The sequence below is a fragment of the Streptomyces sp. NPDC030165 genome, assembly GCF_055573595.1.
On the sequence record NZ_JBVIBD010000004.1, the window covers coordinates 172,691 to 226,117 of the forward strand.

The 53,427-nt window shown below is 70.1% G+C and carries 56 protein-coding genes, 1 tRNA gene and 4 pseudogenes (1 of these 61 running past the window's edge); 16 read left to right on the forward strand and 45 right to left on the reverse strand.

Translation table 11 applies throughout. The features are described from left to right. Positions 1-101: 101 nt before the first annotated feature. The 3 genes from ACZ4Z1_RS09645 to ACZ4Z1_RS09655 form a co-directional block, all read right to left on the reverse strand. The gene (locus tag ACZ4Z1_RS09645) at positions 102-2,594 is read right to left on the reverse strand and encodes an MFS transporter (RefSeq protein ID WP_468486304.1); all 2,493 of its coding nucleotides are present in this window, start codon (positions 2,592-2,594) and stop codon (positions 102-104) included. Between the two features lie 89 nt (positions 2,595-2,683). Beyond that, a complete protein-coding gene (locus ACZ4Z1_RS09650) occupies positions 2,684-3,157 on the reverse strand; it encodes a MarR family winged helix-turn-helix transcriptional regulator (protein WP_468486029.1) in 474 nt (157 codons plus the stop codon). Positions 3,158-3,397: 240 nt separating this feature from the next. After that, a complete protein-coding gene (locus tag ACZ4Z1_RS09655) occupies positions 3,398-4,102 on the reverse strand; it encodes a TetR/AcrR family transcriptional regulator (protein ID WP_468486030.1) in 705 nt (234 codons plus the stop codon). A 64-nt stretch (positions 4,103-4,166) separates the two neighbouring features. On the opposite strand from ACZ4Z1_RS09655, the gene ACZ4Z1_RS09660 reads away from it, so the two are divergent. The 3 genes from ACZ4Z1_RS09660 (at position 4,167) to ACZ4Z1_RS09670 (ending at position 6,444) form a co-directional block, all read left to right on the forward strand. Continuing rightward, positions 4,167-5,678: a monooxygenase gene (locus ACZ4Z1_RS09660; RefSeq protein ID WP_468486031.1), complete on the forward strand. Its 1,512-nt coding sequence runs from the start codon at positions 4,167-4,169 to the stop codon at positions 5,676-5,678. 29 nt (positions 5,679-5,707) lie between these two features. Continuing rightward, positions 5,708-6,109: a RidA family protein gene (locus ACZ4Z1_RS09665; RefSeq protein ID WP_468486032.1), complete on the forward strand. Its 402-nt coding sequence runs from the start codon at positions 5,708-5,710 to the stop codon at positions 6,107-6,109. 116 nt (positions 6,110-6,225) lie between these two features. After that, positions 6,226-6,444: a hypothetical protein gene (locus tag ACZ4Z1_RS09670; protein WP_468486033.1), complete on the forward strand. Its 219-nt coding sequence runs from the start codon at positions 6,226-6,228 to the stop codon at positions 6,442-6,444. A 25-nt stretch (positions 6,445-6,469) separates the two neighbouring features. On the opposite strand, the gene ACZ4Z1_RS09675 is transcribed toward ACZ4Z1_RS09670, so the two are convergent. Both ACZ4Z1_RS09675 and ACZ4Z1_RS09680 read right to left on the reverse strand, forming a co-directional pair. Next, complete coding sequence (locus ACZ4Z1_RS09675) at positions 6,470-6,814, reverse strand: hypothetical protein (protein ID WP_468486034.1); 345 nt, start codon at positions 6,812-6,814, stop codon at positions 6,470-6,472. Then, positions 6,811-6,948: a hypothetical protein gene (locus tag ACZ4Z1_RS09680; RefSeq protein WP_468486035.1), complete on the reverse strand. Its 138-nt coding sequence runs from the start codon at positions 6,946-6,948 to the stop codon at positions 6,811-6,813. Before ACZ4Z1_RS09680 ends, ACZ4Z1_RS09675 begins: the two co-directional genes overlap by 4 nt. Before the next feature lie 307 nt (positions 6,949-7,255). Here ACZ4Z1_RS09680 and ACZ4Z1_RS09685 point away from each other — a divergent pair, with 307 nt between their 5' ends. Continuing rightward, on the forward strand, positions 7,256-7,507 hold the full coding sequence (locus ACZ4Z1_RS09685) for a GntR family transcriptional regulator (protein ID WP_468486305.1): 252 nt from the start codon (positions 7,256-7,258) through the stop codon (positions 7,505-7,507). Between the two features lie 29 nt (positions 7,508-7,536). Here the strand turns inward: ACZ4Z1_RS09685 and ACZ4Z1_RS09690 are convergent, their stop codons facing one another. The 3 genes from ACZ4Z1_RS09690 to ACZ4Z1_RS09700 all read right to left on the reverse strand — a co-directional run bounded on the left by ACZ4Z1_RS09690 (position 7,537) and on the right by ACZ4Z1_RS09700 (position 9,426). Continuing rightward, entirely contained in the window at positions 7,537-8,094 is a 558-nt protein-coding gene (locus ACZ4Z1_RS09690) for a Uma2 family endonuclease (RefSeq protein WP_468486036.1), read from the reverse strand. Positions 8,095-8,410: 316 nt separating this feature from the next. Further along, positions 8,411-8,863, reverse strand: coding sequence for a MarR family winged helix-turn-helix transcriptional regulator (locus ACZ4Z1_RS09695; protein ID WP_468486037.1), 453 nt, complete (start codon positions 8,861-8,863; stop codon positions 8,411-8,413). A gap of 119 nt (positions 8,864-8,982) precedes the next feature. Then, the gene (locus tag ACZ4Z1_RS09700; protein ID WP_468486038.1) at positions 8,983-9,426 is read right to left on the reverse strand and encodes a cupin domain-containing protein; all 444 of its coding nucleotides are present in this window, start codon (positions 9,424-9,426) and stop codon (positions 8,983-8,985) included. A gap of 283 nt (positions 9,427-9,709) precedes the next feature. Between ACZ4Z1_RS09700 and ACZ4Z1_RS09705 the strand changes: the two genes are divergently transcribed. Next, positions 9,710-10,360, forward strand: coding sequence for a CatB-related O-acetyltransferase (locus ACZ4Z1_RS09705; RefSeq protein WP_468486039.1), 651 nt, complete (start codon positions 9,710-9,712; stop codon positions 10,358-10,360). Between the two features lie 6 nt (positions 10,361-10,366). Here ACZ4Z1_RS09705 and ACZ4Z1_RS09710 read toward each other — a convergent pair whose 3' ends face one another. From ACZ4Z1_RS09710 to ACZ4Z1_RS09755, 10 genes and pseudogenes are all read right to left on the reverse strand, one after another. Further along, the gene (locus ACZ4Z1_RS09710; protein WP_468486040.1) at positions 10,367-10,798 is read right to left on the reverse strand and encodes an ankyrin repeat domain-containing protein; all 432 of its coding nucleotides are present in this window, start codon (positions 10,796-10,798) and stop codon (positions 10,367-10,369) included. Beyond that, on the reverse strand, positions 10,795-11,772 hold the full coding sequence (locus ACZ4Z1_RS09715; protein WP_468486041.1) for a S1 family peptidase: 978 nt from the start codon (positions 11,770-11,772) through the stop codon (positions 10,795-10,797). The genes ACZ4Z1_RS09710 and ACZ4Z1_RS09715 overlap by 4 nt, the downstream gene beginning before the upstream one ends. A gap of 168 nt (positions 11,773-11,940) precedes the next feature. Further along, positions 11,941-12,057, reverse strand: a pseudogene (locus tag ACZ4Z1_RS09720) (VOC family protein); the annotation flags it as partial. A 69-nt stretch (positions 12,058-12,126) separates the two neighbouring features. Next, on the reverse strand, positions 12,127-12,678 hold the full coding sequence (locus ACZ4Z1_RS09725) for an SgcJ/EcaC family oxidoreductase (RefSeq protein WP_468486042.1): 552 nt from the start codon (positions 12,676-12,678) through the stop codon (positions 12,127-12,129). Positions 12,679-12,948: 270 nt separating this feature from the next. Further along, positions 12,949-13,059: pseudogene (locus ACZ4Z1_RS09730) on the reverse strand (helix-turn-helix domain-containing protein); the annotation flags it as partial. A gap of 81 nt (positions 13,060-13,140) precedes the next feature. Continuing rightward, on the reverse strand, positions 13,141-14,007 hold the full coding sequence (locus tag ACZ4Z1_RS09735; RefSeq protein WP_468486043.1) for a hypothetical protein: 867 nt from the start codon (positions 14,005-14,007) through the stop codon (positions 13,141-13,143). Between the two features lie 220 nt (positions 14,008-14,227). Beyond that, entirely contained in the window at positions 14,228-15,064 is an 837-nt protein-coding gene (locus ACZ4Z1_RS09740; protein WP_468486044.1) for an RNA polymerase sigma factor SigF, read from the reverse strand. Positions 15,065-15,255: 191 nt separating this feature from the next. After that, positions 15,256-16,065 (reverse strand): RNA polymerase sigma factor SigF, encoded by an 810-nt coding sequence (locus ACZ4Z1_RS09745; protein WP_468486045.1) that lies wholly within the window; start codon positions 16,063-16,065, stop codon positions 15,256-15,258. A gap of 200 nt (positions 16,066-16,265) precedes the next feature. Then, positions 16,266-16,559, reverse strand: a complete 294-nt coding sequence (locus ACZ4Z1_RS09750) for a Dabb family protein (protein ID WP_468486046.1) — start codon at positions 16,557-16,559, stop codon at positions 16,266-16,268. Positions 16,560-16,655: 96 nt separating this feature from the next. Beyond that, positions 16,656-16,820, reverse strand: coding sequence for a hypothetical protein (locus ACZ4Z1_RS09755; RefSeq protein WP_365837015.1), 165 nt, complete (start codon positions 16,818-16,820; stop codon positions 16,656-16,658). Positions 16,821-17,516: 696 nt separating this feature from the next. Between ACZ4Z1_RS09755 and ACZ4Z1_RS09760 the strand changes: the two genes are divergently transcribed. After that, positions 17,517-17,885 carry an ArsR/SmtB family transcription factor gene (locus ACZ4Z1_RS09760; protein WP_468486047.1) on the forward strand — a complete coding sequence of 123 codons (369 nt, stop codon included), beginning with the start codon at positions 17,517-17,519 and terminating at the stop codon, positions 17,883-17,885. Further along, positions 17,869-20,973, forward strand: a complete 3,105-nt coding sequence (locus ACZ4Z1_RS09765) for a P-type ATPase actuator domain-containing protein (RefSeq protein ID WP_468486048.1) — start codon at positions 17,869-17,871, stop codon at positions 20,971-20,973. The genes ACZ4Z1_RS09760 and ACZ4Z1_RS09765 overlap by 17 nt, the downstream gene beginning before the upstream one ends. A 5-nt stretch (positions 20,974-20,978) precedes the next feature. Here the strand turns inward: ACZ4Z1_RS09765 and ACZ4Z1_RS09770 are convergent, their stop codons facing one another. Continuing rightward, positions 20,979-22,565: an LCP family protein gene (locus tag ACZ4Z1_RS09770; protein ID WP_468486049.1), complete on the reverse strand. Its 1,587-nt coding sequence runs from the start codon at positions 22,563-22,565 to the stop codon at positions 20,979-20,981. Between the two features lie 145 nt (positions 22,566-22,710). On the opposite strand from ACZ4Z1_RS09770, the gene tatA reads away from it, so the two are divergent. After that, complete coding sequence (gene tatA, locus ACZ4Z1_RS09775; RefSeq protein ID WP_468486050.1) at positions 22,711-22,971, forward strand: Sec-independent protein translocase subunit TatA; 261 nt, start codon at positions 22,711-22,713, stop codon at positions 22,969-22,971. A gap of 92 nt (positions 22,972-23,063) precedes the next feature. Then, a complete protein-coding gene (locus ACZ4Z1_RS09780) occupies positions 23,064-23,489 on the forward strand; it encodes a hypothetical protein (RefSeq protein ID WP_468486051.1) in 426 nt (141 codons plus the stop codon). Between the two features lie 178 nt (positions 23,490-23,667). On the opposite strand, the gene ACZ4Z1_RS09785 is transcribed toward ACZ4Z1_RS09780, so the two are convergent. The 5 genes and pseudogenes from ACZ4Z1_RS09785 to ACZ4Z1_RS09805 all read right to left on the reverse strand — a co-directional run bounded on the left by ACZ4Z1_RS09785 (position 23,668) and on the right by ACZ4Z1_RS09805 (position 29,388). Further along, the gene (locus ACZ4Z1_RS09785; RefSeq protein WP_468486052.1) at positions 23,668-24,678 is read right to left on the reverse strand and encodes a pirin family protein; all 1,011 of its coding nucleotides are present in this window, start codon (positions 24,676-24,678) and stop codon (positions 23,668-23,670) included. Between the two features lie 102 nt (positions 24,679-24,780). Next, the gene (locus ACZ4Z1_RS09790) at positions 24,781-25,962 is read right to left on the reverse strand and encodes an acyltransferase family protein (protein WP_468486053.1); all 1,182 of its coding nucleotides are present in this window, start codon (positions 25,960-25,962) and stop codon (positions 24,781-24,783) included. Between the two features lie 502 nt (positions 25,963-26,464). Continuing rightward, a pseudogene (locus ACZ4Z1_RS09795) lies at positions 26,465-26,602 on the reverse strand (tautomerase family protein); the annotation flags it as partial. Between the two features lie 818 nt (positions 26,603-27,420). Then, positions 27,421-27,846, reverse strand: a complete 426-nt coding sequence (locus ACZ4Z1_RS09800) for a YjdF family protein (RefSeq protein WP_468486054.1) — start codon at positions 27,844-27,846, stop codon at positions 27,421-27,423. A 792-nt stretch (positions 27,847-28,638) separates the two neighbouring features. Then, positions 28,639-29,388 (reverse strand): SDR family NAD(P)-dependent oxidoreductase, encoded by a 750-nt coding sequence (locus tag ACZ4Z1_RS09805; RefSeq protein WP_468486055.1) that lies wholly within the window; start codon positions 29,386-29,388, stop codon positions 28,639-28,641. 128 nt (positions 29,389-29,516) lie between these two features. Here ACZ4Z1_RS09805 and ACZ4Z1_RS09810 point away from each other — a divergent pair, with 128 nt between their 5' ends. From ACZ4Z1_RS09810 to ACZ4Z1_RS09830, 5 genes and pseudogenes are all read left to right on the forward strand, one after another. After that, complete coding sequence (locus ACZ4Z1_RS09810; protein ID WP_030942118.1) at positions 29,517-29,951, forward strand: Rrf2 family transcriptional regulator; 435 nt, start codon at positions 29,517-29,519, stop codon at positions 29,949-29,951. A 163-nt stretch (positions 29,952-30,114) separates the two neighbouring features. Further along, positions 30,115-30,570: a hypothetical protein gene (locus ACZ4Z1_RS09815; protein WP_468486056.1), complete on the forward strand. Its 456-nt coding sequence runs from the start codon at positions 30,115-30,117 to the stop codon at positions 30,568-30,570. Positions 30,571-30,639: 69 nt separating this feature from the next. Beyond that, a complete protein-coding gene (locus ACZ4Z1_RS09820) occupies positions 30,640-31,473 on the forward strand; it encodes a transposase family protein (RefSeq protein WP_468486057.1) in 834 nt (277 codons plus the stop codon). A gap of 156 nt (positions 31,474-31,629) precedes the next feature. Continuing rightward, positions 31,630-32,196 (forward strand): annotated as a pseudogene (locus tag ACZ4Z1_RS09825) (IS5 family transposase); the annotation flags it as partial. 434 nt (positions 32,197-32,630) lie between these two features. Beyond that, positions 32,631-34,046, forward strand: coding sequence for a phosphatidylinositol-specific phospholipase C domain-containing protein (locus ACZ4Z1_RS09830; protein WP_468486058.1), 1,416 nt, complete (start codon positions 32,631-32,633; stop codon positions 34,044-34,046). Positions 34,047-34,321: 275 nt separating this feature from the next. On the opposite strand, the gene ACZ4Z1_RS09835 is transcribed toward ACZ4Z1_RS09830, so the two are convergent. The 5 genes from ACZ4Z1_RS09835 to ACZ4Z1_RS09855 form a co-directional block, all read right to left on the reverse strand. Continuing rightward, positions 34,322-34,714 carry a hypothetical protein gene (locus ACZ4Z1_RS09835; protein WP_468486059.1) on the reverse strand — a complete coding sequence of 131 codons (393 nt, stop codon included), beginning with the start codon at positions 34,712-34,714 and terminating at the stop codon, positions 34,322-34,324. 276 nt (positions 34,715-34,990) lie between these two features. Further along, positions 34,991-36,301 carry a glycosyltransferase gene (locus ACZ4Z1_RS09840; protein ID WP_468486060.1) on the reverse strand — a complete coding sequence of 437 codons (1,311 nt, stop codon included), beginning with the start codon at positions 36,299-36,301 and terminating at the stop codon, positions 34,991-34,993. Next, positions 36,288-38,432, reverse strand: a complete 2,145-nt coding sequence (locus ACZ4Z1_RS09845) for a peptidase domain-containing ABC transporter (protein WP_468486061.1) — start codon at positions 38,430-38,432, stop codon at positions 36,288-36,290. The genes ACZ4Z1_RS09840 and ACZ4Z1_RS09845 overlap by 14 nt, the downstream gene beginning before the upstream one ends. A 65-nt stretch (positions 38,433-38,497) precedes the next feature. Then, positions 38,498-38,695, reverse strand: coding sequence for a hypothetical protein (locus ACZ4Z1_RS09850; RefSeq protein WP_468486062.1), 198 nt, complete (start codon positions 38,693-38,695; stop codon positions 38,498-38,500). Between the two features lie 135 nt (positions 38,696-38,830). Next, complete coding sequence (locus ACZ4Z1_RS09855) at positions 38,831-39,595, reverse strand: response regulator (protein WP_468486063.1); 765 nt, start codon at positions 39,593-39,595, stop codon at positions 38,831-38,833. A gap of 242 nt (positions 39,596-39,837) precedes the next feature. Here ACZ4Z1_RS09855 and ACZ4Z1_RS09860 point away from each other — a divergent pair, with 242 nt between their 5' ends. Then, positions 39,838-40,047, forward strand: a complete 210-nt coding sequence (locus tag ACZ4Z1_RS09860) for a hypothetical protein (RefSeq protein WP_468486064.1) — start codon at positions 39,838-39,840, stop codon at positions 40,045-40,047. A 531-nt stretch (positions 40,048-40,578) separates the two neighbouring features. Here the strand turns inward: ACZ4Z1_RS09860 and ACZ4Z1_RS09865 are convergent. From ACZ4Z1_RS09865 to ACZ4Z1_RS09890, 6 genes are all read right to left on the reverse strand, one after another. Beyond that, a complete protein-coding gene (locus ACZ4Z1_RS09865; RefSeq protein WP_468486065.1) occupies positions 40,579-40,776 on the reverse strand; it encodes a hypothetical protein in 198 nt (65 codons plus the stop codon). A gap of 457 nt (positions 40,777-41,233) precedes the next feature. Next, entirely contained in the window at positions 41,234-42,457 is a 1,224-nt protein-coding gene (locus tag ACZ4Z1_RS09870; protein ID WP_468486066.1) for a tyrosine-type recombinase/integrase, read from the reverse strand. Positions 42,458-42,562: 105 nt separating this feature from the next. Continuing rightward, a tRNA-Ser gene (locus tag ACZ4Z1_RS09875) sits at positions 42,563-42,649 on the reverse strand. Between the two features lie 68 nt (positions 42,650-42,717). Beyond that, positions 42,718-43,248, reverse strand: coding sequence for a tRNA adenosine(34) deaminase TadA (tadA, locus tag ACZ4Z1_RS09880; RefSeq protein ID WP_468486067.1), 531 nt, complete (start codon positions 43,246-43,248; stop codon positions 42,718-42,720). A 24-nt stretch (positions 43,249-43,272) separates the two neighbouring features. Further along, on the reverse strand, positions 43,273-43,836 hold the full coding sequence (locus tag ACZ4Z1_RS09885) for a tRNA adenosine deaminase-associated protein (RefSeq protein ID WP_468486068.1): 564 nt from the start codon (positions 43,834-43,836) through the stop codon (positions 43,273-43,275). Between the two features lie 178 nt (positions 43,837-44,014). Then, positions 44,015-44,221 carry a hypothetical protein gene (locus tag ACZ4Z1_RS09890; RefSeq protein WP_468486306.1) on the reverse strand — a complete coding sequence of 69 codons (207 nt, stop codon included), beginning with the start codon at positions 44,219-44,221 and terminating at the stop codon, positions 44,015-44,017. Positions 44,222-44,592: 371 nt separating this feature from the next. Between ACZ4Z1_RS09890 and upp the strand changes: the two genes are divergently transcribed. Then, positions 44,593-45,228 carry a uracil phosphoribosyltransferase gene (gene upp / locus ACZ4Z1_RS09895; protein ID WP_360125044.1) on the forward strand — a complete coding sequence of 212 codons (636 nt, stop codon included), beginning with the start codon at positions 44,593-44,595 and terminating at the stop codon, positions 45,226-45,228. A 69-nt stretch (positions 45,229-45,297) separates the two neighbouring features. On the opposite strand, the gene ACZ4Z1_RS09900 is transcribed toward upp, so the two are convergent. From ACZ4Z1_RS09900 to ACZ4Z1_RS09945, 10 genes are all read right to left on the reverse strand, one after another. Further along, positions 45,298-45,951 (reverse strand): LytR C-terminal domain-containing protein, encoded by a 654-nt coding sequence (locus tag ACZ4Z1_RS09900; RefSeq protein WP_468486069.1) that lies wholly within the window; start codon positions 45,949-45,951, stop codon positions 45,298-45,300. 132 nt (positions 45,952-46,083) lie between these two features. Beyond that, a complete protein-coding gene (locus ACZ4Z1_RS09905) occupies positions 46,084-46,380 on the reverse strand; it encodes a type II toxin-antitoxin system VapB family antitoxin (RefSeq protein ID WP_003986294.1) in 297 nt (98 codons plus the stop codon). Between the two features lie 1,320 nt (positions 46,381-47,700). Next, complete coding sequence (locus tag ACZ4Z1_RS09910) at positions 47,701-48,450, reverse strand: RNA polymerase sigma factor (protein ID WP_468486070.1); 750 nt, start codon at positions 48,448-48,450, stop codon at positions 47,701-47,703. Positions 48,451-48,484: 34 nt separating this feature from the next. Further along, positions 48,485-48,997: an LAETG motif-containing sortase-dependent surface protein gene (locus ACZ4Z1_RS09915; protein WP_468486071.1), complete on the reverse strand. Its 513-nt coding sequence runs from the start codon at positions 48,995-48,997 to the stop codon at positions 48,485-48,487. A 139-nt stretch (positions 48,998-49,136) separates the two neighbouring features. Continuing rightward, positions 49,137-49,436, reverse strand: a complete 300-nt coding sequence (locus tag ACZ4Z1_RS09920) for a hypothetical protein (protein WP_468486072.1) — start codon at positions 49,434-49,436, stop codon at positions 49,137-49,139. A gap of 178 nt (positions 49,437-49,614) precedes the next feature. Next, the gene (locus tag ACZ4Z1_RS09925) at positions 49,615-50,010 is read right to left on the reverse strand and encodes a Fur family transcriptional regulator (protein WP_468486073.1); all 396 of its coding nucleotides are present in this window, start codon (positions 50,008-50,010) and stop codon (positions 49,615-49,617) included. Further along, positions 49,995-51,242: a GTP-binding protein gene (locus ACZ4Z1_RS09930; RefSeq protein WP_468486074.1), complete on the reverse strand. Its 1,248-nt coding sequence runs from the start codon at positions 51,240-51,242 to the stop codon at positions 49,995-49,997. Before ACZ4Z1_RS09930 ends, ACZ4Z1_RS09925 begins: the two co-directional genes overlap by 16 nt. 6 nt (positions 51,243-51,248) lie before the next feature. Beyond that, positions 51,249-51,419: a 50S ribosomal protein L32 gene (gene rpmF, locus ACZ4Z1_RS09935; protein ID WP_468486075.1), complete on the reverse strand. Its 171-nt coding sequence runs from the start codon at positions 51,417-51,419 to the stop codon at positions 51,249-51,251. Positions 51,420-51,536: 117 nt separating this feature from the next. After that, positions 51,537-52,946, reverse strand: coding sequence for a hypothetical protein (locus ACZ4Z1_RS09940; protein WP_468486076.1), 1,410 nt, complete (start codon positions 52,944-52,946; stop codon positions 51,537-51,539). Positions 52,947-53,007: 61 nt separating this feature from the next. Next, positions 53,008-53,427: the 3' portion of a hypothetical protein gene (locus ACZ4Z1_RS09945; protein WP_468486077.1), read on the reverse strand. 369 nt of this gene lie beyond the right edge of the window; 420 of the gene's 789 nt are visible here — the last part of the coding sequence; its start codon lies off the right edge, out of view; the stop codon is at positions 53,008-53,010.

The window sequence follows — 53,427 nt, forward strand, 5'->3', positions numbered from 1 at the left end:
CCTCCATAAAAGGAGAAAGGAGGCTCATGCCTCCACCACCCCCCCCCCCCCCCCCCCCCCCCCCCCCCCCCCCCCCCCCCCCCCCCCCCCCGGGCCCGGGATCACTCGCCGGGGTGGGCGAGCTCGACGTCGTACCCGTCGACCCCGCGCGCGTCGACCGTCAGGCCGTTGGCGACCGGCGGGTAGCCGCTCGCGATGACCGTGTAGTCGCCCGCGTCCAGGTCGGTGAAGGCGTACGCGCCGTCCTCACCGGTGGTGGAGGTGGCCACGACGTTGCCCGCCGCGTCCACGAGCGTGACCCGAGCGTCCGGCAGCGGACGCCGGTCGGCTCCGGCCCGTACGATGCCCTGCACCCGGGCGCCGGACAGCAGCTCGATCTCCATCCGGGTCGTGCCCTGCCCGCCGACCTCGACCGGCAGCGCCGTCGGCCGGTAGTCGGCCGCGTTGACGGCGATGGTGTACGTGCCGGGGGCCAGCTCGTCGAAGGAGAAGAAGCCCTCCTCGCCGGTCTTGCCGGTGGCCAGCACCTCGCCGCGCACATCGGTGACCACGACCATTGCGTCCGCCACCGGCTCGCCGGTGACCGCGCTGCGGACCTGGCCGCCGAGGCCGCTGGTGCCGCTGAGCAGGATGTCGTAGCCCAGGGCGTCGTCGCCGATGACGACCGTGGACGCCTGCGGCTGGTGGCCGTCGGCGGCCGCGATCAGCACGTACGAACCGGCGCTCGGGGCGTTCAGCACGTACGAGCCGTTGGCCTGGGCCACCGAGCGGCCGAGCTGGCGTCCGCTGAGCGAGATCAGCGTGACCGCGGAGTTCGCGACCGGGAGGCCCTCCGCGTTGCGGACGGAGCCGTGGATCGCCGGGCCGCCCGGGACCTCGTCACCGCCGCCCGCCGAGGCGTACGCCGCCAGCGGCTGCGTGGTGGCCGACGCCGCCGGCTGCTGCGCCCAGGAGGGCGCCCGGCCGTCGTCGTCCTGGCCCACCGGGGCACCGGCGCCCACGAGGGCGGGCTCCGGCTGCGGCGCCGCAGCGGCGGCGGCACCGGCAGCGGCGGGTGCCGCCGTCGGCTCGTCGGACTGCGCCAGACCGCCCTGGGTCTTCAGCGCGACCTCCTTGATGAACAGCGTCAGCAGGAAGGCGAGCAGCGCGCACGGAGCGGCGTACAGGAAGACGTCGGCGACGCCGTGCCCGTAGGCGCTCTCCATGATGGTCCGGAACGGGGCCGGGAGGGCGTCCAGGTCCGGAATGCCGCCACCGCCGCCGGCGCCGCCCTGCGCGAACTTCGCCGCGGCCTGCGGGCCGAGCTCCTGCACGCCGTCCTTGACGTAGTGCGTGACGCGGTTGGCGAGCACCGCACCCAGCGCCGAGACGCCCACCGCACCACCGAGGGAGCGGAAGAAGGTCACGACGGAGGAGGCGGAGCCGAGGTCCTTCGGGGCGACCTGGTTCTGCGTGCACAGCACCAGGTTCTGCATCATCATGCCGATGCCGAGGCCCATCAGCGCCATGAAGATCGCGATGTGCCAGTACTCGGTGTCGTACCGGATGGTGCCCAGCAGGCCGAGGCCCGCGGTCACCAGCACGCCACCGGAGACCAGCCAGGCCTTCCACTTGCCGGTCTTGGTGATGATCTGACCGGAGACGGTCGAGGAGATGAACAGACCACCGATCATCGGGATCGTCATGATCCCGGACATCGTCGGCGACTCGCCGCGCGCCAGCTGGAAGTACTGGCTGAAGAAGACGGTGCCGGAGAACATCGCGATACCGACGAACAGCGAGGCCAGCGAGGCCAGGGTGATCGTCTTGTTGCGGAACAGCCGCAGCGGGATGATCGGCTCGCTCGCCCGGGACTCGACGAACACGAAGATCGCGCCGAGCACGATCGCGCCGCCGACCATGGCGAAGGTCTGGCCGGAGATCCAGTCGTACTTGTCACCCGCCAGGGTCACCCACACCAGCAGCAGCGAGACCGCCGCGCTGATGAAGAACGCGCCCGCCCAGTCGACCTTGACGTCCCGCTTGACCACGGGCAGCTTCAGGGTCTTCTGCAGGACGATCAGGGCGATCACCGCGAACGGCACGCCGACGTAGAAGCACCAGCGCCAGCCCATCCAGCTGGTGTCGGTGATGACGCCGCCCAGCAGCGGGCCGCCGACGGTGGCGACCGCGAAGGTGGCGCCGATGTAGCCGCTGTACCGCCCGCGCTCGCGCGGGGAGATCATCGCGGCCATGACGATCTGGGCCAGCGCGGACAGACCGCCCACACCGATGCCCTGCACGACGCGGCACGCGATCAGCATGCCGGAGTTCTGCGACAGGCCGGCCACCACCGAGCCCGCCACGTAGATCACCAGCGCGACCTGGACCAGCAGCTTCTTGCTGAACAGGTCGGACAGCTTGCCCCACAGCGGGGTGGTCGCGGTCATCGCCAGCAGCGACGCGGTGACGACCCAGGTGTACGCGCTCTGGCCGCCCTTGAGATCGTGGATGATCTCGGGCAGCGCGTTGGAGACGATCGTCGAGGACAGGATGGCGACGAACATGCCGAGCAGCAGCCCGGATATCGCCTCCATGATCTGACGGTGCGTCATGGGCGCCCCGTCGGGAGCCGGGTGGCCCCCGTGCTTGGCGTGGCCGCCCCGCACACCGGATGGTGTGGTCGTAGCCATGTGGTTCCTTTTCATTCCGCGGGTGTGCGGGTGGTGGATTCGTGGTGCGCCCGGGTACGGCAGTCGCCGAAGCTCGTACGGAGCCTGGCGAGCAGCTCGTTGAGACGGCCGACGTCGCTGTCGGACCAGTCGTCCAGATACCGGGCGAGTGATGCTGTGTAGCGCTCGGAGAGCTCCGCGAGGAGCAGCCTGCCGCTCGGTGTCAGCCGCAGCAGCCGCGACCGCTTGTCCTGCGGGTCGGGCTCGCGCTCGATCCAGCCGCGCTCGGCGGCGTGGGCCACGTGCCGGCTCGTGACCGACATGTCGATCGCGAGCAGCTCCGCCAGCTTGCTCATCCGCATCTCGCCGAACCGGTCGAGCAGGGTGAGCACACCGGCCGAAGCGGGCGGACAGTCGGGCGGCAGAATCCGCCCCATCTCACGCTTGACGGCACCGATGGCACTGAGCTGCCGGGCCAGCTCCTCGTACTGACTCTGAGCGGCCATGGGCACCTCCGCACTTCTTCTTTTGTTGCCTTGAGCAACCGTAGAACCACTTGGTTGCTGAAGGCAAACGATTTCGAGGCGGGGAAGGTAAAGGAACCCAAAAGGTTGGCAAGATCAACGGTCAAGGAGGTGGGGTGGGGGCGTAAAGGCGCAGGCGGGGGCGGGTGTTGCCGCCTCCACCTGGGTGGAGCGAGGACCCCGGTGCTCGCCGGAGGCCCTCGCCGTGCCGCCGCGCCGGTCCTACTCCGCAGGGGTGGCCGCCGGCGGCGCGTGCCGCGCCCGCAACCCCTCGACGATCAGGCTGAGCCCGAACTCGAAGAGGCCGGTGAAGTCCGTGCTGGTGAGGGTGGGGAGGGTGGCGCCTAGGTGGGGGTACGTCCCGGCGGCTACCGCGTCGCGCAGAGCCCCCGCGCCCTCGGCGCCCTCGTCCTGTGCCTGGAGGGCCGCCTGCTCCTCCAAGGTGTGGCCCACGGTGTAGTTGACCACCGTGTAGAGCGCCCGGGCCGCCGCGTCGTCGCTGAAGCCCGCCTCGCGCAGTACGCCCACGAGCGCGTCGGCGAAGCCGAGGACGCTCTCGCCGGTCGCGTGCGTACCGGCGAAGACGCGGGCGCCGTCGCGGTGGGTGAGCAGGGCGCTGCGCGCGGCGCGGGCGAGGGCGGTCAGCCGCTCGCTCCAGTCGCCGCCGTCCGTCGTGGCCGCCGATGCGGTGGCGGCAGCCTCGGCGGCGCCCTCCATCATCCGCTCGGCCATGGCGGTGAGCAGGTCCTGCTTGGTCGCGAAATAGCGGTACAGGGCGCCGGCCTGTACGCCCATCGCGTCGGCGAGCCGACGCATGGTCAGTGCGTCGAGGCCCGATTGATCCAGCAGGTCGAGGGCGGTTTGCAGGGTGCGTGTGCGGTCGAGTCGGGCGGGGCGGCCGCGAGCCGGGGTTGACGGGGAGCTCATGACCCTCACTATAGTGAACGCTGTTCACGTGAACGTTGTTCACTAAATAGGGAGGGTCACTCCGATGAATGTTGATGTGGCTGTCGTGGGCGCGGGCCCCACCGGCCTGCTGCTCGCCTGCGAACTCGCGCTGGCCGGCGTACGCACCCGCGTCTTCGAGCGCCGTGCCGAGCCGCAGCGCGACTCGCGGGCCCTGAGCCTGCACCCGCGCAGCGTGGAGCTGATGGACCAGCGCGGGCTGCTCGGCCGTTTCCTCCCGCTCGGCCGGCCCGTGCCCGGCTGGCACTTCGCCCAGCTCCCCACCCACCTGGACTTCTCCGTACTGGACTCCCGGCACGGCTACACGCTGTTCCTCGCCCAGGCGCACACCGAGGCGCTGCTGGCGGAGCGCGCCCGGGAGCTGGGCGTCGAGATCGAGCGCGGCCACGAGGTCGCCGGGCTCGGCCAGGACGGCGACGGGGTCGATCTGAAGGTGCGTGGCCGGGACGGGAGCGTCGCGACGATACGGTCCCGTTACGTCGTCGGCTGCGACGGCGGGCGCAGCGTCGTACGGCAGTCCGCCGGCATCGCCTTCCCGGGTACGGACGAAACCCTCACCGGCGTACTCGGCGACTTCGCGGTCACCGACCCCGCCGCCCTCGACGCCGCCCGCGAGCGGGGCGTACTGGTCGCCCCGATGGAGGACGGCATCGTCCGGCTCGTCCTCATCGACCCGGAACGGATGCGCGTGCCGGCCGGAGAGCCCGTCACCCTGGAGGAGTTCCGCGAGTCCCTGACCCGGATCTGCGGTACCGACTGCGGTGTCGCCGAACCCCGCTGGCTCTCCCGCTTCGGCAACGCCACCCGGCTCGCCGAGAGCTACCGCGCGGGTCGCGTCCTCCTGGCGGGCGACGCCGCCCACATCCACTTCCCCGCGGCGGGCCAGGGCCTCAACACCGGCCTCCAGGACGCCATGAACCTCGGCTGGAAGCTGGCCGCCGAGGTCAACGGCTGGGCCCCGCCCGGCCTCCTGGACACGTACGACGGGGAGCGGCGGCCGGTCGGGCAGTCGGTCACCGAGAACACCGAGGTCCAGACCCTGCTGGCCGAACTGACCCTCGTACCGCGGTATCAGCGCCCCGGCGCGGCGTTGCGCAAGCTCTTCGACGAACTCCTCGGCATGGAAGAGGTCAACCGCACCCTCGCCGCCCGGGTCTCCGGGCTCGGCACGGCCTACCCGCCGACCGCTCCCGGAGCCGATCCACTGGTGGGCCACCGGATGCCGGACATCGGCCTGGCCGCCGCCGGGTCGGAGGCGGTACGGGTGTACGAACTCCTCCCGGCCGGCCGGTACGTCCACCTCGACCTCGCGGGCGACGCCCCGGGCCTCGGCTCGGCGGTCGCTGCGGGCTGGGGTTCGCGCGTCACCCCCGTCAGCGTCACCACTCGGGACACCCACCCCGACCTGGACGGCGTGGCCGAGATCCTCGTACGCCCCGACGGCCACGTGGCCTGGGCCACCCGCACCACCGACGTCCGCGCCCGCCACGCCGAACGGCACGAGGCGCTCACGGCCTGGGCGGGCGCACCGTCGTGAACCCCAGACCCCGAGAGGGCAGCGCCGTCATGCCTCCACAACGCCTCAACCCTTCCGCCGTACCCGACCCGGCACCCTTGATCAGCCAAGTCGTCGTCACCGAAGGCGTACGGCTGGCGCACCTGTCGGGGCAGGTCGCCTGGGACGCCGACGGACGGCCCGTCGGACCCGGTGATCACGCGGCCCAGGCCGCCCAGATAGCCCGCAACCTGGAAACGGTCCTCGCGGCGGTCGGCGCCACCCGGGACGACATCATCAAAGAAACCGTCTACGTGGTGGACTACACCCCCGCCTTGCTCCCCGAGATCTTCGCCCCGCTGCGCGCGGGCACCACGGAGTCACCGGCGAGCACACTGGTGGGCGTCGCCGCCCTCTTCGCACCTGAGTACCTGCTGGAAGTCGAAGTGGTAGCGGCATTGCGCACACGGTAGGGCCGGTGGAGCCCGAGGCCGGCGGAGCCGGTGGAGCGGATCGGCGGGCAACTGTGCTGTGACGCACGAGGCCCAGGGGTGTGCCGCACATGCCGGGTTCGCTAGGGTCCTGGCCTATGGCGAACTACCAGCAGAACCCGGCCAACGGCCAGCAGGACCCGGCCGGCAGCACGCAGATGTTCCGCGCCTTCGTGGACGAGGGTGCCCCCGAGGCCGGCGGCCGCCGGGCAGCGGCCCAGCAGCAGTCGTCCGGCGGTCCCCGCGTCGGCGTCATCGTCGGCGTGATCGTCGCGATCGCGGTCGTCGTCGGGGCGGCCTGGCTCGCGCTGAGCTGACCGGACGCGCCGTCCTGACGTCCCCTCACTCGGCCGCCGCCAAGCGGCCGACGATCTCCTTTCCGCCCCCCACGCCCAGGCCGGGAACCCGCCGGCCTCGGCTGTCGGCCACCCGCAGCGCGTCGTGCAGCGCCTCGACCAACCGGTTCGCGAGAAACCGCAGTTCACTGGCCGAGGCGCCGGGTTCGCCCAGCAGCGCCCCGGCGTGATCGAGCAGTTCCGTACCCATGTCGAGCTGCGCCGCCTCCATGTCGTCCGCGAGCCGCGACACGTAGCCGTCACCGTCCGTCGACAGCAGGCACTGCTTGCCACCCCCCTGCGACCAGGGCAGCAGGCGCATACCTGGCTGCGGACCGGCGTCCGCGCTCATACGGCGAACTCCCCGTGGCAGCCGCTGACGCGGGCGATGAGCCGTGCCTGCTGCTGGTCCTCTCGTGCCTCATGGGCGGCGAGGTACGGGCGTACGAGGGGCGAGGCGTCGCCGTCGATCGGCCCGTCCAGCACGCGAGCAGTGGGCCGCGCGAGCCTCACCCGGGGAGAGGGGCGCGTGGGCGCGCGGAGGGTTGTGACGGGGGCAGCCACTGGCGGCGAGAGGCGATACCTCGGCCAGGCCGCAAGGCGGCGGATACGGTGGAGCACGTCGACGCTCTTTTCGTTGGTTGGGGGCGTTGGCCATGCCCCGGGGCCGTTGCAGCGGTCGCCGGGGTTCAACTTCGTTCGCGGTCCAGGCCTATTAGCTCCTGTATACACCTATGGCCCTACGGGCGCATCTATGCCGGGAAAGCTACCCATGCGTAGAGTCCCGTTCGTGATGGAGTTCGACCCGACGCGGCCCAAGTGGATGCAGATCGCCGACGTGATGCGAGAGCGGATCGCAAGTGGGGCCTACCCGCCGCGCCACCTCATCTCCGAAGTGAAGATGGAGCAGGAGTTCGGCGTCGCCCGCGTGACGGTCCGGAAGGTGACTGCCGCCCTCAGGAAGGACGGGCTCATCATCACCACACCAGGCATGGGGTCGTTCGTGACCGAGCGCAGTCCGGAAGAATCGGCCGGCGAGAGCTGACGTCGCCATCAGCTCGCCAACGCAGTCGCTCACAGACCGCTCGTGTCCAGGTCCACGCCGAACGGGTCCGGGAGGTGCAGCGGGGTTCCGTACGGCAGCGGGCCGGTGACCCGGGTGTAGCCGAGCCGGCCGGGCTCGGCGAAGAGGGTGAGGGCGCGCTGCTGACGGTCGACGAGCAGGTACAGCGGCGCTCCGTACTCGGCGTAGCGGCGGCGCTTGACGACGCGGTCGGTGTCGGCGTTCGACTCCGACGTGACCTCCACGATCAGCAGTGTCTGGTCGGGGAGGAGCGCGCCGGCGACCTCGGCCGCGGCGGTCGGGACGACGGCGAGGTCGGGGACGTACCAGTTGGGGGAACCGGGCAGGTCGAGGTTGCCGGAGCCGATGACGCAATCGAGTTCGCGGGCGCGGGCGGTGAGCTGATTGCGGAGCCTGTCGGCGGCAGTTTCGTGGGCCCAGGTCGGCGACACCGGCTCGATAACTCCCTCGATGATCTGGACCCGGTCCCCGCGAACATGTTGGACCGCGTACTTCAGGGCGTGCTCCGGGTTGACGCCGTCGCTGTAGTCGGCCGACTCGATGCTCATGTGCACATCCTCCCGGAGAACGGCGGTGGCCTCGCGTCCATTCAACGCCCTCACTCGTCCGTACGGCATGTGGACGGCGGACTGTCACCCGGCCGTGTCGGTACGGCACTGGCCGGAGCCATACGCTGCGTACCCAGCGATCGCGCCGGATGCCGTGGAACAATCACTTCCGTTTCGAGCCTGCACGCGGGGCTAACAGTCGGCTGACGCCTCGGGCGAGGTACAGAATCCGTGCCCTAGGGCCCCGAGCCCCCGGTCTCCGGGTCCTGGACTACGGGCCCAGGTTCTGGCCCCTGGCCCCCGGCCCGTCCCGTGACTACTCCGGCAGGAAGGGGAACGGACCCCCCGGCGCCAGCGCGCGGCCGCACGCTTCGTCCAGGGCCGCCTTTCGGTCGGGCCCCGCGGCCTTCAGGAACTCGTCGTCCACTTCGGCCACGATGCCCCGCGCCCGGCCGAGCAGCGAGCGGCCCTGTTCGGTCAGTTCCAGCCGTGCGCGGTGCCCCTGACCGCGCAGGTTGCGCTCCACCGCGCCCAGTTCCTCCAGCATGAGGACGGTGGCGCGCATGCTCTGGCTCGTGACGCCCGCGCGGCGGGCCAGGTCGCTGTACGACAGGTCGGGGTCGCGGGAGATGTGCCCGAGCGCCCCGAACAGCCGCATGGACAGGCCGATGCCGGCGAGGCGCGCCTCCAGCTGCTCCTGGAGGCGCCGTCCGGTGGCGATCACCAGCATGACGGTCGACAGCGCACTCTCCGGCGCCTTGCTGCTCACCCGGGACCCTCCTCGCCGACGCCGGCGCGTACCGGACTCGTACTGGACTCGTGCTGGACTCTCGGTTCCAGTGTCCCAGGCCGCCCGGCCGGAGCGATCAGGTCGGCCGCACGGTGTGCTCAGCGTGCCTCCGGCTCCTCGTGCCGGTACAGCTCCGGTACGGACACCTTGACCGGCTCCTGTGTCGTACGGGCGATCACGACGACCGCGGGCTCGTCCGGGTCGGGATTCTCCTCGCGGTGCGGGACGAACGGCGGGACGAGCACGAAGTCGCCGGGGCCCGCGGTGATCCGTACCTCCTGTCCGCCGTCGTGGTAGACGAAGACGGGGTGGCCGCTGACCACGTAGATCCCCGCCTCCGAGGCGCCGTGGTGGTGGTTGTCCGTCGAGCTGAGCGGTGGGTTCTCCACCAGGCCCATCCACAGCTTCTTCGAGCCGACGGTGCCGCCGCTGATGGCGGCGTGACCGTCCAGCTCGCCGGACCGGACGAGGTGCACGCGGTTGCCCCGCGGCGTGTTGGCGTCGGCGCTCGGTGCGGTGGTGATGCCGTCGTGGACGGTCATTGCGGTGCCCCCTGCGTGTCGATGACCTTGAGTGGGTAGTAGGTTGCGGCCACCAATGCTGAGGCGGCAAGTTTCTTTGCCGGTGCGGCAAGCCCGCAGCGTCGGCCGCATCGACCCCCACCCCCGGCTTGATTAATCGGTCGTCGGAGGCGGCGTCGGTTGGGATCATGCCGGGGGCCGCGGGCCGGTCCGTGGTTCGTCGGCCCTGGAGCCGTGGATCATCAGCCCGTGGGCCGGCAGTCCGCAATCCGTCCGACCACCCGTCACGAGAGGGCACCGAACCATGCCACTTGTCCCCGCCGATCCCGACGTCGTGCACCCGATGCCCGGCCAGCCGCGGGTGGTGCTGCTGAAGCCCCTGGTCACCTCGCCACTGATCGAGGTCGGCGACTTCTCGTACTACGACGACCCGGACGACCCGACCGCCTTCGAGACGCGCAATGTGCTGTACCACTACGGCCCCGAGAGGCTGGTCATCGGCAAGTACTGCGCGCTGGGCGAGGGCGTGCGGTTCATCATGAACGGCGCCAACCACCGGATGGACGGCCCCTCGACGTTCCCCTTCCCGATCATGGGCGGGTCGTGGGCCGACCACTTCGACCTGATCAGCGGGCTGCCGGGCCGGGGCGACACGGTGGTCGGCAACGACGTGTGGTTCGGATACCGGTCCATGGTCATGCCGGGCGTACGGATCGGCCACGGCGCGGTCATCGCCTCCGGGGCCGTCGTCGTGGACGACGTACCCGATTACGGCATCGTCGGCGGCAACCCGGCCAAGCTGATCCGCCGCCGCCACGACGATGCGGACATCGCCCGGCTGCTCGAAATGGCCTGGTGGGACTGGCCGGCCGAGCACATCACCGAGCACATACGGACGATCATGTCCGGGACGGTGGAGGAGCTGGCGGCGGTGGCACCGGTGGCGAAGCCGTAAGGGAATTCAGGCAACCCGGGGACGCGCGCCCGCCGCGACAAGGGCGGCCGCCGTCTCCGGGTGGGGCTGGTAGTCCTTCGTGGCCCAGTCGAGGGGGGAGTGGCCGGTGCCGCCGTCCTCGCGGAGGTTCGGGTCGGCGCCGTGGTCGAGGAGGAGACGTACGACATCGAGGTGGCCCCAGGCCGCAGCCGCGCACAGGGGAGTGCCCTCCGTGCCGTGACCGCTCTCCGCGTCCGGCGCGGCGCCGGCGGTCAGGAGGAGGCGGACGATCGCCGCGTCGCCGTGCACGGACGCGGCGTACAGGGGTGTGCTGCCTTCGGAGTTCGCGGTGTTCGGCTGCGCTCCGGCGCGCAACAGGGCGGCGGCTTCGTCCGCTTGGCCGAGCAGCGCGGCCGTCACCAGCCGCTTCGTGAGCTTCTTCTGCCGTCGTCGGTTCATGCTCCACCGTCCGTACGTATGCTTCCGAGGCCGGGCAGCTGAGGCACCAGCCCCGGCAGCAGCGCCGGTACGTCGGCGAACGCCGCGTCCGCCGGCTGACCGCAGACCTTCCCCGCGGTCTCGCCCGCGAAGCTGAAGATGCCGGCCAGTTCCGGACCGCGCCGCCCCCAGGCCACCAGCGGACTGCCGCTGTCCCCGAAGCACATGGTCGTGGGGGTGCGGTCCGTGCGCGCGGCCTGCCGGTCCCGGGCGCAGAAGACCGAGGTCTCGTCCACCACCGCCGGGGTCTGCGCGGCGCACTGCCCGTGGGTCCGTACGCTGAGGTCGCCGCGGCGCAGGACGTCGCCGCGTATCTCCTTGCCGGGCTGGGACGCGTCCCAGGCGGCCGTGGTGCCGTGGCTGAAGATCGATACGGGGGTGCCGGGGCGCGGCCGGTGCTGGGCGACGGGGAGCGGGGCGATGCCGCGTACGGGAGCGCTGAGCCGTATTTCGGCCATGTCGTAGGCCGCGGAGGACAGTTCCGGGCGGCCGGGGTCGGCGGGGGACGGGAGCAGCTTGTAGCGCGGGTGCCGGGTGGCGCTGCGTACGTCCCGCACCGTGCCCGGGTCCTTCGAGAGGACCGGGGAACCGAGGTGGACCTCCACGCGTCGTACGTCCACACCGTCCACGCAGTGGGCCGCGGTGAGGACGCGGTCGGGGGCGATGAGGGCGCCGCCGCAGGAGGCCCGTTGCAGCAGTGGGCCGTCGCCCTTCACGGCCAGTGTCGCGAGCCAGGGCGCGGCGCCGGGCCGGGGCAGCTGCGTTCCGCCGGACATGGCGTGCGCCTGCCCCGCGAGGCCCACCGCCGTGGCTGTGGCCCCCACGGCTCCCACGGCGGCCATGGCGAGCGCCCCGAGCACCGCCCCGGCCCGCGCACCGTACCGACGCCGCCCCGCGAACCCGCCCCGGTGCTGCTTCGTTCCCATGGCACCCATGTCCCGCCCCCTGCTCGCTGCCTGCGTGTGCGCTGTGACGGGAGTTGACGCTAGTGCGCAGGCGGGCGGAAGTAGTCATCCCTCGGTCGCGTCAGCGGTCAGCCTGCGGGGTGACGACCCTGACGCGGTCTCGGGGTGGGCCTCAGGACTCCCGGGCCCAGGGCCGCCTCATCCCTGCTCCGGCTGCGTGCAGCGGTTGCGGTTGCCGAACGGGACGCGGAGGCCGCAGTCGGTGCCGTACGGGCGCTCGGTGGGTTCCTCGGCGAACTCCACGCCACGAAACAGCGTGCATGGACTTTGGGACCGTCGCATGTCTGCCCGGACCGGGCGAATCACTGATCACCCGGGCCGCGATCACGCTGAGTGGGGCAGCTCGGCCTTACGGGTGTTCTGGAAGGATTGCTGGAGCCACGCTCCGTTCCTCTTGGTCATCACGTTGGTGTTGACGGACTTCGAGCTTGCCCGGCACTCGCTCTCCCCCTTCTGCACCTGACAACTCGTCCGGACGATGACGGCTGTCCGCCGGTCGACGAAGCGCACATGCTCGTCGAGTGTTCGGAGCGTGGTGTCGCCGACGTAGCGGTCGAAGTAGGACTGCATTCCTTGTGCGATCGTCTTCCGCGTGCGCAGGTAATCGCCGTTGAAGGTGACGAGGTCGGCGTCCTTGGTGAAGGTGGCGGCGAAGGCCGCGCCGTCCTTCTCGGCCCAGGCCTGCTCCTGCCGGCGGAGCAACGCGTCGAACGCCGCCCGGCCCTGGTCGTTGCCCGGGCGGGCGGCCGCGCTCGGCAGGCGCTGGGCTGTTGTACGGGGGCTGTCCTCGCCGGCGGCCGGGGCCGCTGTTGCGCCCAGTACGGAAGCGGCGGTCGCCGCCCCCACGGCGATCACGGCGATGTGGCGGTATCGCATTCGTCCTCCTGGATGGCCTAGGAACCTGATGCGTAGACCACCACCAGCATGGGTGACGCGCCGTTCGATGTCGTGATCCTCCTGGAGGAGCCCGCCCTGCCGCTCCCCTGAAGGTCGTTACCGCGCGGCCGGAGCGTACCTGCCCCACGGGCATCTGCGGACGCCGCACCGGCCGCGCACCGGGGCTTCCCGCGCCTGGTCACCAGCAGTCCGGCGTATCGGTCGGAACATGTCGTAAGCATTCGGCCGTCCCTAGGGGAAGCTCCCCGGTGGTGACCCGCCGGACATGGCCCGGTAGTTGCGGGTCAAGTGTGCCTCCGAGACGTGCGCGGTCCGGGCCAGGGCGGGGATGTCCAGCGGCTGCGCGTGAGCGCGGCCCATCGCGTTCCGGCGTCACCACGGGTTCGGCGGGGTGGTGGGGCATTGGCGCGGAATGCCGCGCGCATCCAGGGGCGCTCGGAGTCAGTCCCAGTCGACGTCGACATCCCGGGTCTCGATGTGCATCCCCAGTGGTACGCGCCAGGCGGCCACGCAGACGCGCCAGGTGGCCGTGCGGTGGGTGCGGCCGGTGATGGGGGTGGGGAGGGGCTGGGTGGAGGTTCTGGTGGCCCAGTCGATGCCCAGGGCGCCGATGATGTGGGTCCTGAAGGTGGCGGTGCCCGAAGTGACCGGTCGGTCGCCGGTGTTGTGCAGGGCGAGGGAGACGTTTTCGCACCAGCGGACGTCGGTGCGGGTGCGTTTGATGGTGCCGGTGGTGAGGTGGGGTGGGGTGGTGGGCTTGGGAGCCGGAGTGGGGGAGGGGGGTTGTGCGGGAGGACTGGCGGGGGGACGGTCGGGCGTTCCGCCGGAGTGGTGTCCGGAAGGGCGTCCGGGCGGGGTGTTGGGGGTGGGGGCGGTGCCGCCGCTGCGGGGGCCGTTGTTGCTGGAGCCGTCCTGTGGGGCGGTGGAGGGAGACGCGCCGTCCTGTCCCGGGCCGGCGTGGTCGGAGCCGGGGGCGTCGTTCGTGCCGGGGCCCGTCGGTGGCCGGGAGGCGTACGGGGGTGAGCCGATGCCCGTGGCGGGCGAGCCGGTGCCGTCCAGGGGCGTGAGGGTGATTCCGTCACGCGGGGGTACCGGTCTCGTCGGGGACCGGCCGTCCGCCGGTCCGGCGGCGCCCACCGTGGCGTGACCGCGGCCGTCGTCGTTGCCGCAGGCGCAGAGCAGTGCGGCCAGGCACAGGGCGGTGACGGTGAGAGGGGCGCGCGAGGCCCGCGAGGCGTATGGGGCGCGCGGGACATGGGGAGTACGGGGAGCACGAGCGGTACGCAGGGCGCGTGTGGTCCGTCGCATCGGGCCAGTGTCACTGACGGCACGTCAGTTGCATAGGCCCGGTACGGCAGGGCGTCGGCCCGTACGGGAGGCGGGTGTCCGGCCTTTGCCGGCCGGCTCGGGGACGGAAGTCGATCCGGGGGCAGCCCGGTAGCAGCCCGGGGGCAGTTCGGCAGCAGTCCGCAGGCAGTCCGGCAGTAATCCGCGGCCAATCCGGCGGCAGTCCCGTCTCAGGCCCGGATCAGTCCGAGATCAAGCCCTCGCGCAGCGTCGCCAGGGTGCGGGTGAGCAGGCGGGAGACGTGCATCTGGGAGATGCCGACCTCTTCGCCGATCTGGGACTGTGTCATGTTGGCGAAGAAGCGCAGCATGATGATCTGGCGCTCCCGGGGCGGGAGTTTGGCCAGCAGGGGCTTGAGGGATTCGCGGTACTCGACGCCTTCGAGCGCGCTGTCCTCGTAGCCGAGGCGGTCCGCGAGGGAGCCCTCGCCGCCGTCGTCCTCGGGGGAGGGAGAGTCGAGCGAGGAGGCGGTGTAGGCGTTGCCCACCGCCAGGCCGTCGACGACGTCCTCCTCGGATACGCCGAGGCACTGGGCCAGTTCGGTGACGGTCGGGGAGCGGTCGAGCTTCTGGGCGAGTTCGTCGCTGGCCTTCGTCAGGGCCAGGCGCAGCTCCTGGAGGCGGCGCGGGACGCGCACCGACCACGAGGTGTCGCGGAAGAAACGCTTGATCTCGCCGACCACTGTCGGCATCGCGAACGTCGGGAATTCGACGCCGCGTTCGCAATCGAAACGATCGATGGCCTTGATCAGGCCGATCGTGCCGACCTGGACGATGTCCTCCATCGGCTCGTTGCGACTGCGGAAACGTGCCGCCGCGTAGCGCACCAGCGGCAGGTTCAGTTCGATGAGGGTGTCGCGTACGTACGTGCGCTCCGGGCTGTCCTTGTCGAGCGTGGCCAGCCGCAGGAACAGGGAACGGGAGAGGGTACGGGTGTTGAGAGCGTCGTCGTCGTGCACATGTGGTGCCGGCGCGGGAATCGCGGGAAGCACCTTCGAGCTGCCCAGTTCTACGGACATGCCACCCCCTTGAGGTCGCGGTCGGGTCGCTGCGGCGCCCTCGGTCCGCGGCGGAACCGAGAACTTATGCCTCCACCTGAATACCGGAGGCGACGCCACGGCAAACGCGGTTCCTGCAGAATGTCACATGTCGGCAACACGCTGTAGCGCCTTGTCGACATATCTGTGCAGGAACGGGTCGCCCGTCCCGGTTAGGCTTCGATCCTGTTTGCGGACCGCAGTCGTGCGAAGCTCCGCGACAGTAGCCGCGACACGTGCATCTGCGACACCCCCAGCTCGGCACTGATCTGGGATTGCGTCAAGTTGCTGTAGTAACGGAGGAGCAGGATGCGCTGCTCGCGCTCCGGGAGCTGTACGAGCAGATGCCGGACGAGGTCCCGGTGCTCGACCCCGGCCAGCTCCGGATCCTCGTACCCGAGCCGGTCCAGCAGCCCCGGCAGGCCGTCACCCTCCTGCGCGGCCTCCAGGGAGGTCGCGTGGTATGAGCGGCCCGCCTCCAGGCAGGCCAGCACCTCGTCCTCGCCGATCTTGAGCCGCTCGGCGATCTCCGTGGTCGTCGGGGAGCGGCCGTGCAGCACGGTCAGGTCCTCCGTGGCGCCGTTGACCTGCACCCACAGCTCGTGGAGGCGGCGCGGTACGTGCACAGTGCGCACGTTGTCCCGGAAGTAGCGCTTGATCTCGCCGACCACGGTCGGCATGGCGAAGGTGGGGAACTGGACGCCACGCCCGGGGTCGAAGCGGTCGATGGCGTTGATCAGCCCGATCGTGCCGACCTGGACGACGTCCTCCATCGGCTCGTTACGGCTGCGGAAACGTGCCGCCGCGTAGCGCACCAGGGGCAGATTGGCCTCGATCAGGGCGGCGCGCACCCGGGTGTGCTCGGGTGTGCCCGGCTCCAGGCTGGTGAGCTCGGCGAACAGCACCTGCGTGAGTGCCCGCGTGTCCGCGCTCCTGCTCTCGCGGGATGGAGCCTTGGGCGCAGTTCGGGCCGTCACGGTCACGCCACCCTTCTCAGTCCATTCATCCGGCAAAAGCGGTCATAGCATCACAAGACATGTGCACTGTGTGCAAGCACCGCGAAACGCCGTGTTGATCGCAGAGTTGATCCACAGGGAGGCGCACGTACGGCCGAAACCGGCCATGAAGAAGCCCCTCGCCCGTGAGACGGGACGAGGGGCGTACGCGCGGCCGGGGCCGCGGCTCAGAACTCGTAGTCGGCGATCACCCAGGTGGCGAACTCACGCCACTGTCCGGCGGCAGCCTGATGGGCCGGGTGTTCGATATACCGCTTGAGGGCGTCGGCGTCGGCCACGGCGGAGTTCACGGCGAAGTCGTACGCGATCGGCCGGTCCGTGATGTTCCAGGCGCACTCCCAGAACTCCAGCTCGGGGATCTGGTCGGCCAGCTCCTGGAACGCCTTGACGCCGGCCACGACCCGCGGCTCGTCACGTCCGACGCCTTCGTTCAGCTTGAAAAGAACCAGGTGGCGTATCACTGGGCGGTCCTCCGTGCGGTCGGCCCGTGGCCGTTGCGCGCCGTACGTCCCGGTTCGAGCGTCCCGGTCCGTACGACTCCGGGCCACCAGGGCGTCCTACGAGATCAGCTGGGTCATGAACTCGCCGACACCATGAGCGGCCGACGAGATGCCCTCGAACCCTATCTGCACGAGATCGGCGGCGCGTGCCGGGGACGTGATGATCGTGTACAGGACGAAGACGATGACCACGTACAGCGCGATCTTCTTCGCTTGCGCCATCTGACTGTCCCCGTCTCCCCTACGGCAGCTCCCGCCCGCCCTTCCCCAGCGTGCAGACCGGCTGAGTGTAACCACTTCCGCATCAGGGGTGGAGCCGGCGGGAGGGAGGCGGGGGAGGGGCCCGCGGGCGGGGCGTTTGTGCGGGGGTGCGGCGGGCGCGGGCGTCCGGTCGGCACCGGAACGCGCGTACTGACCGTGACTTTAAGGACCAAAGGCCCCTGGAGGCAGGCCCTTTGCCTGCGTTCCGTACGGGGCGCGCGGAGCAGGATGGGGGTGTGCCCGGTGTATCTGGCAGGAATGCGCGGGGCACGGGACCCGAGCCTCACTGCGGGGTCCACGCCGTGAGCTTCCCCCCTGACAGCGGCGCGGACTTTGAGGCCCGGTCCACCATCGGGGGAAACGGCGGTCCCCCCGATGCCGTTTCCCCCGACCGCGTCGTGGACAGCGTGGAGCAAGATCGGAGCCCCGGCTCCGGGCCTTCGGGCTCGGGCCCGGGGCTTCGGGCTTTGCCGTGGCATGAGGCGTGCGGGCTCGGGGCCGGGGCATTTCCGGTACGGCCGTCCGATGACTTCTCGTGCCTTCCCGTGGTTTCTCCTGACTTCTCGTACGGAAGTGCCCGGATGCCCGGCACCTAGACTGGGACCTTTCGGGGGCACGGGCCGTCCCTGGGCGGCCCCAGGCGGATGGAGAGCGGCTGTGACGAGTGGCGTCGAGGACGTGGCGGATCCGTCGGCCGAGGTGCTGACGGAGGCCGCGGCGACGTTCGGGCTGCTGGCGTCGCCCGCGCGCCTGCACATCGTCTGGGTGCTGGCGGGCGGCGAGTGCGACGTCAGCGGGCTCGCGGAGCGGGTGGGCGGCGCGCTGCCCGCGGTGAGCCAGCACCTGGCGAAGCTGAAACTGGCGGGGCTGGTGCGGTCGCGGCGCGAGGGCCGCCGCGTGGTGTACCTGGTGGACGACCCCGACGTGGTGTCGATGGTGCGGTGGCTGGTGGGGCAGCTGACCGACCGGACGGGCCGGACCGACGGCCCGGCGGTTCCGGGACGCGTCCGTGGCCTGGGCGCCTGAGAGGCTCGTGGGCTCCGCGGCCCGTACGGAGGGGGAGGCGGAGCCGGGCCCGCACACCGCACCACCGGGCGTACGGGCGGACAGCGGCGCCGCCCTGCGGGACTCCCCCGGAATCACGGCCCTGGAAACCCTGCGGCTCCTGGAGAGCGGGCCGCGCGGCCTGACCGAGGCGCAGGCCGAGGAGCGGCTGCTGCGGTACGGCGACAACGCGGTGCCCGAGCGGCGGCCGACCGGCCGGCCGTGGCGCTTCGTCCGCAGCCTGCGTGACCCTTTCACGACCGTACTGCTGTGTCTGGCCCTGGTCTCGGCCGCCGTCGCCTCCTGGGGGACGGCGTGTGTGATCGCGGTGCTGGTGATCGTCAGCGCGGTGCTGCGGTCCAGCGGCGAGCACCGGGCGGAGCGGTCCACGGCGGCGCTGCGCGAGCTGATCGCCACGACGGCGACGGTGCAGCGCAGGGGGGCGGCCGGTGCGGGTGCCTCGGGGGCGGCCGGTGCGAAGGATTCGGCCGGTGGGAAGGCCGGCGCGGGTTCGAGGGTTTCGGCCGGTGGGAAGGCCGGGGCCGGTCCGGGGGCTTCGGCCGCGCGGGAGATACCGGTCGATCAGCTGGTGCCGGGCGATGTGATCCGGCTCGGGCCGGGCGACCTGGTCCCCGCTGACCTGCGACTGCTGCGCGCGAGCGGGCTGACCGTACGCCAGGCGCCACTGACCGGCGAGTCGGCGCCGGTGGCGAAGTATCCGGTGGAGGTGCCGGGGAGCGGGACGGGTCTGCCGGACGGGGTGGACGGTACGGCTGCCTCCGGCGCGGGTCTCTTCGAACGGCCCGAGCTGTGTTTCCAGGGCAGCAGCGTCGCGTCCGGCAGCGCGATCGCGGTGGTGCTGGCCACCGGCGCGGACACGGTCTTCGCCGGTACGTACCGGCGGTCGCCCGGAAAGGACACGGGCGCCGGGGCGGCCGGTGCGGCCGGTGCGCGCGGCATCCGGCGTACGCGCCTCACGCCACCCACATCACCCACGCCCACCACCCGCCCCATCCGCCCCACGAGCGCCTTCGACCGCTCCGTGAACGGCGTCTCCTGGACCCTCATCCGCTTCATGCTGCTCACCCCGCCGCTGGTGCTGATGGCCAACGCCGCGCTGCGCGGCCGCGGCCTGGAGACGCTGCCGTTCGCCGTCGCGGTGGCGGTCGGGCTGACGCCCGAGATGCTGCCGGTCATCGTCACCACCGCGCTCGCCCGGGGCGCGGCGCTGCTCGCACGCGGCGGCGAGGTGATCGTCAAGCGGCTGCCCGCGCTGCACGACCTCGGCGCGATCGACGTGCTGTGCACGGACAAGACCGGCACGCTCACCCAGGACCGGCCGGTCGTGGACCGCTCCCTCGGCCCCGACGGGCGGCCGGCGCCCGAGCCGCTGCACTGGGCGGCCGTCAACAGCCTGTGGACGCTCCAGCTCGCCGAGCTGCCCACCCCGGACGCCCTCGACGAGGCGGTCCTGGAGGCGGCCGAGGACGACTTCGACGAGCTGCTCGCGTACGAGGGCATCGCCGCGCTGCCCTTCGACCCGGTGCGGCGTACGTCGTGCGCGGTGGTCCGTAGGGACGCGGAGTTCCGTACGGACACGGTGGTCCGTATGGAAGGGGAGTTCCGTACGGAGACGGCGGGCGGTCACCGTTCCCGGCTCGGCGCGCACACGCTCGTCGTCAAGGGCGCGCCCGAGGCCGTACTGGAACGCTGCGCCCGCGTCCGTACGGGGGGAGAGGAAACCGACCTGGACGACGCGGCCCGCGTGCGGCTGGCCCGGCTCGTCGCGGACCGTACGGCGGACGGGCTGCGGCTGCTGGCCGTCGCGGTCGCCGAGCGGCCCGCCCGGCCCGGCCGCCGGTACACGCCGGCGGACGAGCGCGGCCTGACCCTCGTCGGCTTCGTCGGCCTGCGCGACGCGCTCGCCCCGACCGCCGCCGCGGCCTGCGCGGGCCTCGCGCGGCGCGGCGTCGCCGTCAAGGTCCTCACCGGCGACCACCCGGGCACCGTCACCCACGTCTGCCGCGCACTCGGACTCGACACCGGCCCCGGCGCGGTGGTCACCGCCGACCGGATCGACGGCCTCACGGACGCGGAACTGGCCCGGCTCGCCGCCCGTACGACGGCGTTCGCGCGCTGCACACCCGAACACAAGGCGCGGATCGTGGAGGCGCTGCGGGCCGGGCCGGGTGACGCACGTACGTCCGGTACGAGCGACACGCCCGGCGAACCGGTCTCCCCGCGTACCGTCGGCTTCCTCGGCGACGGCGTCAACGACCTTCCCGCCCTGCACGCCTGCGACGTGGGCATCGCCCCGCGTGACGCCGTCGACGTGACCCGGGAGGCGGCCGACGTCGTCCTCGCCTCGAAGGACCTGAGCGCCATCGACGGAGCGATCGTCGCGGGCCGCCGCAGCAGCGCCAACATCGCCACGTACCTGCGCATCACCCTCTCCTCCAACCTCGGCAACGTCATCGCGATGCTCGGCGCCGGCCTGCTGCTGCCGTTCCTGCCGATGCTCCCGGCGCAGGTCCTGGTGCAGAACCTGTGCTTCGACGCGGTCCAGCTCGCGTTCGCCTTCGACCGGCCGGGTCCCGCCGCGCTGCGCCGGCCCACGGTCCTGCGCCCCGCCGATCTGCTCCGCTACATCACCGGCTTCGGCCTGCTCAACGCCGCGGCCGACCTGGCCACGTTCGGCGTGCTGGTGCTCGCGGTGCACGGCTCAGGCCACCCGGGCGGGCAGGACGCGTTCCACGCCGGGTGGTTCACGGAGAACCTGCTGACGCAGGCGCTGGTGATGTACCTGCTGCGTACGGGACGCCGCTCGGCGGAGGGCCGTGCGCCCGGCCAGATCCGGCTCGCGGTGTGCGCGCTCGCCGTCATCGGGCTGCTGCTGCCGCCGTCGCCGCTGGGCCCGCTGCTGGGGATGGCGGCCCTGCCTCCCCTCTATTACGGGCTGCTGGCGGCGGTGCTGCTGCTGTACGGGGCCGGGCTGGCGTGGGCCAAGGAGCGGTACGACCGGAACGCGGCGGCGGAGGACGAGGACCCGAATCCGTCCCCCCGGCAGTAGGGGCGTCATCCGTAGGACAGGTCCGAGCAGATGTTGTCGTCGGCCGAGCGCGCCTTGTCGGTGATCTTCGACGACCCGGAGGAAGGGGCCGGCCCCGGGGCGGAACCGGCAGCGGGCTCCAGCTTCGGATCGGACGCGTACGAGGCGCCCAGCACGACGTTGACGCCCGAGACGGCCGCCGGCACCAGCTGAGCGCCGCGGAAGCGCGCGGCGACGGCCTTCGCCTCGGCCTCCTTGCCCGCGCCGTACTCGACCACGGTGGCCGCGTGGTCCTGGGCCCGCGCGGTCGCCGTGCCGGTGACGGTGAAGCCCGCGGACTTCAGCTGATCGGCGGCGCGGGCGGCGAGGCCGGTGGCGGTGGTGCCGTTGTAGACGGCGACGCTGATGCCCGCACCCGGGCTCGCGTCCGTACCGGAAGTTCCCGTACCCGGAGTGGGGGACACCGATGGGCCAGGGGAACCCGGCCCCCTGCTGCCGGCCGTCCCCGGGCCCGTCGCGTCCTTCCCGTCCAGCGTCCGGTCCGCCTTGATGTCCGCCCAGAGCGTGTCCGCCTCCGGGTGCACGATCGCGACCCGCTCGCCCTGATAGCGCCAGGGCAGCGTCACGAACTTGGTGTTGTGCAGGTCGATGTCCTTCAGGGACATCGCGAAGGAGAGCAGTTTGTCGGCGGAGTCCAGGCCCGGGTCGACGGTCATGGACTGGGTGGCGGCGTTGGCCAGCGGCAGCAGGGTGGTGGGGTTGAAGCCCTGCTCCTTGACCTTCTTGATCAGCGAGCCGACGAAGGCTTGCTGACGCTGGATACGGCCGATGTCCGAGTTGTCGCCGATGCCGTGCCGGATGCGTACGTAATCGAGCGCCTGCTGACCGGAAACGGTCTGCGGGCCCTTCGCGAAGATCCGCTCGCCGCGGGAGTGACGGTTCGGGTTCAGGTCGCCCTCGTAGATGTCCTTGGGCAGGCAGACCGGTACGCCGCCCACCGCGGACGTCATCTTCGAAAAGCCCTCGAAGTCGACGACGACGGTGTGGTCGACGCGTACGCCGGACAGTTTCTCCACCGTGTTCTGGGTGCAGGCCGGGTTGCCCTGGGGGCTCTCGCCGACCGAGAACGCCGCGTTGAACATGGCGTTGTGCTGCGGCGCCGTCCACTTGCCGCTCGGCAGTCGGCACGGAGGTATCTCCACCAGGGTGTCCCGGGGTATGGAGACCGCGACCGCGTGCTTGCTGTCGCCGTATATGTGCAGCAGGAAGGCGGTGTCCGAGCGGCCGACGTCGCCCTCCCCGCCACCGAGCGAGCTGTTGTCGCCGGACCGTGAGTCCGAGCCAATGACCAGGACGTTCTGGCCGCCGGCGCCCTCGGCGGGGCGCTGTGGGCTGACGCCTTCCGCACCGAAGGTGGTGATGTTGCCGTTGAGCTTGAAGTAGAACCAGCCGGCGCCTGTGGCGATCAGTACGAGCAGCGAGACGACGACGATGGCGGCCGTACGCAGGGGCCGCCGCCTGCCGCGTACGGCCCGGCCTCCGGCGCCGCCCCGGCTCCCCCTGCCGCCCTGTCCGGCACGTCCGGCCACCGCTTTGTGGCTGCTTGCTGTCATGTGTGCACCTCACCCGCGTGGCTCTGTGCCGAGGAAGACGGACGATCCGGCCCGTTGGTTGTACAGTTGCGCAATGTAGCAAGTTATAAAGCGGACAAGCTGCCGAGCCGGTGGTCGGCGCTCGGTACGGAAAGGCGGGACGGCAATGCTGCGCAACGGACTGGAACCCTGGCACCTGCTGGTCGTGGCGATCGTGGTGATCCTGCTGTTCGGCTCGAAGAAGCTGCCGGATACGGCGCGGGCCCTCGGCAAGTCGCTGCGGATCCTCAAGAGCGAGACCAAGGCGATGAAGGACGACGCCGGCGGCGACGAGCAGGGCCGTACGCCCGGGGAGGCCGTGCGGGCGGCGGCACCCGTACGGGCCGCGGACGCCCCGGCACCCGACCGCGGACCGGCCGCGCACTGACGGGCCGGCCGCCCGGCGGTTCCATAATGGTTGACGCGCGCCGCGATCAGCGGGCCGCGCCCTGCACCAACCACGAGGGGAAACGGGACCGGATGAGCACCGAGCGCAAGCCTTCCGAACACGCCGTACGCGGCATACGGGCCGTACGGGCAACGAGCGGCCGGATCACCGCAGTTGTCGTGGCCTTGCTGCTCGGCCTGATGGGGGCCGCGGGATCCGCGGCGGCGGCCACGGCGGCGCCCGCTCCGGCGATCACCCACAGCGCCCAGCAGCAGACCGCAGGCGCGCCGGCCGCACAGGCGGAGGCCGCTCCGGCGTCCTTCCACCACCACGCCAAGGCGGCCTTCGCCTCCAAGGACAAGGACAAGAAGAAGGACAAGAAGAAGAAAAAGGGCTTCTTCAAGAAGCTCGGCATCTTCCTCATCGTGCTGCTGATCATCTTCCTGGTCGTCATCATCGTGGTGATCTGGCTGATCGTGCACTTCATCCGCAAGGCATTCCGCCGCCGCAACAGCTGACCCCCGCGCAACACCAAGCGCCCACGACGCCCCCGCCGCCGACTCGACGGTGCGGCGGGGGCGCCGTCTTGTCCGGGGCGTCGCGTATGGGGCAGCGGCGCGGCCCGCGCGAGCCCATCGCGTGAACAGCCACCGTGGTCGGCGAAGGCGGAAGGCGCCCGCCGCAAGCCCTGCCCGGTCAGCGCACCCGTCCGCGCGGCTTCAGAGCCACCGTGGGGAGTTCCGGTGCGGGCAGCCGGTCGCCCTCGTAACCGCGCACCTCGCCGAACCGGGAGCCGGTCATCCACTCTTTCCGGGCCTCTTCGATGTCCTGCTGGGAACGGCCCACGAAGTTCCACCACATGACGATCTCCTCCTCGAAAGGGGTGCCGCCGAGCAGGACCGTCCGTGCGGGGGTGTCCGACTCGTTCGTCAGGGTGAGGCGGTCGTGGCCGGGGGCGACATGGCCGAGTTCGGCCGGACGCAGCGGCGTGCCGGCCAGGCGGACGGTTCCGTGGTCGACGAGCAGGCCGTGCTCGAAGGCCGGGTCGACGGTGAGGGTGGCCGTCGCTCCCGGGGCGAGGACGATCTCGGCGCCGAGGAGCGGGGTGAACGTACGTACCGGGGAGGTGACCCCGGCGAGCGTGCCCAGGAAGACGCTGACCATGGCCCCGCCGGCCCGTACGGGACCGGGCACGTAGTGCTGGAAGTCCGCTTCCGTATGCCGGTGTTCACCGGGGAGCGCGACCCACAGCTGCACGCCGTGCAGGACGGTCGTCCGCTCCGTCGAGACCTCCGAGTGACTGATCCCGTACCCGCCCGTCATGAGGTTCAGCTCACCGGGCCGTACGTACGCGTGGGTGCCCAGGCTGTCGCGGTGCTCGATCTCCCCGCTGAACAGCCAGCTCACCGTCTGCAGGCCGGTGTGCGGATGCGGAGCCACGTCCATGCCGCCGGTCTCGGCGACGTCGTCGGGCCCGTAGTGATCGGCGAAACACCAGGCGCCGATGAGCGTACGGGACCGCTGCGGCAGCGTACGGCGTACGGTCATGGCCCGGTGGCCGCCCAGGGGGACGTCACGCGGGGCGAGGATCTCGACGCTCGGCGCCCGGTCCGCGGGGGCGGGGCAGGAGCTGTGGCCGGGGCTGTGGCCGGGGCTGGGAACGGGGCCGCGGTGCAGCTCGGCGGGCTCCCTTTCGACGTTGCTCACGTGTGTGACCTTCCCCGGACAGCTCCCCGCGCGACGCGACGGGGCGATTGCATTGATTGCGGATTCAACCACCATGTGCCGCTGATCGTAAGCCGCCCCGCACTACCTCACCGACTCGGGTACGCGATGCGGCTGCGGGTCCGGTTCGAACTCCGTCGTGCGGGGCGCGGTGGGTACCGCTGCCGCAGATGGCCCGAAGCGCCTGCGCCGCGGAGCGACGTGCCGCCGGACGTCCTCGACACCCTTCCGCATGGTCGTCCGGAGCCATTTCCCGAGAGGACGTTCCACGAAGCGGTGGACGAGCCAGGCGGCGACCAGCATGAACGCCGTCACCGAGGCCACCAGGACCGGGGCGGACACCCGGTCACGGAAGTGGTGGATGAGGGTCATGCCGATGTTCATGTGGAGGAGGTAGAGCGGGTAGGTGAGCGCTCCCGCGGTGGTGAGCCACTTCCACCGGATCCGGTCGAAGGCCCCGAGCGCGATCGCGCCGACCAGGGCGAAGCCCGCGATGATGACGGTCCGGGCCGGCCAGCTGGGCAGGGCGGCCGCGACGGCTTTGCCCAGGCTCGTGGCCATGCGGTAATCGATGTACCGCTGGGCGAGCAGCAGTTGCACGACGACCAGGGCCCACAGCACCGCGTTGGGCCGGTGGCGCCGCATCAGGTAGAAGGCGACGCCCGCAATGAAGAACGGCGCGTACTGCGGCATCGCGAACGCGGTCAGCAAGGGCGTGTGCAGACCCGGGGCGAGCGCGGCGGCCGCCGTCCACACGCCGCACAGGATCAGGCAGTTGCGGTACGTGACGCCGAACCACACCACCACGACCATGATCAGGTAGAACTTGAGCTCCACGAAGAGCGTCCAGTACACCGGGTCGACATCCGGGGAGTCGTCGCCGGACTGCAGCATGGACAGGTTGCTGATCACCCGGTCCCAGCCCGGGAAGGAGTCGACCTCCGGCCACACCTTCAGCACCAGCGTCGTGAGCAGAATCCCGGCCCAGTAGGCGGGAAACAGGCGGGAGAGGCGGGAGACGGCGAAGTCACCCAACGTGCGTCCCCACACACTCATGCAGATGACGAAGCCGCTGATGAGGAAGAACACCTCGACCCCGAGCCAGCCGTACTGGGCAGCCCGGTGGGCGGTCGGGAAGATCGTGCTCGTGTCATGCCCCCACGGCCGGGCAAGCGCCACGTAGTGGTAGAAAACCACCATCAACGCGGCCAGCAGCCGCAGCCCGTCGAGCGCGGCGAGCCTGTTCCCCGAGCGGAGCTCGGCCATCGTGTACTCCCCCTGAGCACCCTGGTCATGGGCGCTCCATGTCTACAGATGGAGACGAGCACAGGTCACGGAGAACCAGCGCCCGGTACGTCTGCCTTTCCGGCAAGCGCCGTCAGGGCCGGTCGCGTCCGCCCGGCGGCCCTGACGATGATGATGCGGACGGGCCGTGTGCGGTTCATCGCGGCACCGTCAATTGATGTTCCGGGGCGGCTTTGGCAAGTCGGACCATTCGCGGACGGACGGGAACAATCGCCGCGCGGCTGGAGGCCGATCGTGGTCGATGCCGTATCGACGCTCCGCGCGTCACCGCCCGATGCGTCGGCGACGAAAAGACCGCCTCCGGCTTGCTTCCGCAGGTCAGAGGCGGCTCTTTTTGAGCAGTAGCGGTGAGGTGTGGCGAGCAACCGGTGCGGAACGAGCGGTCGGTGCCGTCGGGGAACCCGACTGTCGCCCACGGTGGGGCCCGGCGCCGCCGCGCCGGGCCCCGTAAAGAGAGCGGAGGTCAGGCGTCGTCGTCCAGCATGGCGGCGGTCAGGACGTTGCCGGCGACGCCCCAGCCTCCGTCGGTGACCTCGTCGATCAGGACGACGGTGGTGGGGCGGGCCCGCTCGCCGTAGATCTCCGCGTACAGGCCGGTGGTGCACTACACGGCTCGTCCCCATGGCAGGGGGCGTCGGTTGGCGGCGGTGGAGGCTCGCGGGGAGCCTCCTGTGGGATCTGTAGCTCCAGGTCCCACAGAGGGGCCCAAGTTTTCGAGGGGCGCGGCGTCCATCCGGGTCACGTGTGGTGCACGTGTAACGGCACCGTGCTGCATGTGCACCACGCAAAACACCCCTCCGATCGCGTCTCCGCAGATCAGAGGGGCGTTACAAGCGGTAGCGGTGGGATTTGAACCGTCAGGATGATGCTTCTCACCTGCGGTTTTGCCTGAGAAGCGGACAATACATGCCGATTCGATGCTGCTGAGCCCTGTGCGGTCCTGCTCAATCGGATCTCGTGTTGCACGTGCAACACGAGACTCAGAAGCGCGATGAACGCTTCCGGGGCTGCCGTGGGGCGTGCCACTTGGAGACGTCAGGGCTGACGGTCGCGTTGCAAGGCACCGACAGGAGATGGCCACAGCGTTATCCGTGTGCTGACGCCCAGTAGTGATGTTCACGGTATCTAGATCCGCAACCGGCACGAAGTCGCTGCCCCGGCGGGGAACGTACGCCGCGGTGGAGGATGAGGGGCGTACGTGGGGCCCGTAGGCGGTCGGCCGCCGAGTTTCCCGAGAAGAAGCGGCTGGGCCGAGCCCCCTTTGGGGTCCACACCCCGGAGGTGCCGCACGAGCGGGAACCGGACAGGCCCGCGATGCGCGGCCGGAAGTGTTCCGTCATGCGGCGAACCTCTTGTTCTCGATGGTCCTCGCCGGACGGGGCCGGGCTGGGTATCGAAAGCGTGGCATGGGCGACGAGGTTAGTGGCCCCGGTGGCGGGCCTTGGCCTTGGCGCGGGCGTGAGCGCGGCGCTGTTCGTCCTCGGCCATACGGCGACGCTTGGCCGCAGCCTTGCTCTCAGCCTTCGACTCCTCGAAGCTGCGGGCCAAGGCCTCCTGCGCCGCGGTGCTGACTGGGCGGGCGGACTGCTCGCGCGCGGCGGCTCGGGCCAGCCGCTTGGGGTTCACCACGCGGGGCCGACTGACCATGTCGGTCTCTACGACCGGGGCGGCGGACGCCTGCTCCAGCAGCCGGTCGTAGCCGTGGAGGGAGAACTCCAGCAATTCCGCCCCGGTGGGCTCGGCGCCGAAGACATGCCGGGCAGCACGGACGCCTTCCGGGTCGCTGATCTCCAGTACACCGACCCGGAACGGATCCTCGAAGAACACGGTGAACGTGCTCGGCACAGACGCCTCCCATGGTTGTCGTTCCTTGACGTGCCGTATGGTGCGGCGGCACGGGGAGCAGGGGCGGACCGGACACCCTGGGAGGGAGGTTACTGACCGCTCTGCCGGGCAAAGCGGCGTCCGGACTACCTACCGGACCGTGTTTTCGTACGCTCCTGCTCCGTCGCCAGGGTATCGGTCGGGCGTGGGGCCACCAAGGGCAATCGCGCGGTTTCCGATAGGGAACGCAGAGGTCAGCTGACCTGTTCCAGCATGGAAAGACGGTCGAACACGGCGCTCCAGGACGTGATTTGTCCGTCCGCCACCGTCACCTTGGCCATGGCCGTCCAGCGCAGTGAGCCTCCACCAACTTGAAGGCGCAGGTCGAAGGGCTGGTGTGACCCGTACTCGGGGGCTCACTCTGGTCGTGGGCGGCAGGCCGCGGAGAAGAACGTTCGTCAGGAGCCGCTCTCCTCAGAGCTCGTAACGCGATCACGATCCGGTCTTCTTGAGGCGTGTGGAGCAGATGAGGCTGCAAGCCAACGAGACGAAGGCATCGTGGAGTTCGATACGTCGTTCCCAGCGGACCACGCGGCGTCTGAACTGGTGGAGCAAGGCGATCTGCTCGGCGACTAGCGGAGCTTGCCCAGGCCCTTGATGTTCGGGGAGCCCTTGCGGGAGATCAGCGCCTGGATACAGCGGCGTCGCAGCTCACCGCGCACAGCCTTCGAGTCGTACGCCTTGTCGCGGGTCGTCGGCGGTGCGCGTCCCGAAGGCGCGATGTCCTTCGGGGCGCGCGGCAGGGGTTCGGGTTCAGGCGTTGTAGCCGCCGTGGGCGTCCAGCACCGCGCCCGTGACGTACGACGCGGCGGGGCTCGCCAGGAAGGCGATCGCCGCGGCGATCTCGTCGGGGTGCCCCATGCGTTGCAGGGACAGCGAGCTGACCAGGGCCTTGAGGGTCTCGGGGTCCGGCGGTTGCATGCCACCCTCCATCAGTCCGGCCTCCACGACGTTGGCCGTGATGTTCCGGGGCCCGAGGTCGCGTGCGACGCCCATGGTGTACCTCTCGATCCCGGACTTGGTCGCCGAGTAGTCGGCAAGACCGGGGGCGCCGACCCGGGAGCCCAGTCCGGAACTCACCGTGATGATGCGGCCGCCCGTGCGCAGCACTCGGGAGGCGGCCCGGATGACGGCGATCACGCCGAGGTAGTTGGTGGCGTGCATCCGGTCCAGGGCGGCGGTGTCGGCGTCCGAGTCGTCCACCGCGCCAGCCACGGAGATCGCCGCGTTGTTGACGAGGATGTCCAGGCCGCCGAAGTGCGCGACCACGTCGTCGATCAGCGCCGGCGCCCGGCTCGTGTCCGCCTGGTCGGACTGGAAGGCGACGGCCTTGGCTCCCTTGCCGTGCACCTCGTCGACGACGGCCTGCGCCTGCTTCTCGGAGCTGACGTAGGTGAAGGCGACGTCGGCGCCCTGCTCGGCCAGCAGCCGTACGGTCGCGGCTCCCAGTCCGCGCGACCCCCCGGTGACCAGGGCGACCTTGCCCATGAGTGGCTTGCTCATTCTTCTCACCTCGTTGATTGACTCTCCCTGGCAGTCGCAACGCTAATTGTTACGACTAGCTGTTGCAACCTTCACTGTTACGACTGTGCTGTCGTAACATAAAGCGTTGCGGCCGGGAGGAGGAGTTCATGAGTGCCAACAGCAGGTTGACCATTGCCGCCCACGCGCTGGCCTGGATCGGTCTCTACCAGCGCCAAGGCCATGAGGTCGCCACCTCCGAGCAGATCGCGACCAGCGCGAACACCAACCCCGTCGTGATCAGGCGGCTGCTCGGCGAGCTGCGCAGGGCCGGGCTCGTGGAGTCCCGGCGGGGCGTGGGCGCGGGCTGGTCGCTGGCGCGCGAGCTGGAGTCGATGACCCTGCTCGACGTGTACGAGGCAGTGGAACCCGGCCCGCTGTTCGCGATGCACCGCACCACCCCGGACCAGGGATGCGTGGTGGGTTACGGCATCCAGCCGGCTATGCAGGGCATCTACGAGGGCATCGAGGAGACCCTGAGACACGAGCTGGCCCGCGTCACGCTCGAGAACGTACTCCGGGACGTACTCGCGGCACCTCGCTAGCCTCCCCGTTACGCCCTGACATCACCAAGATCCCCATCGATGCCCAAGCCAGTGAATAGCCTGGCAACCAGTCACGCCAAAGACGGTTGCGCCATCTCTCGATCCAGGACCAGCTTGTCGGTTCGCACTCACCGTGACCGGGTGGCCTTCTAGGATCCGGCGCATGCTGGATCCCGAGCTGCTGGAACGGATCACCGCGCGGCGCGCGGAGCTGGACGAACTCGAAGAACAGCTGACCAAGCAGCCGGCGGAGGTGCGGGCCGAGCGGGACGAGCTCGCCGTCGCAGAGCGGGTCCTTGAGCGGATGAGCGAACAGCTCACCGACGAGCGCGCCTCTGTCGCGCCGGTGCCCGGGCAGGTGGGCGGACGTACGGTGATGCTGATCCCGCACCGCACCTCAGGCGTGGAGGAGACCACCCTTCCGCCGGACTACCAGCGCATTCTCGCCGCCGTGCGGCAGGCCGCCGGTCCGGTCAAGGCCCGGCAGGTCGGCGACGCGCTGGGAATCGACGTCAGCGTGCGGGCCAAGCTGAAGCCGCTGCGTGGGAAGCTGGTCAGACTCGTCGATCGCGGCTGGCTACGCAAACTACCCGACGGCCGGTTCACCACCCGCCTGTGACCTGATCTGCCGTCTGCGGCAGCGCGGCGCGGGCGTAACCGGGGTGCCCCCGGCGGCCGTTGGAATTGTGTGACGAAAACCAAAAAGCACGCCGAGGACACCTGCCCGCTTGTCTACCAGTGCCGTTTGCCGCTGTCCTCGCGCACCGTCAACCACCTCGCCGATCTGCTGCGACGTCACCTGAAAGTGATCCGGTCCAGGTGGCGGATCCTGCCGCCCGGGAAGATCGCGGTGATCGTCCTGGCCGTGCTGCGCCACGATCAGCGCCTGGCCGACATGGCCGGCGGAAACAACGTGTCCGAGTCCACCGTCCGCCGCTGGCGCGACGAACTGATCACCCTGCTCGCAGCCCAGGCGCCGCGCCTGGACCGCGCCCTGAAGAAGGTCGCCAGGCAGGGCGGGGAGGCGGTCTTGATCGACGGCACCCTCATCGCCACCCAGCGCCGCACCGGAAAGGCCGACCGGCGAAACTACTTCGGCAAACACCACCATCACGGCCTGCACTTCCTCGCCCTGACCGACGAGAGGGGTCGGCTGATCTGGATATCCGCCGCCCGGCCCGGCCGCACCCACGACAACACCGCCGCCCGCCAGGATCATGTCCTGGTCCACCTGCGCGCCGCCGGCCTCGGGGCCCTGGCGGACCTCGGCTTCCGCGGCCTGGACAGCGACGTACGCGATCCCGTGATCGTCACCGGCTTCCACGCCAGCCGCACCCACAAGCTCGCCCCCGGCCAGAAGACCGCCAACCGCGTCATCGCCGTCGGCCGCGCACCGGTCGAACACGGCTTCGCCCACCTCAAGAACTGGCGGATCCTCACCGAGCTCCGCACCAATCCCGCTCGCGCCACCCACCTCCTGCGCGCCCTGCTTGTTCTGACAAACCTCGAAGTCAGCCGCTGACGGGCGATCTACTCCGCAGACTGCCACCGACGACCAGCGTGAGTACCCCCAGAGCCGGTCACACCAGCCCTTTGACCTGCGCCTTCGAGGTGGCGGAGGCTCAGTGTCCTGCCGGTGGGCGCGATGCGTCCGCCCTGTGGGTGGACCAGCGCGCCGGAGTGGGTGCCGGTGAAAACCACCTCCACGACACCGCGGGTCCCCGGCAAGCGAGCCCGCCCCGCGTGGCACCGCCCGGATGAGGCCCTGGGACGTTCCCGGGGCGGCCTGGCGACGAAGATCCACCTTGCCAGTGAGGGCGGCCGACGGCCTCTTGCCCTGCTGGTCACCCTGGGACAGTGGGGCGACGGCCCACAGATGGTCCCTGTTCTGGGACGGCTGCGCGTGCCGAGACCGGCCGGCGGGCATCCGCGTACCCGTCCCGACTGCCTGAGCGCCGACAAGGCGTATTCGTCGCGCTGCAACCGTTGTTACCTGCGACGACGTCAGGCCCGCCACATCATTCCCGAGCGCCGCGACCAGCGGGCCCACCGCCGCAAGCGTGGCAGCGCAGGCGGCAGGCCCGCTGGCTTCAACCGGGAGTTGTATGCACGCAGGAACGAAGTCGAGCGATGCGTCAACGCCCTCAAGTACTTCCGAGCCGTAGCAACCAGGTACGACAAGAAAGCGTACGTATTCCAGGGCACTGTCACCGTCGCAGCGATGCGTCTGTGGCTACGAACGTGAGCCACCCGGCAGTCCCCCGGTCATGACCGATGGAGCAGATGCCCCGGCGCCAGGAGTCGTCACACCTCTGGGCGCGGGCATGGCTGGATAAGCGGCTACCCGAAGCGTTGTACTGGTGTCAGAGTGCATCCGACGCCTTGGTTTCCGTACCGTTCTCCGGACATCGCGGGCTCCTCCGCTGATCCGAGGAGACCCCGTGGCGCTCCCGGACGAGCACAGCACGGACGTATGACAGACCAGAACGAGTCCGAATGGTCGCTGGCGCGTCAGGCGCCTTCCATCCCCAGTCCCTGGTTGGCCTGCGCACCCTGCGCCACCTTGCACGCTCTCGCCACAGATGACGCGACCGGGCCCAGTACTTCGGCTGCTCATCGCGCCGGACGAGCGGCAAGTGCGCCCGGTACCCATCTCCCCCACACGAGAAGAGGGCCACGATGAGCGAGACACCCGTCGAAGGCACCAAGGACCTCACTGCGGAGCTGCTGCCGGAGCTTTCCACAGACCAAGGGGATGCCGAGCTTGCCGAGTACGGAGAAGAGCCCGCTCCGCCGCCGGCACCGGCCGAGGAACTCTCACAGGAGAAGTCACAGGAACTGTGGGCCGGCGAGACCGCACCCGCCGACGCCGGGCAGGTCATGCCGCTGTCCGACTGGATGGCGGGGGTCCCCAGCAATGTCAGCCTGACCGACATGTCGATTCCAGGGACGCATCAGTCCTGTTCGCTGCACGACACGTGGTCGTTCGGGTACGCCACCTGCCAACGCTGGAACATTCTCCAGCAGCTCAACGCCGGTGTCCGGTTCGTCGACGTCCGCTGCCGCGTGGTGGGCAGCGGCTCGGGGCGCAGCTTCGCCGTCCACCACGGCGACGTCTACCAGAAGATGATGTTCGGCAACGCCCTGCAGCAATGCGTGGCCTTCATGTCGGCCCACCCCGGCGAGACGGTCCTGATGCGGCTCTCGCAGACCAAATCCAATGTGCCGGAGGCAGAATTTCGCTGGGTTTTCGAAAACAACTATTCGCAATGGCGGCCGTGGCTCCATGTCGCGACGAGCATCCCTACCCTCGGGCAAGTCCGCGGCAAGATCGTGGTCATGACCCGCGATCCCTATATCGGCGGGCTGAGCCTGGGCTCCAGCTCCCTGTTCGACACCCAGGACGTCTGGGACCGGCCGACCATCGCGTACAAGAAGCAGCTCGTCCACAACCACCTGACCAAGGCGGTCAACGCCGGATCATCCAGGTCGAAGATTTTCATGAACTACACCGGCGCCAACAGCGGCCCGCAGTACGGGGTCACGCCATGGGGCTATGCGCGGGACCTGAACCCCTACACCCTCTCGGAGGTCAACCGCCTGTACTCCTCCGGCAGGCGCCTGGGCGTGGTCGCGATGGACTTCATCGACCATCACAGCGCCGTGACAACCGCTGTCGTCAAGATGAACAGGACCGGCAGGTACCCCATCGCACTGGACATGAGCGGCACCGCGGTGACCAGCAGGCCGTACGACGGCGGCGCGGGGCAGAGCTTCACCCTCGCCCCGCAGAATGACGGCTCCTACGGAATCCGCAGCGTCTACTTCAATTCCGTACTGGGAATCACCAGTGGCGGCGCGGTTTCCGTCCGGTCCTACACAGGCACCCAGGACCAGAGTTTCAGCATCGTCCCCCAAAATGACGGCTCCTTCGGCATCCGCAACAAGTACTACGACCGTGTCCTGACGATCTCCAACACTGGCTCGCTGAGCGCCGAACCCTACGCAGGACACACAGGCCAGAGCTTCACCCTCGCCTCACAAGCAGACGGCTCCACAGGCATCCGCAGCACGTACATGTGGACTGACTCATAACCGATTCCTACCGAGTGTGACGCGCCCGAGAACGGTATCGCCGACGCCACCTGGGCACCCATACTGTTCGCTGGTCAGTAGCAGCCTCCCAGGCTGACCAGCGAACAGGCACTCCAGAAGCCTCGGCGAGTGAGGCCCCAGTTGGGCCTGCTCCGCATCCGATAAGCCCCCTGGCCTCATACAGCCGAGAACGATCCATGTTGCAGACCGTCTGCGACCCATCAGACAGAACCTAGCCTGGAGCGCCGTACAAACCGGAACGCGCCTTCGGAAGATCAGCCCAGACGCTGTGCTGCCGCGCGTGCGGCCTTCAAGGCTCCGTTTAGAGCTGCTTGGCTTTCCGCGTCGCGGCCGGCGTCTGCTTCGCGCGGGTATGCGGCAGCGCTTCCAGCTATTCGGCTCAGCGCGTCCACACCGCTGTCATCGGCCCCCACTCGATCGAGCGCTTCGGCTTCGGCCAGTGCCGCGTCCACTTCGCGTACCCATCGCGCGTACGCTTCCATCGCCTCCGACTCGACCACCACCAGCCCCATGGCGACCGCGCCGGAGCGCTGCCAGGCCGTCCACGCCAGCGCGAGGGTGAAGAAGCGGTCGCCGAAGACGGACAGCGTCTCGGCGAGCCACAACACCAGGACCGGACGCTGCCGCAACAGGCTCAGGTAACTCACCCGCGCGACTGTAGGGCCCGGCGAACATCGAGAAGCGTGTTCGGCCGCTTCTCCCCCCAAGTGACCTCACGGATACTCGCGGAAATGGTCACTCGACCAAGCTGAAGTTCATCCTGAAATGGTCAGTTAGGGCTCGCAGAGAATCTACGTGTTGCTTCCTGATCCGACGCTCGTTGGTGTGGTACGGGCATACCGGAGTCGGTGCGCGATCAACTCGCCGTGGTCGCCGGTGGTGGCCTGGGGCTTTTTGCTGTGGTGAGGCGGGGTGCCCTGTGTCTATGGGACCTGCTTCGTCGGCACCTGTGGGGGGTCGGCGTCGAGGTGGGAGAGCATTGTTCGCAGGCTGGCGATCTCGGCGGACAGGCGTGTGCCCGCGCCCCGTGCCTGTGCCTGGTCGAGGGCGGTGCGAGCCTCGTCGTAGCGGCCGCTCGCGAGTGCCAGCAAGCCGTACAGCTCGTGTAGGCGGCCTGCGTCCCGAGGTGTGGACCTGCCGCCTTTCGCTGAAGCAGCAGCCGCCGAGTCCGCCAGCTGTGAGAGACGGCTCAGCGTCTGGCTCGCGGCTACTACCGTTTCGAAGTACGTGGCCTCGACATGCCGGTCGACGCTGCGGAGCAGCCCCGCACAGTGGCTGATCTCGTTGGCGCCGCCGAAGCGAAGGGCGAGCTCGCAGAGCAGGGCCCAGCTGTCTTGCAGCCGCTCTGCGACGTAGTCCGAAGCGTCGGATGGGCAGTGCGTCAGGGATTCCGAGAGCAGGTCGAACAGTTCGCGTGCGCGTGCCGGAGTGAGGTCTTCGACCAGCTGTTCCCGAGCGTGGTAGTAGGCCCACTTGGGGTTATGGGGCTCGTCTTCGCGGCACAGTTCGAGGAGATTGTTGTGCCGTTGGAGCTTCTTCTTGGCCTCGATCACCTCTGGTTGGTAGCCGTAGTGTGTGAAGCGGACAGAGGCGCGGGCTGTCAGGGAGCAGTTTCCCTCTAGGTCGTAGGGGCGCTCGTGGATCCGGCCCTTGTAGCGGAGAGACGTTGTCGCTCGAAGGGCTCGTGGCAGATCGCTGTAAATACCGCCTTGGTCGTCGACATCCGCGATCTCGGGGCAGACCGCCAGGTCGACGTCGGGCAGCACGAGGTCCAGCGCTGCCAGGCAACGGCGAAGTGCCCCGACGGACGCAGGTGCCAACTCTTCGTCGGCATCGACCATTACGACCCAGCCGTCCGTTACGTGGTCGAAGGCCAGGTTCCGCTGTCTCGCGAAGTCGTTTTGCCACGGGCTCTCGACTATGCGCGTGGGAACGCTCGAATCCCGCACCACCTGCAAGGTGCCGTCCCGCGATCCCGAGTCGATGACGAGGACCTCGTCGACGTCGGCAGCCATGGCGTCGATGCACCGGCCGACCCTTTCCTCCTCATCGCAGGTGAGTATCACCGCGGTGATGCGCGGTGACAGCACCGCCGAGGAAGAGGGTGGGAAGCCGGCGGCGGGTACGTCCGCCAGACGGTGAGAGACGTCGTAGACGAGGCGCAGGTCCTCGTCCCAAGGAGTCGTTGTGGTGTCACGGCTATGAGACGCGACCAATACTTCAGCGAAGCGCATTGCCGGCGCCTTCCATGACTATCGGGTTCTGGGCAGGGCTGCCGATCTGGACGATGTGGTCGAAGGTGAGGTCGGCGGCATCTGTATGGGACACCACTACCTTCGAAGCGGGAAGCGAAGCGAGGTTGCTCCAGATCCTGTGCACAGTGCCTCGGTCGATTCCGCTGAACGCTTCGTCAAGCAGGTAGACGTCCGGAGCGTGCAGCACTGCTCTGGCCAATGCCAGGCGTTGCATCTGTCCGCGGGAGAGGCCGCTTCCGTCCTCTCGCACTCCCCAAGACAGACCGCCCGGTAGATCGCGTATCACCTCGTCGAAGCACGCGATTTTGCAGGCCAGTTCGATGGCTTCGTCCTCTGCCGGCCTGCCCAGGGTCAGGTTCTCCCGGAGTGTGGCTGTGATCAGCAGTGGGCTGTCGCTGAGGTAGAGGACGCGGTCCCTGAGTTCGTTCTCCCGTAGCTGCCTGCTGTCCCGGCCGTTGACCGTGACGGTCCCGTGGTATTCGGAGAAGAAGCCTGCGATTGCCTTGAGGGCTGTGCTTTTCCCTTGGCCGTTGGCGCCGACGATCAGCGTCGTGGAAGCCGGTTCGATGGAGAGTTGGAGCTCCTTCACCGCCGGACGCGAGGAGGTCGGGTAAGTGACGCTCAAGCCACCCACCTCGATGTGCGTGGGCTCGGCGCTGAGAGGAGTTTCCGTGGTTGAGGGCTCGGTCGGCGCCAGGCGAGGGTCCTCGTTCTGATTGATGATTTCGCGATAACGGCCAACGGCGGCGAAGAGGCGCTGGAGTGTTACTTGGAGAGCGGCGATCGAGTTTGCAGACGACAGGAAGTAGCCGGCCAGAGAGACCGAGGCGAAAATCTGTCCGACTGTCAGTATCCCGGAAAGAGCGAGCCTGAGACACACCCAAGTGGTGAGCACCGTCGTGAGGCCGAGGTTGACGGTCATCACTACGGAGCCCAGGTTGCCGAGCCTTCCCAAGCGGGTCTCGGCGGAGATTCTGCGTTCCAGGCGTTCGCGGATCCTGCCCAGCGCGAAATCTCGCTTGGCGTAGGACACCACTTGTTCGTAGTGGTGTACGAGGTTGAACAGCTCCGCTTTGAGAGTGGCATCTCGCTGTAGAGCTTCCTCGGAAGCTGTCCTGATGGGCGAGAACAGCAGTCGCGAGGTGAGGAGATTCACTGCCGCAGACAGGAGCAGAACGGCGAGGATGTACTTATTGGTCAGGGCCAGATACGCGCCCACCCCCAGCACCACCCCGACGTCCATCGAGGCCTGAACCGTGGAGGTGGAAACGAGCGTCTGGATCTCTTGTACGTCATCGAGACGACTCACCAGGTCGCCGACTCGCCGGTTGTTGTGGAAGGCCGTCGGCAACCGCAACAACTTGCGGACGTAGGTCTCGGAAAGTTGGCGCTGCAGAGCCTGGCCCAGAGAGACCGCCAGTCGGCCGCGCGCATATTGAGCGACGCCGACCAGGACAAGAATTCCTGCAACTGTGGCCGTCAGCAAGTTGATCGAATGCATGGAAGCATCACGCACGACACGGTCAACCGCTACTTGAAGAAAAATGCTGGTCAGCAGCGAAGCTCCCGAGACCAGCGCGGTGAGTGCGAGAATCGCGGTCAGGGCAGGCCACCGGCTGCGGACCAGCGGCCATACGACTTGCTGCGAGCGAAGTTCGTTGAACCTGCTGCGCAGGCTCAGCCCGGCAGCAGGCGTATCAGTGACGAGCGCGTGTCCGGTGAATATCTCTGCCAAGGCGTCCGCACTCATTTTGGTGGGCGCCGACAGCAGCGGGTCACTTATCGCGAAGTGCCCATCGCGTTCGGCATGGACCACCACGAAGTGCGGTTGGCTCATGACCTGTACTCGTACGATGGCCGGTCCGGCCGTATGCACGGCTTGGGCGAGTTGCCCGATGTCCAGCCGGAAAAGCTCGGAGTCGATTCCGTAGTCAGCCAAGACGTGCTGCAGGCGCAGCAAAGAGGAGCCCCGACGTCCAAGGCCAACCGACTCGCTGAGGACTGCCACGTCGATCAGTTTGCCGTGACGCCTGAGGACCGTCCTGACGCACGCCGGCCCGCAGTCCGTATCGCCCGTTTGGCTCGTATGAAATCGTCGGAACTTCTTCATTTCCTACCTTTCGCCCACAGGTTCGGCCCTGGCTTCCGCAGAAGCCAGGGCCGAATCAAAAAGTGCTAGCGGCAGAACTGGTTGTACATCTTCAGGTAGTCCGTGGGGGTGCCGCCGCACGAAATGACCACGCTGGTGAAGCTCAGCGCGTAGAGCTCGGCGCACTGCGCCTTGCTCAGGCGACGACCCTCACCGTCTGCCTGCTGACCCTCAACCTCGCTGAGCGCGGGAAAGTGCATGGAACGCAGCTGGGCAAGACTCATTGTCTCTCAGTTCCTTCCGGAGCAGTTGGAATTTCTGAACGACAAGATCATCCGCTCTGGCCGGAGGGTGCTGCAATCCGTACTGTGGTGGCCACACCCGCCGTTCGGCGGGGTTGCCGCCCGGCAGCGGAGGGCTTATACGTACGCAAGATTCGTTGCGGTCGCCGGAACTGGCCGTTGCTTACGCACGGGCTCAACCGCTTGATGTGCGTCGCGGTCGGGAGACCAGGCGGTGATACCTGCCCTATCCGCTATGACCGCCGCTTGCACGCGGTTGAGGTTGCCGAGTTTGGCAAGCAGTGCACTGACGTGGTCCTTGGCGGTACTCGGTGCGACACCCATACGACGGGCTATCTGCAAGTTGGTCAGTCCCCTGCCCAGGAGGGACAGCGCATAACGTTCCCGCGGCGACAGAATCCCGACCATCGCGGCTGCCTCGTTGGTTCGGCAGCGCGCGAGGTACCCGTTGATTACGGCAGTCGCGACCGGTGATGCCAGGGGTCGTCGCTCTGCGGTGAGGCTCCGGATGTCTTGGACCAGTTGTTCCGGAGCGGTGTCTTTCAAAAGATAACCCGTCGCTCCGAGGAAGAGAGCGAGAGACACGTCATCTTCTTTGCGGGTTTTCGTGAGCACAATAATTTTCAGGGAGTCTTTGACCGATGCGATCTGACGCAGCACGGACATACCGTCAAGACCCTGCATCTCAATGTCCAGGAGCACGACATCGGGGCGGTGTGCCGCCACAGCTGCGAGCGCTTCGGGCCCCGAGCATGTTGCCACGACGTCTATACCATCGGATGCGTCCAAGAAATTTTGGAGACTCAGTCGCATCAGTGGCTCGTCATCGACGATGAGAGTCCGCAAGGAATTTGGGCATGTCCGGCCTCTGGCGCCCACCATGTTTTTCTCCCCGTGTCAGTTTTGCTAAGGTCTCTGCCATTTTATGCGGGAGTGGGTAAACAGTTTCCCAAGCGCGCGGTTGAATGTTTTATTAAATTTCTGGTCAATTTAATGCACCCCCGCCGATCGGCGGGGGTGCCCACCGGTCGGCGGGGACTTCTCGACGCGTCACCCCTGTAGGGTTTTCGGTATCCGTCGAAGCTCTCAGTGCCGTGCGCTGGGCAATCAGAAGGAGGCCAAACGTGGTGATGGGTCCGGGACTTGCTGGCATGCCGATGGATGAGTGGAAGATCCGGACGGCCGGCGGCAAGGAGTACGTCTTCGACAGCGAGGACGAAGCGCGAGCGGCGCTGCCGGAGTACGGCGAAGGAAGCACGCTGTGGAAGCGGCGGGCCTACCGGGGGATAGCGAACATCACCGTGTCGTCGACAGGGTGGATTGACGTGACGTGAGCTGACCAGACGCTCGCTACTTTGCCAAGTTCGTAGTCATGTGTGCGGTAAGGGCCTCTACGGAGGGCTCGCCGCATCGAACCGCCCCGACCCGCACCGTTCCGCGCCGATCCGCATCGATCCGTGTCTATCCGCATCGATCCGTGTCTATCCGCACCGGTCTGCGCTGGTCTGCGCCGACCCGCATCGATGCGGGAGAAGGCCGGCTCTCTCCTCCGCGGTTGGTCGGCATGTCCCTCAACCCTTCCGTTTCCGCCTCGATGGCCCGTGCGCAGACAGCGGGCTCGGTGATGTCGGGAGGCCGAGAGGTGACGGTTTGCGCCTCGCGCTTTGCGCCTGCGCACCCCCCTGCTGAACCAGCACTTTCCATGGCGGCCGTACCGAGAACAGTCCATCGGTACGGCCGCTTTGGCGATCCGGCGTGGCGGCACGTGTTGATCGGGCCGCGGTAGGGCGATTTTCGGCCCGCCGCCCCGGAGCCCGCCAATCACCGTGCGTAGTCGCGTCGCATGGCTGGGTCGGGCCTCGAAACTAGTGATTACCCACACCGGGCGTTCCTGTTACCTCGGGGAGCTTGTCCGCGAGGAACCGGTCGATGGATGCGAGGCAGTCGTCGCGGGCGTGCGTCCCCTCGTCGGGCTCGACCGAGATCTCCGGTACCTCGCCCACCAGGGACAACAGGTCCCGGTCGTTGCTCCGCGCCGCGTCGGCGATGACGTCGCGCATCACCTTGTAAGACCGTGTCCTATGTGGGGGACGGACCAAGCGTTTGAAGCAGCGGAGGGCCGCGGCGAGGCGTGCCGGCCCGGCCCGCAGGCGTCGGCCGAGAGGGCGTGGCCGGCCGATCGCGGGGCCGTGGCCGACCGGCACCGCCACGTGATGGACATCACGGAGAAAAGGGGTGCAGACGGGCGTAACCGGGACGGTGTGGGGGTGTTGGGGCCGACTTCCGGTTGGCCTGTCACCTCCCGTTGTTCCAGGAGTCGCTGCCGTGATCCGTACGCCGTCCGTTCCCCGTGCCCTACTGCCGCTGACCGCGGCCGCCGGGCTGCTGCTCGTCACCGCCTGCGGCGGCCCGGCACTGTGCGCCCCGTTCACTAGACAAACTACGTAAATGGTACGAACAGAGACGCGTGCTGTGCTTGGTCGGGCGAGGAGGTCCCTTCGTGCGCGGGTGGTAGCGAGCTCAGGCGGCCAGCCTCATATCCTGCATTCCCCACTCCACCGCAGCGATGATCTCCTCATCCATGATCGCGAGGAGGTGTCCGTAACGGTCCACGGTCGTAGTGATGCTCTCGTGGCCCAGACGGGCCTGGATCGCGGGCAGCGGGACTTTCTGTGCGATCAGCCAGGAGGCGTGCGTATGGCGCAGGTCGTGGATGCGCGGCTTCTTCGTCAGGCCGTCGACTTCGGCAGCAGAGGCGATGGCCGGCTTCCAGCGCGCGGTGTAGAAGCCACCTGAGTCCCAGGCGTTGCCTTCCGGAGCCGTGAAGACGAAGTCCGAGGGGCTCTTGCCACGACAATTCCTCTTGAGCAAGGAAACCTGGCCCGGTGACAGAACAATCGTGCGGCGCGACTTCTTGGTTTTGGGGGCACCGAGAAACTTCCCGTGCTCCCCGCGCTTCCAGGCCCGCTGCACCCGGAGCTTAGGGCGAGCGCCGTGCAAGGTCAGGTCACGTGGCTGGAGTGCGCTGATTTCACCCCACCGCAGCCCAGTACCCACGAGCAGGTCCACCAGGTCCACGACGTCCGCCGCCAGGTGGCACCGGATGAGGGCGTACTCCTCACGCTCCAGGAATGTCGCCTCGTCCGCCGTGTGGTCATCCTGCGGCAGTTTGGTGTGGATACAGGGGTTCGATACCCGGAGCGGCTGGTCGGCGTCGACGGCCGCCTGGAGGATGCCGTAGAGCAGTCCGTGGTAGTTCCTGATCGTCTTGGGCGCGTACGCCCTGCGCTTCACACCCGGGGAATGGTAGGGACCGCGCCGGCCGTGCTGAAGGTCATTGCCCCACTGGCTGATGTGGTCGCGGTTGAGGGTGTTGGTGTGCTCTCCCCGTACGGTCAGATCGCGGAACCACGGCATCATGTGGTTGTCCACGAACTTCCGGTAGTTCCCCCGGGTCTGCCCCTCGATCCCCGTCAGGAGATCGATGTAGCGATGGTCGAAGGGGCCGAACATCTCCTCTTCCGGGACCTTGGCCGCCTCCGGGTCAGCGAAGCCGACGCCTTTGATCCAGCCCGTCGGCCATTGCTGTCCGTGACCATTGACGAGGTCACGGAAGCGTTCCGCCGACGTCTCGTCGTCAAAATCTTCGCCCTCTTGCCTGCCGTCCTGCTTGCCGTCCTCGCGCCAGATGACCCTGAACGTCTCCCTGCCGCTGCGGCTCTGGCGGCGCCGTATGTATGCCATATCCACCACGGTACGAGGGGCTCGTGCTGCAAATGTGCTGCACGGAACGGCAACGAAAAACCGCCCCCGACCTGTTTTCGCAGGTCAGGGGCGGTTCTCTTCGAGCGGTAGCGGTGGGATTTGAACCCACGGAGGAGTTGCCCCCTCACGCGCTTTCGAGGCGCGCTCCTTCGGCCGCTCGGACACGCTACCGAGAGGAACTCTAGCCCACGGGGGGCCGTACGCCGAAATCGGTATCCGTGGGTGGGGGCGCCGGGCGGTCAGCGGGAGCGGAAGAAGCTGGTCAGGAGGGTGGCGCAGGGGGTGGCCAGTACGTCGGTGATCACTTCGGGGCGGTGGTTGAGGCGGCGGTCGCGTACGACGTCCCAGAGGGAGCCGGCGGCGCCCGCCTTTTCGTCGGCCGCTCCGTAGACGACGCGGTCCAGGCGGGACAGCACGATGGCGCCCGCGCACATCGTGCACGGCTCCAGGGTGACGACGAGAGTGCAGCCGGTCAGCCGCCACTCCCGGCGCCCGCCACCGTCCCCGGTGGAATTGCGCAGGGTGCGGGCGGCCTCTCGGATGGCGAGGATCTCGGCGTGGGCGGTGGGGTCGCCGGTGGCCTCGCGTTCGTTGTGGCCGGTGCCGATGACCGTGCCGTCCGGGGACAGTACGACGGCGCCCACCGGGACGTCACCGGTCCCGGGGGCGAGGGCAGCCTCGTCCAGCGCCCGTCGCATCGCCGCGGTCCAGGGATCGCGCAGCGGGTCGGGCGCCGGGGTGCGGAGGGGGTCGGGCAGGGAGGCGGTCATGCCTCCCAGTGTCCGTGACGGGGGTTACCTCACGGCCTCCAGGACGTCCGTGCAGCCGAGGGCGTCGGCGATCTCGGACAGCGCGTCGGTGTCGAGCGCGAGCAGCTCCTTGTCGCCGATGCCCAGGTCGGTCAGCAGGCCCGGGTCGCCGAGCGGCCCCGGTGGTGGCGCGGGGGCGCCGGAAGCCGTTGCCGTCTCGTCGCCCTCGCCCGTGCCGTCCGCCGTGTCGGGTTCGCCGTCCTCCGTCCCGTCCAGGTCGAGGCTGTCGAGGTCGTCGGTGCCGTCCTCGTCGCGGCCGAGCAGTTCGTCGGTGAGCATCGCACCGTACGAGCTGCGGGCAGCGGCGGCGGCGTTCGAGATGAAGATCCGCGGATCGTCCTCGCCGTCCACGCGGACGACGCCGAACCACGTGCCTTCCTGCTCGATGTATGCCACCACCGTGTCGTCGTCGACCGAGGCCTCACGGGCCAGGTCGGCCAGATCGGTCAGGGTCTCCACATTGTCGAGCTCCGTGTCGCTCGCTTCCCACCCGTCTTCGGTGCGCGCGAGCAGTGCGGCGAAGTACACCGTGACTCTCCCACTGGTCATAGGCGTGCCGGGTCGGACGGGGCGGCGCCTCGGCGCCGCAGGTCCCCGCCCATCGGAATCGTGGCAGAAACAACGCGATTGCGCGGGGTCTTCGGCGTTGCGTCGTGCGGCCGTTCCGAGAGATGTGGCTCACGTCTTGTGGGGCGAGAGGTTCTGACGGGGCTGGAGTGGCATTCGGCTACCAGCGGAACGTGCGCATTCTCATGGCCTGCCGCATCCGTGCCGCCCGGGCGCGGCGCGGCTGGACACGGTCGCGCAGTTCCTTGGCCTCGTGGAGTTCGCGCAGGAACTGGGCGCGCCGGCGTCGGCGCGCCGCGTCGTTCTCGGCACCGGTGGCGCCGTCGTCGAGGGCGCCGTCAGCGGCGGGGGCGTCTTGGGTGGAGATGTCACCTTGGGCGGGGGCGCCACGGGCGGGGGCATCTTGGGGCGAGGCGCCACGGGCGGGGGCGTTTCCGGCGGTGGCGCCGCCGGCTTCCCTGCTGGTCCGGCGTCGTTTCGCGTTCCCGCTGCCGGGCCCGCTGCCGCTCCTGCCGCCGCGTCCGGCCCCGGTTCCGTTTCCGCTCGCATTCCCGTCGGGCACGCCGTAACCCCCTTGGGACGAGGTCCATGCCCGGCGCCGGTGCGTCGGACCGGGCGTTTGTGCCCACTTTCCCCCGGACCGGTGGTCCGATGCCAACGCGGCGGAATCCGTTTCCCGTGCCGCGCGGCGCCGACGGGCGGGTACCGGCGCCCGCGACCTCGGCTAGTGTCGATGTCATGCGGATCCACGTCGTCGACCACCCGCTGGTGGCGCACAAACTCACTACCCTGCGCGACAAGCGCACCGATTCCCCGACCTTCCGGCGTCTCGCCGACGAGCTGGTCACCCTGCTCGCCTACGAGGCCACCCGCGATGTGCGGACCGAGCAGGTCGACATCGACACCCCGGTGACGGCGACCACCGGAGTGCGGCTGTCCCACCCCCGCCCGCTGGTCGTGCCGATCCTGCGCGCCGGGCTGGGCATGCTGGACGGCATGGTCCGGCTGCTGCCCACGGCCGAGGTCGGCTTCATGGGCATGGTCCGCAACGAGGAGACGTACGAGGCCCACACGTACGCCACCCGGATGCCGGACGACCTCTCGGGCCGCCAGGTGTACGTGGTCGACCCGATGCTGGCCACCGGCGGCACGCTGGTCGCGGCGATCCGGGAACTGATCGACCGTGGTGCGGACGACGTCACCGCGATCTGCCTGCTGGCGGCGCCCGAGGGCGTCGAGGTGATGGAGCGCGAGCTGGCCGGCGCGCCGGTGACGGTCGTCACGGCAGCCGTGGACGAGTGCCTGAACCCGGACCGCTACATCGTCCCGGGGCTGGGCGACGCGGGTGACCGGATGTACGGGACGGCCGGCTGAGGCAGGCCGTAGCGTTCCGGGAAGTTGACGGGAAGCGTCCGGGCGGGGCGGGCGCTCGGCCCGGGCCGGTCATTTACGGCAGTGCGGGTCCGTCCTGGTCGGTGCCGTCAGCGCGGTGAGCGCCTTCTGGGCCGCGGCCGGCTCGGCCAGGGCCTTGAACGTGTCGCCGATGAGCAGATCGACGTCGTCCGTCTTACGGGTGTCGGTCTTCAGCTCCGCGCCCTCGAGGTGCGCGCCCAGCACCTTCTGGGCGCCCTCGGAGGCCGCCCGGGCACCCAGCAGGACGCCGGTGCCCTTGACCTTCTTGTCGTACGCGGGCGGGGCGTTGCCCACCTTGCCGACCTTGAAGCCGCGCTTCTTCAGCTCGTCCGCGGTCGACTTGGCGAGTCCGCCGCGCGCCGTCGCGTTGAGGACGTTGACGGTGACGTCGGCGGGCCGGGGCAGCGGCTTGCCCGTACCGGCGGTCAGGGCGCCGGCCTGCTTCGCGCCGCTCTTGTCGGGGCACTTCTTCTTGTCCTGCGCGGCCAGGGCCGTATCGCCCCTGCCGCCGAAGACGTCGATGAGCTGCAACGTGCCCCAGCCGGCCAGGGCCAGGGCACAGACGGCGGCGGTGATCGCCAGGGCGATCCGCCGACGGTGACGGGGGCGGCGCATCCGTGGATATCTGTCGCCCGTGATGCGGTACTTCTTACCGCCCATGCCAGGGGGCGTCAGCATGCTCATGTTCGCAGCGTAGTGGGGGGCCGGGCCCATGCCTACTAAATGATCAATGCGCGTCGCAAGACCCACCCGAAAGGGCCAATACGGTCCGCCGAACAGGGGGACGGGCCGTGCCGGGCCGGGGTCGCGGGACCGTCAGCCCAGTTCCAGGACGCGGGCGTGGAGCACCTGGCGCTGCTGGAGAGCAGCGCGCACGGCGCGGTGCAGCCCGTCTTCCAGGTAGAGGTCGCCCTGCCACTTCACGACGTGCGCGAAGAGGTCGCCGTAGAAGGTGGAGTCCTCGGCGAGCAGCGTCTCCAGGTCGAGCTGCTGCTTGGTCGTCACCAACTGGTCAAGGCGTACCGGGCGAGGGGCAACATCCGCCCACTGGCGGGTGCTTTCCCGGCCGTGGTCGGGGTACGGCCGCCCATTTCCGATGCGCTTGAAGATCACACGGAAAGCCTACCGGGCCACCGGCGCCGGGCGCAGCCATGCGGTCGCAGTGCGAAGGCGGCAAAGAGGGGCATTTCCGGAGCGGGATACGGAGAGGCGGCGGAGGAAGCGGTACGGGGCAGGTGGTGCGCGTCCCGCGCGGCCGTGGTGGAGGAAGGGTTGCCCCGGGTGCCGGAAGGCGGTCGCCGCCGCGGAACAGTGGCGTGACGTGCTTCCGAGGACGGCCGGAAATGAGCGTTCGGCGGGTTGCGGCGGCCGGGGCGGACGCTTGTCGCCGGGCGTGATGACAGCCGAATTCCGCACCGTCCGTGAAGCGTGTGGTGTGGGGGAATTCGACACGATCGGAGTACCGGTCGTCGCGCCGGGCGGCGGTGGGGCTGGGGTGGGTGGTAGGCGGGCTGCCGGGGGGCTCTGTTCGGACGGCCGGTGGGGCCGGTGGGGCAGGGGGGCTGGCAGGGGTAGTGGGGTCTGTCGGGGCGCTGGGGGCAGCAGGGCTGGAGCGGCCGGGCGCGTATCGGTCGCTCCGTACGTACGTCCCTCAGCGGCCGGACGCGCCGGTGGGGGACGTCGCCCGGCCCGGCGCCGGCGCGCTCGGCACCGCCGTCGCCGAACGGTCCGCCGCACTCGGAGGCGGTGCGGACGTCCGCCGCTGCGCCTCCGTGGGCGAGGCGCCCTTGACCGGGTCGGTGGGGTCCGCACTCGGGACGGGTACGCCGGGCCGTGCGGAGGGACCGGCCGATGCGGAGGAACGGTGGCCGGGGGCGGGGGAGGGAACGGAGAGCGGAGGGGTGGCCGGGCCGGTGGGGGACGAGGGCGAGGGGGCGGGGCGAGTGGGGGTCGGTACGGGGCTGGGTGTGGACGCGGGCACGGGGCGCGGCGGAGCCGGGGCGTCCGGAGCCAGGACCAGGTACCCCACCGCGGCTGCGGCCGCCGTGCCCGCCGCAGCCAGGGGCAGGGCGAGACGCCGCAGCCGCCGGCTGAGGAACGGGCCGCGCCGCAGGTGGGGTCCTGGGGGCGCAGCGGGCCGCAGGTCACGGAGGTCGATCCGCTCGGCACGGGCCGCGAGAGCGAGGCGCAGCCGCGCTTCGACGGGGGCGGCCTTGGCATCTGAGGCCGCCTCGGTAGCTGAAGCCGCCTCGGCGCCGGAGACGGCCTCAGCGCCGGGAGCGTGGCCGGCTCCGAAGCCCGGGCCGTGGCTGGGCCCCGGGGCGTGGCCCGGTCCCGAGTCGTGGCCGGGCTCTGGAGCGCGTCCGGCCCCTGAGCCGTCGCCCGTGCCGGCTCCTGATCCCGCTTCTGACCCCGCTCCTGTTCCGTGATGTGTCATGGCCGCGCCTCCAGCATCTTTTCCAGGGAGTCCAGCGCGCGGCTGGCGATCGACTTCACCGAGCCGCGGCTGATGCCCAGCGTGGCCGCGATCTGCGCCTCGGTGAGGTCGCCCCAGTACCGCAGGACGAGGACCTCGCGGCGGCGGGCGGTCAGGCGACCGAGGGCGGCGAGGACTTCGCGGTGCTCCTCGTCGAGTACGACGCGTTCCTCGGCGGAGGGTGCGTCCCTTTCGTACGGGGGTGTGTAGTCGCGGGCCGTACGGCGGCGCCGCAGCACCGAGCGGGCCGCGTTGACGACGGCGGTGCGCAGGTACGCGAGGGCGTTGTCGATCTCGTCGAGCCGCTCGCCGTGGCGCTTGTAGAGGGCCGCGAACGCGTCCTGGACGACGTCCTCGGCCGTGGCCCGGTCGTCCACCAGCAGCACCGCCAGCCGCACCATGGACAGCCGGTGCGCGTGGTAGAGGTCCGTGATGGTGGGGGAGTCCTCGGGCCGGTGAGCGATGCGGCTGCCGCGGTACGGGGAATCGGCCAGGTCAGCCCGGTCAGCCTGGCCGGTCCGGTCGGTCCGGTCGGTCCGGTCGGTCCGGTCGGTCCGGGAGGTGGACCGCTCGGCGGGCGCCGGGCCGTATGCGCGCTGTGGCGCCGAGGCGCGCGGCGGCCGACGCAGACGCCGGCACAGGGCGCGCCAAGGCCCCGGCACGGCGGTCCGTACCGGGGCGAGCGACGCGGCGGCGGTGAACTCCATCGGTTCCTCGGCCGTCGGAAGCGTTACGGGTGGCTCAGGCGGCGCTGTTGCGGCGGCGGGCGGCGTACACGGCACCGCCGCCCCCGGCGATCAGCAGGGCGGCACCGGCGCCCAGCGCCACGTTGGTCGTGGTGGAGGCGCCCGTCTCGGCGAGTTCGTCCTTGGGGGACGAGGGCGCGGGCGCGGGCTTGGCCGCGGAGTCGCCCGGTGCCTTGCCCGCACTCGCCGCGGCGCTCGGTACGGCGCTGGGCGCGGCGCTCGGGCGCGAGGCGGACGAGGGCGGGTTGCTGGCCGCGGGGGCCGGCTTGTGGGCGGAGTCCTCCGCCCGCGGGACGGCGCTGGGGGAGCTCGCCTTCGAGGCGCGCTCCTCGGCGTGCGCCGTACCGGCCAGGGAGAGCGCCGGAAGGGCGACCGCCACCAGCAGCCCGGCGGTCACGGCACTCCGTATCCGGCTGCGGGCCCCGCGCCCGGCGCCGCCGGACGGCGCGTACGAGGTGGCGGGCGGGCGGGTCGAGGGGGACGAGGCGGAGGTGCGAGAGTCGTTCACGGTGGCTGCTCCACGATCGGCGGGACGGCGCCGGACGGCGCCCTCACCCGTCACGACGTGCGGGAGCGGCGGGGGTTGCCGGTGGGGCGGAAATTCTTCGGAGCGGGCCGGGACCGGCCGCGGGGCCCGCCGCCGTCGCTCAGTGGTCGTCCCAGTGGTCCTCGTGGGCGGCGTGCCGGTGCCCGTCGTGGATGAAGTCGACGTGGGTGCCGTGCGGTACGGCGACGTGGCCGCAGCCGGGGCGGTGGTCGTGGTCGTGGCCCTCGTGGACGGTGTGCGAGGCGGGCTCACATTCGTCGGCGTGGTCTCCGTGCGGGCGGTGCAGATGGCCGTCGTGGACATAATCGACGTGGTCGTCGTGGGGTACGGACACATGGCCGCAGCCGGTGCCGTGCTCGTGGGTGTGGTTCGGGTGCGGCGCGTGGGTGGTGGCTGTCATGCCAGGCACCTTCTTCCTTCCTCGCCATGGATGACGCATCCTGGCCATGGATACGTCTCCCCTCTTCCGAGTCTCCCGCCATCCGGCGCCGGGCGCATCGCAGTACGGTCCACAGGGCCCGGGCGGGCCACACGTCCGGGCGGGCCATGCGTATGGGCGGGCACTGCGTACGGGCGGGCTACGCGCACAGTCCCGTGCAGCGGCCGCAGATGCCGCTGAGCTCCACGGTGTGCTCGACGGCGCTGAAGCCGCTCTCCGCGCCCACCCGCTCCGCCCAGCGCTCCACCACGTCGGAGTCCAGCGGGCGGCTGCGGCCGCAGCGGCGGCAGATCAGGTAGTGGCGGTGGCCGTCGGCGGGCCGCGGCCGGTACAGGCGCTCGCCCGCCTCGTCCCGTACGACGTCGACCTGTCCGGCCCGCTCCAGGTCGTGCAGGGTGCGGTAGACGGTGGACAGCCCGACGGGGATGTCGGCGGTGACGAGGCGTACGTGCAACTCCTGCGCCGAGACGAAGTCCTGGCACGCGGTCAGTACGCGCAGGACGGAGGCGCGCTGTCGGGTCAGCCGCCCGCCCATGCCGGTTCGCCCTCGTGGTCACAGGTGTCGTCCGCGCCGTACACGTCCCAGGCCGGGAACGGGTCGGTGCCGTACGCCCCGGTGAGCGTCTCGGCGTCCGTGACGAGGCAGCTCCCGAGGGCGGCGTGCAGGGCCTCGGCCCGCAGCCCGGTCCCGATGAAGACCAGCTCCTGGACGTCCTCGGGGCCGCCGTCCTGGGCGTCGTCCCCGGGACGGCCGTCCCGGGGCGCCGCGTGAGCACCCGAAGGCTCGAAGCGGGCGACGGAGCCCGCCTGCGACCACAGCCCGGTCACCCGGGGCCGTCCGGCGAGGCGGAAGAAGCCCTTGGACCGCAGGATGTCCCCGTACGCCCCACTGTCCATGCCCTCCGTGACGAACTCCCAGAGCCGGCCGGGGTGGAAGGGGCGCGCCGCGCGGAAGACGGTGCTGGAGATCCCGTACTCCTCGGTCTCCGGTACGTGGTCGCCGTTCAGCTCCATGACCCAGCCGGGCGCCTGCTGGGCGCGCTCCAGGTCGAAGCGGCCGGTGCCCAGGATCTCGGCGGGTGCCACGCGGCCGTGCCGGGCGGAGAGGACGCGGGCCGCCGGGTTCAGCCGGGCGAGGGTGGCCCGCAGGCGGGTGGCCTGCGCCTCGTCCACCAGGTCGAGCTTGTTCAGGACGATCACGTCCGCGAACTCCACCTGGTCCATGAGCAGGTCGCTGACGGTCCGCTCGTCGTCCTCGTACGGGGCGAGACCGCGCTCGGTGAGGCCGTCGCCGCGCGCCAGCTCGCCGTGGAAGTTCACGGCGTCGACCACGGTGACCATGGTGTCCAGCCGGGCCAGATCGCCCAGCGTCGCGCCGTCGTCGCGTGGGAACGCGAAGGTCGCGGCGACCGGCATCGGTTCGGAGATGCCGCTGGACTCGATGAGCAGGTGGTCGAAGCGGTCCTCGCGCGCCAGCCGGTCGACCTCTTCCAGGAGGTCGTCGCGCAGGGTGCAGCAGATGCACCCGTTGGTCATCTCGACCAGCCGTTCCTCGGTGCGGGACAGGGCGGCCTCGCCGCCGCGGACGAGCGCGGCGTCGATGTTGACCTCGCTCATGTCGTTGACGATCACCGCGACGCGCAGGCCCGCCCGGTTGTGCAGGACGTGGTTGAGCAGCGTGGTCTTGCCCGCGCCGAGGAACCCGGAGAGCACGGTGACGGGCAGCGGGCCGGCCGGGAGCGGCCGCGGCTTCGGCTGCGGGGCCATGGGCGGTCAGTCCTCCGGGCGCAGCAGGCCGCGCTGGTACGCCTTCACCAGGCGGCGCGGGACCTGGTAGACGGAACCGTCGACGGTCACCGGGACCAGGGCGGGCGTGCGGGCCTTCCACTGGGCGCGACGGTGGCGGGTGTTGCTGCGGGACATCTTCCGCTTGGGGACGGCCATGGTCCGGGAACCTCCTGGGGCGCGGGTGTGCTGACGGGTGCGCGGGACGCCGTACGGGCGTACGCGGGCACGTGCCGGTGCCGGACGAGGCTATATGAAAATGGGTCCCATTTCTAACTAGGGTCGGCGGTGTCCCGGGCCGGGCTGTCGCGGGGCCGGCAGGGCGACCATCTCCTCGTCGAGCTCCGGGTACGGGATGACGTGCCCGCGGCCGAAGCTCTTGTAGGCCGCCGTCCGGTTGCGGCGTCCCGCGATGCTGGCGTGGCATATCTCGCGGCGCCCGCACTGCTCGCAGTACAGGCTGGCGACGAACGGTGACAGGGCGACCGGGCCCGCCGGGCTGAGCGCGTACACCGTGTCGTCGGCGACCGGGGCCGGGCAGGAGAAGGCCAGCCGGTCGAAGTCCGGGTGGTCGCCCATCAGGTGGTCCGCCACGACCTCGAACGTGCCGGTGCGGCGCTGATAAGCGCACGACACGGTGAGCAGCCAAGGCAGCCCGGTGAGGAACTGGGCGGACACCAGGGCCCGTTCGAGGGTGAGCTGGTGCTCGGCGACGCGCAGGGCGGCCTCCTCCTGCGTGCGCGGCTTGTCGCCGTGCGAGGTGCGGTTGCGTTCGCCCTTGAGGCGGTCGAGGAGCTGGACGAGCCCCGGGTCCTCCGGCCCGGCGGCTTTGTCGGTGCTGTCCCGCAGGGCCTCGGCGAGGCCGGGAACCACGTCCGGGTGCTCCCTTACGGCCGGGCGCAGATTGCGCAGCCACACCGTCCAGGTGCCGAAGGTGGTGCCCGTGCCCGCGAGGGCGGTGCGCAGCGCCGCGAGGTCGCGCTCGCCGACGCCGTGCGCCGTGAGCAGCCCCGCCGCGGTGACGGCGACGGTGGCGGCGAGCGTCTCGGCGGCTTCGAGCAGTGCCTCGTGCCGGTCCTTGTGCGTGTGCGCCCGCTGCATCTCGTGCACGGTCCGGGCCACGGGGTGGGGGAGGGTGCGGCGGGCGGCGGCCAGAGGGTCGGGGGAGGGCGGGCGCGGGGTCTCGGGCCGCGCGAATCCGGACGGCGCGGTCCGTTCGTGGGAGGCGGCGGGCCCCTGAGGCGGGGCGGCGTGAGACGGCAGGGTGGTGGTGCGCGGAGGCGGGCCGGGTTCCCGGGGTGGCGGGGCGGTTCGCGGAAGCGGGCCGCCGGTACGCAGGGGTGGGTCGGTGCGCGGGGGCGGGGTGGCGTCGGGTGACGGTGCCGGGCGGAGGTGCTGTCTGCGCCACCGCCACCTACGGGTGCGCAGCCGGACCCAGGCGGGCAGCACCCCGAAGAGCAGGGTGAAGGTGAGCACCGCGAGCAGCGTGTCCAGCCAGCGGGGCAGGCCGCTCGCCTGCTCCGGGCTCGTGCCGATGCTCAGGGCCACCAGCGCGGCGAGGCCGACGGTGAGCCAGAACGCCCAGTCCCGGTGCAGGGGCGCGTCGTACAGCCGGAGCACGACGTTGTGCCGCCGCGGCGTCGGCCGCGGCGGCCCTGCCGGCGCGAACCCGGTGGCCCTCCTCATGCGCCCATAGTGCCCGTGTAGCGTGACTCACAACTACCCCTGTGGATAAGTCGGGTCGCTCTCAGCGGTCGGGGCTCTCGTACGCGGGACTCTCGTACGCGGGCCTCCCGTAGCCCGGGCTGGCGTATTCGGGGCCGGTGTACTCCGGACCGGCGTATCCGGGGGCGGAGTAGCCGGGGCGGGGGCGGGTGGCGGCCGGGGTTGTCGTCGGGCCGGTGCGGGACTGCTCTTCCTGGAGGCGGGCCAGCAGGAACGGCAGGATGCCGCGCTCCAGGAGGGCGAGCTGCCAGGCTGCGCGGGCCCGCGCCACTTCGGACTCCGGATCGGCGTCTTCGCCGCCGAAAGCTGCCGCGGCCGCGGGAGCCGCCGAGCGGTTGCGGGCCGCCGTCACCAGCATCCAGGTCAGGCCGGCCACGGTCGCCGCCGCCGCGACGCCCGCGGCGAGCCAGCCCGCGTACACCAGTTCGTCGGCGAACTGCCG

Bases quoted from the DNA above. Each gene is read 5' to 3' on its own strand.
- ACZ4Z1_RS09645 (WP_468486304.1), bottom strand. From the start codon at position 2,594: ATGACGCACCGTCAGATCATGGAGGCGATATCCGGGCTGCTGCTCGGC.
- ACZ4Z1_RS09650 (WP_468486029.1), bottom strand. From the start codon at position 3,157: ATGGCCGCTCAGAGTCAGTACGAGGAGCTGGCCCGGCAGCTCAGTGCC.
- ACZ4Z1_RS09655 (WP_468486030.1), bottom strand. From the start codon at position 4,102: ATGAGCTCCCCGTCAACCCCGGCTCGCGGCCGCCCCGCCCGACTCGAC.
- ACZ4Z1_RS09660 (WP_468486031.1), top strand. From the start codon at position 4,167: ATGAATGTTGATGTGGCTGTCGTGGGCGCGGGCCCCACCGGCCTGCTG.
- ACZ4Z1_RS09665 (WP_468486032.1), top strand. From the start codon at position 5,708: ATGCCTCCACAACGCCTCAACCCTTCCGCCGTACCCGACCCGGCACCC.
- ACZ4Z1_RS09670 (WP_468486033.1), top strand. From the start codon at position 6,226: ATGGCGAACTACCAGCAGAACCCGGCCAACGGCCAGCAGGACCCGGCC.
- ACZ4Z1_RS09675 (WP_468486034.1), bottom strand. From the start codon at position 6,814: ATGAGCGCGGACGCCGGTCCGCAGCCAGGTATGCGCCTGCTGCCCTGG.
- ACZ4Z1_RS09685 (WP_468486305.1), top strand. From the start codon at position 7,256: ATGGAGTTCGACCCGACGCGGCCCAAGTGGATGCAGATCGCCGACGTG.
- ACZ4Z1_RS09690 (WP_468486036.1), bottom strand. From the start codon at position 8,094: ATGAGCATCGAGTCGGCCGACTACAGCGACGGCGTCAACCCGGAGCAC.
- ACZ4Z1_RS09700 (WP_468486038.1), bottom strand. From the start codon at position 9,426: ATGACCGTCCACGACGGCATCACCACCGCACCGAGCGCCGACGCCAAC.
- ACZ4Z1_RS09705 (WP_468486039.1), top strand. From the start codon at position 9,710: ATGCCACTTGTCCCCGCCGATCCCGACGTCGTGCACCCGATGCCCGGC.
- ACZ4Z1_RS09710 (WP_468486040.1), bottom strand. From the start codon at position 10,798: ATGAACCGACGACGGCAGAAGAAGCTCACGAAGCGGCTGGTGACGGCC.
- ACZ4Z1_RS09715 (WP_468486041.1), bottom strand. From the start codon at position 11,772: ATGGGTGCCATGGGAACGAAGCAGCACCGGGGCGGGTTCGCGGGGCGG.
- ACZ4Z1_RS09725 (WP_468486042.1), bottom strand. From the start codon at position 12,678: ATGCGATACCGCCACATCGCCGTGATCGCCGTGGGGGCGGCGACCGCC.
- ACZ4Z1_RS09735 (WP_468486043.1), bottom strand. From the start codon at position 14,007: ATGCGACGGACCACACGCGCCCTGCGTACCGCTCGTGCTCCCCGTACT.
- ACZ4Z1_RS09740 (WP_468486044.1), bottom strand. From the start codon at position 15,064: ATGTCCGTAGAACTGGGCAGCTCGAAGGTGCTTCCCGCGATTCCCGCG.
- ACZ4Z1_RS09755 (WP_365837015.1), bottom strand. From the start codon at position 16,820: ATGGCGCAAGCGAAGAAGATCGCGCTGTACGTGGTCATCGTCTTCGTC.
- ACZ4Z1_RS09770 (WP_468486049.1), bottom strand. From the start codon at position 22,565: ATGACAGCAAGCAGCCACAAAGCGGTGGCCGGACGTGCCGGACAGGGC.
- tatA (WP_468486050.1), top strand. From the start codon at position 22,711: ATGCTGCGCAACGGACTGGAACCCTGGCACCTGCTGGTCGTGGCGATC.
- ACZ4Z1_RS09780 (WP_468486051.1), top strand. From the start codon at position 23,064: ATGAGCACCGAGCGCAAGCCTTCCGAACACGCCGTACGCGGCATACGG.
- ACZ4Z1_RS09790 (WP_468486053.1), bottom strand. From the start codon at position 25,962: ATGGCCGAGCTCCGCTCGGGGAACAGGCTCGCCGCGCTCGACGGGCTG.
- ACZ4Z1_RS09805 (WP_468486055.1), bottom strand. From the start codon at position 29,388: ATGAGCAAGCCACTCATGGGCAAGGTCGCCCTGGTCACCGGGGGGTCG.
- ACZ4Z1_RS09810 (WP_030942118.1), top strand. From the start codon at position 29,517: ATGAGTGCCAACAGCAGGTTGACCATTGCCGCCCACGCGCTGGCCTGG.
- ACZ4Z1_RS09815 (WP_468486056.1), top strand. From the start codon at position 30,115: ATGCTGGATCCCGAGCTGCTGGAACGGATCACCGCGCGGCGCGCGGAG.
- ACZ4Z1_RS09830 (WP_468486058.1), top strand. From the start codon at position 32,631: ATGAGCGAGACACCCGTCGAAGGCACCAAGGACCTCACTGCGGAGCTG.
- ACZ4Z1_RS09840 (WP_468486060.1), bottom strand. From the start codon at position 36,301: ATGCGCTTCGCTGAAGTATTGGTCGCGTCTCATAGCCGTGACACCACA.
- ACZ4Z1_RS09845 (WP_468486061.1), bottom strand. From the start codon at position 38,432: ATGAAGAAGTTCCGACGATTTCATACGAGCCAAACGGGCGATACGGAC.
- ACZ4Z1_RS09850 (WP_468486062.1), bottom strand. From the start codon at position 38,695: ATGAGTCTTGCCCAGCTGCGTTCCATGCACTTTCCCGCGCTCAGCGAG.
- ACZ4Z1_RS09855 (WP_468486063.1), bottom strand. From the start codon at position 39,595: ATGGTGGGCGCCAGAGGCCGGACATGCCCAAATTCCTTGCGGACTCTC.
- ACZ4Z1_RS09870 (WP_468486066.1), bottom strand. From the start codon at position 42,457: ATGGCATACATACGGCGCCGCCAGAGCCGCAGCGGCAGGGAGACGTTC.
- tadA (WP_468486067.1), bottom strand. From the start codon at position 43,248: ATGACCGCCTCCCTGCCCGACCCCCTCCGCACCCCGGCGCCCGACCCG.
- ACZ4Z1_RS09885 (WP_468486068.1), bottom strand. From the start codon at position 43,836: ATGACCAGTGGGAGAGTCACGGTGTACTTCGCCGCACTGCTCGCGCGC.
- upp (WP_360125044.1), top strand. From the start codon at position 44,593: ATGCGGATCCACGTCGTCGACCACCCGCTGGTGGCGCACAAACTCACT.
- ACZ4Z1_RS09900 (WP_468486069.1), bottom strand. From the start codon at position 45,951: ATGAGCATGCTGACGCCCCCTGGCATGGGCGGTAAGAAGTACCGCATC.
- ACZ4Z1_RS09910 (WP_468486070.1), bottom strand. From the start codon at position 48,450: ATGGAGTTCACCGCCGCCGCGTCGCTCGCCCCGGTACGGACCGCCGTG.
- ACZ4Z1_RS09920 (WP_468486072.1), bottom strand. From the start codon at position 49,436: ATGACAGCCACCACCCACGCGCCGCACCCGAACCACACCCACGAGCAC.
- ACZ4Z1_RS09925 (WP_468486073.1), bottom strand. From the start codon at position 50,010: ATGGGCGGGCGGCTGACCCGACAGCGCGCCTCCGTCCTGCGCGTACTG.
- ACZ4Z1_RS09930 (WP_468486074.1), bottom strand. From the start codon at position 51,242: ATGGCCCCGCAGCCGAAGCCGCGGCCGCTCCCGGCCGGCCCGCTGCCC.
- rpmF (WP_468486075.1), bottom strand. From the start codon at position 51,419: ATGGCCGTCCCCAAGCGGAAGATGTCCCGCAGCAACACCCGCCACCGT.
- ACZ4Z1_RS09940 (WP_468486076.1), bottom strand. From the start codon at position 52,946: ATGAGGAGGGCCACCGGGTTCGCGCCGGCAGGGCCGCCGCGGCCGACG.